Raw genomic sequence first — 56833 nt, 5'->3', positions numbered from 1 at the left:
CGATCTCAGTCCGTTCGGTCCAATGGAAGCTCGCGGGCCGGACCGCGCCCTGCCGACGTCATGCCGCTCCGTGTCCGAGCCGGGTACGGCTGTCCGGACGGGGTGAACGGGGGCCATCAGCCACCCGTTCGGGCACTGTCCCGATTCACCCAGCGCAACCACCACGGGCGGGGCGGGTGAACTTTCGTTCCGGCCATTCCGTCATCCGGCCACGGACGGTTACTTTTCACCATCCGCTCAACCGAGTGCGTAGGTCGTTCCCACATCAGTCCGAGGAGCCCGCACCATGCCCGTTCTCTCCAGAGTGTTCGCCGTCGGGGCCACCGCCGCCGTCGGAGTGTCGCTCACCCTCGCCGTCACCCCCGCGGCGTCCGCAGCACCGGCAACCACCCTTGCCCCGCTCACCGTGCACGCCGCGGCCGAGGCTGTTCCGGGTCACTACATCGTCATGCTCAAGCAGGGACTGGCCGCTCGCACGTTCGGCGTCGCGTCGACCGCGCGATCGCTCGGCATCCGGATCGAGCGCCAGTACCTGAAGGTGGGTGGCTACAGCGCCGCCATGAACGAGGCGCAGCTGGCGAAGGTCCGCCAGGATCCTTCCGTCGCCTACGTCGAGCAGGACTCGGTGTTCCGGGCCGACACCACCCAGACCGGGGCGACCTGGGGACTGGATCGGATCGACCAGCGGGCGTTGCCGCTCAACTCGACCTACATCTACACACCGACGGGCGCGGGTGTGAAGGCGTACATCATCGACACCGGCATCCGCACCAGCCATTCCCAGTTCACCGGCCGCACCGCTGCCGGCTACACCGCGGTGAGCGACGGCAACGGCACCAACGACTGCAACGGTCACGGCACCCATGTGTCCGGCACCGTCGGCGGCACCACCTACGGCGTCGCGAAGGCTGTCACGCTGGTTCCGGTCCGGGTGCTCGGCTGCGACGGCTCCGGCTCCAATTCCGGCGTCATCGCCGGCATCGACTGGGTGGCGCAGAACCACTCGGGGGCCTCGGTCGCGAACATGTCACTCGGCGGCGGCGCCTCCACGGCCACCGACGACGCGATCACCCGACTCACGTCCTCCGGAGTGACGGTCGCGGTTGCCGCCGGCAACGACAACACCGACGCCTGCAACAGCTCTCCCGCTCGAGCGGCCTCGGCCATCACCGTCGGTTCGACCACCAACACCGACGCCCGCTCGTCGTTCTCCAACTACGGCAGCTGCCTCGACCTGTTCGCGCCGGGTTCCAACATCACCTCGTCCTGGAACACCTCGGACTCCGCCACGAACACCATCTCCGGTACCTCGATGGCCACGCCACACGTCGCGGGCGTCGCGGCGCTGTACCTGCAGGGCAACCCGTCCGCCTCTCCGTCCGCGGTGACCAGCGCCATCCTGGGGAGCAGCACCGCAGGCGTGATCACCAACCCGGGCTCGGGCTCGCCGAACAAGTTCCTGTACTCGCCACTCACCAGCGGTGGCGGCACCGACCCGACGCCGACCACCTGCGCCACCACGGTGACGGGCTCGGTCTCGTCCCGCACCTACGCGGTCGCCACCAGCTTCACCACGACGAATTCGGGAACGATCACCGGATGTCTGACCGGGCCGTCCTCGACCGACTTCGACCTCTACCTGCAGAAGCTCAACGGCAGTACCTGGAGCACCGTGGCCTCGAGTGAGGGCAACACCGCGACCGAGAACATCACCTACACCGCAGCGACCGGTTCGTACCGGTTCCGGGTCTACGCCTACAGCGGCTCGGGCAGCTACACCCTGAAGTACTCCAAGCCGTGATCGATCGCACCACGTCCATCGGCTGACGACGCCCGGACGAGGCCCCCTCCGCACACTCCTGCGGAGGGGGCCCAGTCGTTGTCCGGGTCGAATCAGCCCAGACCGGGCAACGACCTCAGCGGACGTTCCAGGAAATCCGGCAGCCAGGTCGGCACCCCCGAGATCCAGAACAGCAGGTAGAAGGCGAGCAGCACGACGAGCAGCGTTCCCAGGCCCACCAGGCCCTTGACCCACCAGGACTGCTTGCCCACCCACGAGGTCCAGCGGCGGACGTGGCCCTTGGCGAACTCCAGAACCCGCTGCGCCCACTCGAACTCCGAGGCCAGCACACCGAGGCCCGCGAAGATGATCAACCAGCCGGGACCGGGCGCCGGGAGCAGCACGATGCCGAGCGCCACGACGCCGACTCCGACTACCCCCACCACGATGCGATAGATCAGCTTGGTGGTCGGGTTGCTCTTGATCTTGGCGCGCCAGGCCCAGTCGTCCTCGTCGGTGTCGAGGGTGATGTTGCGATCCCCGTAACGCTTGTCCAGAACGACGCGGTCGTCCGCTGCCTCGTCGGTGACGTCCTCTGCGGGCATCGCTGGGTGCTCCTGTTCGGTCCGGTCGCGGGGGAGAGTCCCTGGGGCGAACAACCCGATCATGCCTGGTGTTCCCCGACTGCCACCACGGGTGACGTCGATCAGGTCGATCACAGAGGCCGAGATGGTCGCACAGGATTCGGACGCCGATCAGGATGAGGATGACGCCACCGGCAATCTCCGCAGGCTTGCGGAGCGACCCACGGGCGACCGCCACGGCTCCGACGGTCACGCTGCACCCAGTGATCGAACTCAGCGCACGGCGCGGGACCAGTTGATCAGGGTGCCGTCTTCTTCCGACCAGCCGGAGCCGACCCGCTGGAAGTGGTTCTTGCTCAGCACTCGGCCGCTGGCTGCGTTGTCGACACCGGTGGAGGCAATGACGGTCTCGACGTCGGGGCGGGCGGACAACATCTCCACCGTCTGCCGCACCGCCTCGGTCGCGAACCCACACCCCCACGCCGACGGGTTGATGCCGTAGCCGATCTCCACGGCGCCGGCGTCGAGGTCCACGTCCACCACCCCGATCATGCCGACCGCTTCGGCGCTGTCGACGTGCACCACGAGGTGGGTGTCCAGGTCTTCGCCGGCCTGCAGCATCGTCAGGAATCGGGGGAAGAGCTCGACGGCCACTCCCGGCCATTCGGCGCCGAAGTGGACGAGAATCGACTGGCCGGCGACCGGGATTGCCTGCTGGAAGGAATCGTCCTGGGAGAGCCGTTCCTGGACCATCCACTCGGTCATCGGGACGAGGTGGACGGATTGCGGCATCGGTCCAGACTAGAGCCCGCGCTCGGTCTCGGCAGGGAAGATCGGCGGGGTCGGCAGGTCCCGGATGCGACGGTCGATCTGGGTGGCCACCGTGCCCGCGCGCTCAGCTGCCTCACGGGCGATCTCGGCCGACCGGCCGATGTGCCCCAACGGATCGAGCAGGGCGTCCAGTTCGTCGTCCGTCAGGTGGTCGGTCACCCGGCGGTCCCGGCGGAGGGTGTCGGCGAAGCTCAGACCGGGATGCACCTGGCGGGCAGCCTGCCGCACCACCTCGTGTGCCTGTTGTCGACCGATCACCGCACCCAGGGCCAGCATCACGGCCTCCGAGGAGATCAGACCGTTGGTCAGCTCCAGGTTGTGGCGCATCCGTCGGCGATCCAGTTCCAGCCCGGCCAGGATCATCCGCATCCTGGTGAGCAGGTCGCCCGAGAGCACACAGCCGCGTTCGAGCGCGTCGTCCATCATCTCCGTGTACGCGCCGGACACTTCATGGTCCTGCAGCATCGCCTCGAGGGCCAACGGCACGAGAGCGCGCACCTGCGCTGAGATGGCGATGCAGTCGTCGGTCAGCTGCGGGTTCTTCTTGTGCGGCATCGTGGACGAGCCGACCGTCGCCGTCGGGGTCGGCTCCGCAGCCTCGGCCAGTTCGGTCGACATCATCGCGAACACGTCCCGCGCGATGCGCCCGATGGTGCCCGCCAACACCCCGAGCACGCAGACGTACTCGGCAAACGCATCCGCGGTGGCCCGCATCGGCACCGTCATCGGCAGCAGATCCAGGCGGGCGGCGAGCTGCGCCTGGACGGCCGGGCCCACGTCGCCCAGGGACGCGAAGTTGCCGACCGCACCACCGAGCATCGCGGTGAACAGGCGGGGTTCGGTCTGGCGGAGCCGGTCGGCGCTGCGGCAGAGTTCGTCGATCCACGCCGCGACCTTGAAGCCGAAGGTGATCGGCACCGCGTGCTGACCATGAGTGCGCCCGGCGGCCACCATCTCGGCGCCGCGTTCGGCGAGCTCGCCGGCCGCGCGCAGGACATCGCTGAGCACCCCGAGCAGCAGTACGTGGGCGTCCCTGATCACCAGCACGTCGCCGGTCTGGGTGATGTTCTGGCTGGTGGCACCCCAATGCACCCAGCCGCCGTACTCGCGGCCGGCCTCCTGGCTGAGCTCCCGGACGAGAGCCATCACCGGATGCGAGGTGGCCAGGATGCCGCGCGCAACCTTGTCCAGGTCGATGCGGTCGAAGGTCGCGGCCTCGGCGATCACCGCACCGGCCCCCGGGGGGATGACGCCCAGGTCCGACTCGCTCAGGGCGAGCGCGGCTTCGACGTCGAGCCACCGCTGCCAGCGATTGGCCGGGGCGAACAACCGTCGGATGCCGGGGTCGGGTACCCGCCCGTCGGTGAAGCGCGTCATCATCGGATCACTGAACCACGCGTGTGTGACCGTCGTGTGGCGCACGAGTCCTGGGGTGGCGTGCCGGTCAGGCGACGTCCTCGTCCGCAGTCGCGATCCGTCGCGCCAGTCGGTCGAACACCTGGGCCCGATCGAACTGCAACGCGTACTCACGGGCCCGAGTCCGCCAGGCCGCGTCCATCTCCGGAGACATGGTGGCAACCATGTCGATGGCGTCCCGCAGCGACTCCGGTGCGAACGGCGGTACCAGCACCGCGGTGTCGCCGACCGCCTCGGTGATCCCGCCTGTCGGACAGGTGATCACCGGGCCGCCACCGGACAGCATCGCCTCCACGAGGGCGATCCCGAAGGTCTCCACGAACTCCGGCTGCGGACGGCTGGGCAGCACGAACGCTGCGCTGCCCGCCATCAGCGCCGGCTTCTCGTCGTCATCGACGTCGGTGAGGATCTCGATCCGGTCCGCCACTCCGGAAGCAGCTGCCCAGGAACGGATCTCGGCCTCACGTGGACCGCGACCCACCAGCACCAGCTTCAACTCGCGCCGCGCGGTGCTGCCGCGGTAGGCCTCGATCAGATCGTCGACACCCTTCGCCGCGGCCAACCTCGACAGGAACAGCAGGTACTTGCCGGGTTCCAGGCCACGGCGCTGCAGCACCCGCGCGACCTGATCCCGATCCTGCTCCAGGTACGGGGCGGTATGGACCGCGGGGAAGCTGATCCCGATGCGCTGCCGACATTCCTGCGCGAAGTGCGTTCCCAGCCGCTCGTCGAGCAGCAGCGCCGACTCCTCGATGAGGTCCTTGGTGAACTGGGACACCGCGACGCAGTGGTCGGCCTCCAGGTAGGTGGTCATGATGTGCACTGCAGCACCGAACCGGTTGTCGTCCAAGCAGTTCCGGACGACGTTGGTGATGTCCGAGCCGACCGCCTCGGCTACGGTCACCAGATCGCGCGCCCCCATCGACCTGGCGATCCGAGCGGCGTCCTGGACCGCAGTGGTGTGCGGGCTGAGGTACAGCGACATGGCCACCGTCGGTACGCCGTCGGTGAACAGTTCGATGAGGCGTCCGGTCAGACCGGCGAGGTACCGCCCGTCGATGACCCGGTAGTCGCCGACCGGATCCGGGCGCTCCACGGTGATGCCGGGGGAGTACGGCTGCACGGTGGCCAACGGCTTCAGGGGCAATCCGCTCTCCTGCAGACGGTCGATCGGCCAACTGACGATCCGCACGTCGTCATACCCCCGGGTGAGCGCCACCTCAGCCAGGCATCGGGCCTCTCCGGAATGACCACAGATGACGGGATCGGCGCGGACGACGATGACCAGCCGGCGGCGTGCTCTGCCCGTACGTTCCGCGAGCCCGGGGAAGGCAACGGTGGGCGGGAGCAGGGTTTCGATGGGCGGGAACAGGGTTTCGGTGGGCGGGGTGCTGTCCATCGGACACCTCCTGGGCGATCATCGGTCGGGGGGCGCCGGTCACCGGGGAGAGTGGATCGCCCCGGACAACCTTCCACTGGTGCCACTGTGCAACATGCGCGCCGCACCTGCGCCCTCTCACATGAGGAGTTCACACACTGGAAACCTGACGCTGCAGCAGTTACCGACGGGACCTGTCTGATCAGACCCGGTCCAGCAGGACCGCGACCTCGACATGGGTGGTCTGCGGGAACATGTCGAACAACCGCGCCTGCCTGGGTCGCAGGGACGGCATCCGGGCCAGATCCTGCGCGAGGGTCACAGGATTGCAGCTGGAATACAGCACGTGCTCCGACGGCGAGGTCTCCAATCGGTGTGCCAGACCTACCCCGATCCCTCGCCGCGGTGGATTCACGATCACCAGGTCGGCCTCCGGGGCCAGATCCGTTGCGGCGTCGCCTGCTTCGAAGGTGAATCGCTCAGGGGCGGCTGCCTGCAGTGCGCTGGCGCGGGCGGCGACCACGGCGTCCTCGGACAGTTCGACGCCGCGGATCGAGCGCGCGGAAGCAGGGGCGGCGAACAGGGCGAAACCACCGACGCCGCAGTACATGTCGAGCACAGAGCTGGGCCTCACAGCGGCCGCCCAGTCGGCGGCCTGCCGGTACAGAGCGGTGGCGACCGTGGAGTTCGTCTGGAAGAAGCCCTGCGGGCCGAGGTGCAGCGTCACGTCGTCGAGGCGCATCGGGAGCGTTCGACGATCGGTGAGCACCACTTCCTCCTCACCCTCGAGCACCGCCTTGTGTTCCGGGTGGAGGTTGACCGACACCACCGCCGCTCGGGGCAGCACGGCCAGCAGTTCGGGCAGTGCGCGCCTGATGACCGGCAGCTGGTGGCGCGAGCGGAGTACGAAGCGGACCATCAGCTCGCCGTCGGGGGAGGCGGTGACGATCAGGTACTTGAGCTCACCGGTCCGTCTGCGCACGTCGTACGGGACGAGGCCACACGAGGAGATGAACGCGGCCAGTACCGGGAATGCGGCGACGAGCGAGGGCTCGCAGATCCCGCACTCTCTCAGATCGATCCCTTCGCGGAACTCGTCGAGGATGCCAATGGTCGGGGAGTCGGAGCTGCCGCCGACGACCCACTTCGCCTTGTTCCGATAGCCGGATTCGGGCCCCGCGAAGGGCGCCAACCACTGCACCCCTGGCGTGACCTCGTGCAACGTCTGCTCGGCAGCGGCCTGCTTGTCGGCGACCTGCCGGCGATACGGGACCCCCATCAGCCGACACGAGCGGCACGCGCCGGAGTCGAAGTAGTGGCACTGCACACCACTCAGACTAGGCGGGCGACGGCGCTCAGGCCGCAGTACCGGCCCGAGCCCTGCTGAGGCCGCCGCCCGCCGTGCCGCACGGCGGCCCGCACTCGACCCACATGCGGGGTCCGATTTCCGCCGGTGCTCGCCGCGAGCCGCGGGCAGGCTGGGGACATGACAACCCCACATCCGTCGACACTGCGATCCACCTACCTGGTTCACGGGACCGATCCCGATCAGCTGGAGACGTTGCGGCGCAGCAGGATCGATCATCACGGCTTGCCGGTGCAGCCGTTCAAGGACGCTGCGGGAGATTGGCCGCTCCGGTGTTGTCTGGCCGACTCCCGGCCCGGCGAGATGCTGGCGATCATCGGCTGGTCGCCCTTCCCGTGGAACGGCGCATACCGGATGTCCGGACCTGTCGTGATCCACGCGGACGGGTGTCCGACCGCACCGAACGGCGCTCTCCCGCCGGCCTTCCAGGAACGTCGCCAGATCCTGCGCTGCTACGACGGCAGCCACCTGCAGATCTACGACCTCGCCGTACTGGTCGAGCCCGGTGACGGACTCGGCGCGGCATTGGACGCGATCTTCGCCGATCCCCGGGTCGAGCTCGTGCAGTCGTTCAACGTGCTGGCCGGCTGCTGGTCGTTCACCGCCGCGCGCCACTGAGTGCTCGTCCGGTTCGCTGTCACGGCTGGGCATTCAGCCGCGCCGCCTGGCGGACGAGATGGTCCCGCTCCAGGGCGCTCGACGCCCGTCGTGCGGCCTCGGCGTACAACTCGGCGGCCTTGGCTCGCGCTCCGTCACGCTCGTGCAGGTACGCCGACACCGCCGTCCAGCGGGGCAGCGCCGGATCGAGCTGCGCCAGCGCGGCGAGGCCCGCGCGTGCTCCGTCCGCTTCACCGACGGCAACGGCACGGTTCAGGCGGGCGATGGGGCTGTCGACGATGCGGATCAGTTCGTCGTACCACCCGACGATCTGCACCCAATCGGTCTCCCGGACGTCGGCGGCGTCCGCATGGAGCGCCGCGATTGCTGCCTGGGCCTGGAACTCTCCCAACCGATCACGGGCCAGGGCTCCCTGCAGTATCTGCACCCCTTCGGCGATCAGTGCAGTGTCCCAACGGGAACGGTCCTGATCGGCCAAGGTCACCAGCCTGCCGTCGGCGGCGATCCTGGCCGGACGCCGCGCGTGGTGCAGCAGCATCAATGCCAGCAGTCCGGCCACCTCGGGATGGTCGACGGCGGCAGCCAACTGCCGGGTCAACCGGATGGCCTCGGCCGCCAGATCCAGCTCTCCGGAGTAACCCTCGTTGAACACCAGGTACAGCACCCGGACGACGGTGGCGATCTCACCGACGGTGTCGAGCGGGACGTCGCTGATGGTCTTCTTCGCGCGGCTGATCCGTTGCGCCATCGTCGATTCCGGGACCAGGTACGCCTCGGCGATCTGCCGGGTGGTCAGGCCGCCGACAGCGCGGAGAGTGAGAGCGATCGACGATGCGGCCGAGAGCGCCGGATTTGTGCAGAGGAAGTACAGCTGCAGCGTGTCGTCGGTGCTCGCCACCGGACCCGGCGCCGGTTCGGTGTCGACGGTGTCCTCCCGCCGCCGCCGAGCCGCGGCGGCGCGCACGGCATCGAGGTACTTGCGCCAGGCCGCAGTGATCAGCCAGGCCTGGGGATCCCGGGGTGGTTCGGCCGGCCAGCTGCGTACGGCCTCGACGAGAGCGTCCTGGACGGCATCCTCGGCCGACGCGAAATCCGCGCCACGGCGGACGAGGACACCGATCACCCTGGGCACGAGGGTCCTGAGCAGGAGCTCATCCACCGCCGCTACTCCGTGACGGTCGGAGGAGCGGTCAGGAACGGGCGCACCCCGAGCCATTCGTGGATCGGCTTCCCGCCTGCACCGGGGGCGGCGGACAGTTCCCCGGCGAGTTCGACTGCCCGATCCCAACTGTCGACGTCGATCGCCATCCAGCCGGCGATCAGGTCCTTGGTCTCGGCGAAGGGTCCGTCGGTGATCGGCGGCCGGCCCTCGCCGTCGTAACGCACGAACGCACCCTCCGGCGAGAGCGCCTGCCCGTCGACGAACTCGCCGGTGGCCCTGAGCCGGTCGGCGAAATCGTCCATGTACTGCAGGTGGGCCGAGATCTCGTCCTGGGTCCACTGGTCCATCGGGACGTCGTTGACCCCCGCCGGAGCTCCGCGGTAGTGCTTGAGGAACAGGTACTTCGCCATGATGTTCTCCTTCTCTCGTCGCCGCCGTCGTCGGCCGCGTTCACTACCAGGACGACGCCGTCCGCCCGTTCTCGACATGGTTCCCGATGTGATCGACCGAACCGTGCGGGGTGATGCCCGGTCATCGGACGATGCCGTAGACGGCGACCTGGCCGCCACGCAGTTCGACGAGGTTGCTGCCGATGACTCGCAGGTCCACCCGCGTCGGCTCGTTCGGTCGGGACACTGTCAGGTTGCGCACGGTGGTTCCTTCGATGCGGTTGGCGACGTCGATGCCGGTCGCGGTGGGGATCAGCACGTTCCCGCTGACCGTGCCGGGCAGGCCGATGACGCCGTTGCGTTGCCAGGCCAGCGCGGGGGTGTCGCGTTCTTCGTCGGTGACGGTGGGTGCGGCGCTGCTGGAGCCGGTGGGCAGCAGCTCGGCGGTGGTCGTTGTGGTTGGGGTGGTGGTCACCTTGACGGTGCGGTTTGCGGTGGTGAGGGCCATCAGGGTGGTGCCGAGCAGGGCGTACTGGACGTCGTCGAGGGTGGTGCGGGGGGTGGGTCCGGTGGTGTCGAAGGCGCCTGCGGGGGCGGCCGTGGGGGTGCGGGAGACGACGGTTCCGTCGGCGTCGTAGACGACCAGTGCGGTGACGGGGGCGTTGACCAGCACGGCGACCCTGTCCGGGGTGATCCCGAGGATCCTGGCAGCGGTGGCACCGGTGTCGATGTCAGTGCGAGGTTTGCTGGTGTAGACCGTGCCACCGTTGTCTTTGTCCTGCGAGGGGTCACCTGGATCGGGCCAATTCAGCACCAGCCGCAACGTGAAGCTGAGCTGCGGGCAGTTCTCGACGGTGGCGAACTGTCTGTCGGTGATCGCCGCATCCAGGAAGGTGCAACCGGTCCGCGCGGAGTTGGGCTCGTTGGACGCCGGCTGGTTGCCGTACTGCCGGGTGCGGATCAGTGGGTTGCGCCAGACATCGAACAGGTCGTGGCCGAGCCAACCGGCGTAGGGGCCGCCGCTGATGAGAGTCCCGTCAAGTTGGCCGGAAAAGGTGCGCTGGTAGAGGCGGGCACCGGTGCGGGGGTCGAGGGTGACCATTTCCTGGCACAGGTTGCCGTGCCGGTAGATCGCGATGATCCCGCGCACGCCCGGACCGGCCGAACTCTGGGTCCCGGCGGTGACGTCGCTGGAGTACACCGCGCACAGGTCGCGGTTCGAGCGGGAGTAGACCCAGCGCTGGACACCGGTGGCCGGATCCCGGCCGATCAGACCGTGCTCGTCCGTCGTCACCACCACACCCCGGGCGGAGGCCACGGCGCCGAGCGTGCCGTCGGTGGGCTGCGTCCAGAGCGGCTTCAGGGAAGTCGGTGCGCTCGCAGCGTTCTTCGGCAGCGCGGTCTTGGGAGCTTCGGTCGAGGTGACCGCGCGGATGTCACTCGTCAGATAGATCGTGCCGGCGACCACACCGGCCACCAGTGCGATCGCCGCCGCGATCACGATGTCCCGGCGGCGGCGCCGCGCGAACTCGGTCGAGCCGGTCTTGGTGGACACGGCGCGAGCGTAACCGCGATTCTGGTCCGGTGACGTCCAGTGGAGCGGCCCGGCAATCGGGTCGGGACATCCTGGACCGCAGATGTTCGGGCTCCATCCACTGCGGTGGGTCGCTGGGAGGTCGTCCGCCGAACGCGGGAGCCCTCTGGCACCGGTGGACAGACAGCGGGCACAGGCTGATGTGCACACGGGCCCGGGGTCGAGCCCGGTCGACCCAGCCGAGCCGACAGGGTGCCAGCCCGCTGACCTGACTACCTGGGCTCATCTCGACCCTCGACGCGGGCATCCCCGAGCTGCGTACGGAAGAACCCAGCCACCGCCAGTTGCAGTGTGCGCGCCTCGTCGAGCACTGCGTCCATCCACCAGAAGCCGTGGATCATGCCTGGGAACCGTTGTGCCGTCACCGGAACCGCTGCTGCGCGCAGTCGGTCGGCGTAGGCCTCACCCTCGTCACGCAGCACGTCGTGGCCGGCGGTGGCGACGTAGGTCGGCGGCAGAGCGGCGAGCGACGGCGCTCGCAGCGGCGAGACCCGTGGGTCGCGCCGGAGTTCGTCGTCAGCGCCCGGACCCAGGTAGTGCCCCCAGAACCAGGCCATGTCGGCGGCGTCCAACCCGTGGCCCTCGGCGAATTCGCGGTAGGACCCGCTGTCGGCCACCGCATCCAAGGCCGGGTAGAGGAGCGCCAGAGCAGCGACGGGTCGCTCGGCGACGGACCCCGTCCCACCTGGTGCGGACCAACGGTCGGTCAGCACCGCGGTGGCCGCCGCTGCCAGATTGCCGCCGGCGCTGTCGCCGACGACTCCGATCCGGTCTGCTTCCACTCCGAGCTCCGCAGCGTGCTCACGGACCCACTCGATGGTGGCGATGCAGTCGTCGAGCGGAACCGGGAAGGGATGTTCCGGCGCCTTCTGGTAATTGACGGTGATCACGGTGAATCCGGTGTCGGCTGCCAATCGACGAGCCGGCTCATCGACGACGTCCAGGTTGCACGCCACCCAGCCGCTGCCGTGCAGTACGACGATCGCCGGGTGCGGCCCTGGCTCGCCATCAGGTCTGATGATCCTGATCGGCAGATCAGCAGTCGGCCCGGGGATGAAGCGGTGCTGCACCGGCAGATCGACGCTTTCCCGTTGCAGTGCCAGGTATCCGAGCGTCGCGAGGCGCGCTTCGGGGACGGTCGATCCGGCGATCGTCTGAGCTCCGGCCGAAGCTCGCAGATGTGTGGCCGCCTGCGGATGGAGGGTCATCGTCCGTCACCGTTCGCCATGCTGCCGACCGCATCTGCAGCGTCGTTGCCCGGGGCAGCACCGGCGTTCTCGTGTCGGTTGGCCAGTGCCAGGCAGGTGCCGATCATCGCCATCCCGACGCCGACCCAGATGGGGGAACGCCAACCCCAGCCCAGCGAGATCGCCAGACCGCCCAGCGCCGACCCGATCGCATTGCCGACGTTGAACGCCGCGATGTTGGCGGCAGACGCCATGGTCGGCGCGTCACCCGCGAAGCGCATCACCCGCAGTTGCAGGGGAGGCGTCGCCGCGAAGCCGACGAATCCGATGACGAACAAAGAGATGATCACCGGGATCCTCCACTGGGCTGTCGCCCCGTAGACCAGCAGTACCAACGGCAGCAGGACGGCCAGCACCCGCAACGTACGGGTGAGGTTCCGGTCGGCGGCGCGCCCGCCCACGATGTTCCCGAAGAACAGGCCGAGGCCGAAGACGACGAGCAGCCACGGCACTGCGCCGGCGCCGAAGCCGGTGACCCGGGTGACCAGCGGCTCAACATAGATGAACGCTCCGAACAGTCCGCCGAAGAGCGTCAGCGTCAGCAACACCGACACCCGCACCTGCGGTCGGCGGAGCACTGCGTACTGCGAACCTGCGGGCAGTGGGGGAGCGGGACGTCGCGGCACCGCCGCTGCGATGCCCAGCGCTGCAACGATTCCGATCCCGCTGATGATCCAGAACGCTGCCCGCCAGCCCAGGTGCTGACCGACGAACGTGCCGAACGGGACGCCGAGAACGTTCGACAGGGTCAGCCCGCCGAACATCACGGCGATCGCGCCCGCTCTGCGGTCGGCCGGGACCAGGTCGGCGGCCAGCACGGCGCCGATTCCGAAGAAGCCGCCGTGACACAGGGCCGTCACCGCTCGCCCGAGGACGGCGAGCGCGAACGTCGGCGACAGCGCGGTGAGGACGTTGCCGAGCACGAACAGGGCCACCAGGACCAGCAGCGCACCCTTGGGTGGGCGGCGGCTGAGTGCGGCAGTGACGGTGAAGGCGCCGACGGCCACCGCCAGGGCATAGCCCCAGATCAGGGCTCCGGCCGTCGGCACGGTGACCCCGAGGTCGGTGGCGACGTCAGTGAGCAGGCCGGCGATGACGAACTCGGTCAGGCCGATCCCGAAGCCGCCGAGGGCCAGTGCGATGAGTCCGGGGTGGGGGAGTCCCCGGCGCCCGGCAGCCGGGGCGTCGGGAGCGGATGAGGGCATGGCAAAGCTGTCCAAGGGAGGTCTCCTGGAGGATGTGGGGTGGGTGGGGTTGACTGGTCGGTCAGGAAGTGAGGGTGGAACTGGCGAGCAGTTTCAGCGCCGCGTCATCGGTGGAGCCGGGCTCCGCGTAGTGGACGAGCAGCCGATGTCCGTCGTTCTCGGGGGCGTGGAACACCTCGAAGGTCAGGTCGAGCCGGCCGACGACGGGATGGTGGAATCGTTTGACCCCTCGCGTGCAGAGCTGAACTGGCTGATCAGCCCAGATCCGCGCGAAGTCGTTGCTGCACAACGACAACCCGCCGACCAGGTCGGTGAGTGCTGGGTCCTCGGCTCGCCGCCCGTTCACATATCGCAGCGACGCGACGGCCAGAGTTGCCTCGTACTCCCATTCGCGGTGCAGCGAACGAGAATGCGCGTCGGTGAAGATCATCTCGACCTTGTTGGGTCGGGGTGTCCTGGAGGGTGCCGAGAAGTCCAGGTGGCCGGCGAGCAGTGCGTGCCCCAACCGGTTCCAGCCGATGATGTCCTGGACCGGCGAGAGCATCACCGCGGGAACATCGGGCATCCGGTCCAGCAGCGCGGTGAGCGATGCCGCCGGTGGCTCCGGCGAGCGGCGGACATCTGGTTCGGCCCCGGCGAGCCGGTGGAGGTGTGAGCGCTCATCCTGGTCGAGGCGCAGGGCGCGGGCGATCGCATCCAGCACCTGCGAGGAGGGATTGGTCGCGAGGCCCTGCTCGAGTCGGGTGTAGTACGTCAGGGAGACGCCGGCCAGCTCGGCCAGCTCTTCGCGCCGCAATCCCGGTACCCGTCGCGCGCCGTAGCTGGGCAGTTCCAGGTCGTCGGCGCTGACCGCTGCCCTGCGGGATCGCAGGAAACCGCTCAGTCCGAGTTCGGTGAGCAGCTGCTGGGTTCGTGCGGTGTGGGGCGCCATGTGGTTCATCGTGCTCCAGCACAGCGCGACCTGCCTGTCCCTGTCAGGAGTAGGGGGCGAGGGCGGCCCGTGCTTCCGGGACCGTGCAACGATCGGTCGATGGAAACCGACTGCACTCGCTGCGAGCTACCCCTGTCGATGTGCGAGCACGGTCTCCGGGACAGGACCGCGAAGACCGCCGGCGCGGGTGCCGAGAAGCTGCTCATCTCACCGACCGGACTGGCGCACTTCGGGGGTTGCCCACACAAGGGCGATGACCCTGACCTGAGCAGGTGGGCAGAGATCAGGGATGAGAACGCCTGGCTGAAGCTGGCGAACGGTGAGAGCCTGCCGGCGACCGATGGTGCGGATCTCGCCCTCGTCGCACGGGCCCGTTGTCTGGACTGTGTGAACCACGGCCCCTGGCGATGAGTCGAGGGGTTCCGGAGGAGTTCCGTCCGCATTGCCGCCTACTTTTCCGGGACAACCTCCGAGAGAACGGGCCGGCCATGAACCACAGCACTTCCACGGTGGCGGACGAAGCGATCCGCGGCTTCGACTTCGATGCCTTCTTCGCCGCACTCGACCAGCAGCGCCGGCACCACGATCTGAACTGGTACGAGCTGGCCGACCAACTGTGGGACCAGTCGTCGGACCTCAACGCCGTGCGCGAAGACCACCCGCTCTGCGGTGGAGCAGTATCCAGACTGGGCCGGCGGGGGAAGACCTCCTGCCAGTACGCGATGTTCATGCTGCGCTGGCTGGACCGCGCTCCCGAGGAGTTCCTCGAGGGCGGGGGGACTGATGCGGCCGCGGCACTGCCGCCGGCGGATCCTGCGCACCGACTCCGCTGGGATCTGGCTGAGCTGCACGGCGCCGTGGACACCCGACGCTGCGCACAGGGGTTGACCTGGACCGAGTTGGGACGGATTCTCGGGTGTACTCCGAACCGTTTGACGAACCTGCGGTCTGCTCGGGAATGTGACCTCGACCTTGCGATGCGCGCTGCCCAGTGGACGGGGCACACCCCGTCGGCCTACATCCACCCCGCGTCCTGGTGAGCCGGAAGAGGCGCACCATGGACAGATGAGCTCAGCAACGCGACCGCAGCCGGATCCACTCCGGCCAGGGCAGGAGTCGGTGTGGGACTATCCACGGCCACCGGCTCTCGACGCCTCGGGGGAACACGTCGAGGTGTTCCTCGGGGGGCGGATCATCGCTGCGACCGATGATCCGATCCGGGTCCTGGAGACCAGCCACCCGCCCACCTACTACCTGCCGCGAGCGGCCTTCCTCGACGGCAGCCTGCGGCCGGCCACCGGGAGCTCGTTCTGCGAGTTCAAAGGCGACGCGTCGTACCTGGATGTGCTCGCCGGCGACACGGTGGCGCCCCGGATCGCGTGGTTCTATCCGCAGCCGTCCCCTGGTTACGAGAGCCTGGCCGACCACATCGCGCTCTATCCGGGACGGGTCGACCGCTGCACGGTGGATGGTGAGCTGGTCCGTCCGCAGCCGGGGGAGTTCTACGGCGGCTGGATCACCGATCGCATCGCCGGGCCCTTCAAGGGGAGTACCGGGACCCGTTTCTGGTGAACCGGCCCCTCGCGGGTGCAGGATGGGCTTTCCCCCGCTGGTTGAGGAGAACTCGGATGACGGCGACCGGCAACGGAACCCCGGACGAACCGTGGCAGCTCACGACACCACCCGGCACGGCCGGCTACACGATGTACCGGGACGAGAGCACCGACCCACCGCGGCTCGTCTGCACGGTCGGCTCCACGACCCTGCACTACGACCTGCGTGCCATCGAGGACCTGCACGCCATGCTGGTCCAGTCCGGCGACTGGGTCCCGTTGGGCAGCGCCGATGAGAACAAGCCGGCGAAGGACGGCACCGTCGAAGCCTTCGGGCGATCCGGGTCGAACCCCATCGGCGGCTGGTACGGACTGCGGAAGGGCTACCGCGGCCGATTCGGCATGTACCTGCCGCCACTCCTCGAGGCACTCGGACTGGCCGAGTTGGAGCACCTCCCGCGCAACAACCGCATGCGGGCACGCTGAGCGCACGGCGCTCACCTCCCGTCACTGCCGCAATCCGAGTCAGGACGCGGCCTTCTTGACGAGTTCGATGACCCTCTTCTGCACCGCCGGGCTCCACTTCAGGAGGGCGAACGAGCACGGCCAGATGTCGCCTTCGTCGAGGTTCGCCGCATCCTGGAACCCGAGGGTCGAATATCGGTAGCTGAACTTGCCCGAGTCCTGGAAGAACAGCACGACCTTGCCGTCCTCGTTCGCGTAGGCGGGCATGCCGTACCAGGTTCTCGGCTGCAGCTCGGGTGCGTGCGCGGTGACCGTCGCGTGTATGCGTTCGGCGAGCGCCCGGTCGCCCGGAGCCATCTTCTGGATCTGATCGAGCACCGCCTGGAGACCGTCAGCACGTTTCGCGCCCTTCTTCCCTTCGGCACGGAGCTCGGCGGCGCGCTCCTTCATCGCGGCTCGCTCTGCGGCGCTGAATCCGTCGGACACCGTCTCGGTCTTGTTCGTGGGCATCTGCGTGCTCCTCCCGATCATGGTCGGCATGGGGTGCCTTCCCGCCCAGAACGGTATGGCTGCCGCTGCTGGGGAGCTTCTCGAATCCTGATCGATGGCGCGACAGCAGCAATCGCGTCCCAGCCCTCATTGCGTCAGAGCCTCGACAGCAGATCCCACCGGTTGCCCGCGATGTCGACGAACACCGCCACCCGGCCGTACGGCTCGGTCCGGGGTTCCCCGACGAAGTGCACGCCGGCATCCTGCATCCGCCGGAGCTGCGCATCGAAGTCGTCGACGCGGAGGAACAGCCCGACCCGGCCGGCGAACTGGCTGCCCACCACCGCTTCCTGGGTCGGGCCGTCCGCCCGTGCGAGCAGCAGGCCGGTACCGCCGCCCGGTGGGCGCAGCACCACCCAGCGCTTCGGTCTGCCGTCGTTGGTCAACGACGCTGCATCCTCGGTCAGTTCAAATCCGAGGACCTCCGTGTAGAAGGCGATCGCCTCGTCGTACTCCGACACCACCACGCTGATCAGATCGAGCTGCATCGACCCAGCGTAGGTGGATCCCATCTGTCGTTCTCTTGCACGAATGCCTCAGAGCTCGAACTCGGTCGGGTCGATGCCGAGTGCGAAGCAAGCCTCCTTGACGACCTTCTTCTCGTCGGCGTCGAAGTTGCCGTCGGCGCCACCGATGATGATGCCGATCTGGATGACGGCGCGGGCTTCGGTCGGCTTCTTCTTCGTCTTGGAGATCTCCTGGATCAAGGAGACCTTGCCGAAGTCGAAGTCGGCCGTCAGCTTGTTGCAGTAGTCGTCGAACTTCGCCCGCAGATCATCGGCGGCGAAATTGGACAGGACTTCGTTCGTGGTGACCAGGCCGGCGACCTTGCGACGTTCGTCGACGTCGATGGAGCCATCGGCGGCGGCGACCAGGGCGCACATCGCCATGCTGGCGTCACGGAAGGCGCCGCTCTTGAGGTCGTTCTTCTTGGCGACGAGTTGCGTCTGCATACCCTGTGCGGCCTGACGGAGCTGGTTCCAGATCGGCATGATGTCCTCTTTCGTGTGCGGTGCTGGTGCGGTGACTGCGGGTCCGAGATCCGGACACGTGCCTCAGCAGAACGAACGAGCGGCCGGAGACGTTCCCCTCCGGCCATGAGACCGATCATCGGCGATGGTGATGTCCTGACCAGCGGAGTCGGCCTACCGAGCTGTTCCGCGGTCCCGCGACCCAGATCCCGCGGTTTCACCCCGGCGTCGAGTTGACGCTGCTGCTCGGCGGAGGCGAACGCGACCTCTTCCGCGGCCAGGACGGAGGAGGCGGTCGCGATCAGTCGCTGCAGGGAGGCGATCCGGTCGATGCTCTCGGCCTGGGTGGACGCCGGCCCCAGGTCGAGAAGTTGGCCTTGCAGGTCGTCGGTGACGAGGCGGATCCACCGGTCCTCCAGGAACTCATCGACCTGCTGCAGCTCGTCCATGTCTGCGGCGTCGACGAGGTTCTCCTCAAGCCACGGAGGCGGAATCGTTGCTGACATGGATCCATCATCGAACGTATGTGCGTCCGTTTGCACCGCCGGATGAGTGAAGAACAAACCACCCTGAACCGCCGATCGAGCGAGCTCAGTGCAGAGCCCAGCAGTGCCTGCATCCGACCGCCGAACTCTGGCCGTCAAGCTGGGCCTTCCAGCACGAACTCGCCGGCCGCAATCCGGCGACGCAGACCAGCGGCGGTGCCGACCGGATCAGTACCCGTCGAGTCGACGATGTGTCGAGAGAGCAGCGCCCGGTGGGACTCGAAAGCGCGGTGCAGCTCGGAGACGGGTCCGGAGTCGCGCAGTTGGTCCTCGCCACGGCCGCGGGCCCTGGCCACCGTCGTCGACAGATCAGGAAGCAGCACCACATAGACCACCCGCAGCCCGGCACGGTGGATCGGTGTGCGGTAGGAGGGAAGGAACCAAGGCCCGACGACACCGTCCACCACCACGTCGTACCCGCCACGGGCGTAGCCGATCGCGGCCTCCGCGCACACCCCGGTGACCACGACGTTCTGCGATGCCGATTCCGGCAGATACGGCGCGACATACCCGGTGCGGATCGCTCGGTAGAACTCATCGGTGTCCAGCAGGATCGTCGGCCGCGCCCCATCGGTGGCCAGAAGTGTTGCCACTGTGGACTTTCCGGCACCCGGCGGGCCTGACACGATCACGATCGTGCCCGGTTCGTCGGCCACCTTCGGCCGCGCTGTGGTCGGATCGGTGACCGCACCATCGGACGCCGGCAACGCAGGCTCCGCCGGCGCGGATTCCGTTGCGCGAGAATGACTGTCGACGCTGGCGTCGTAGTAGGCGATCTTGTCCCCCAGCACCGTCAGCGCACGAAGCGTTGCCTCCTGGCGCTCGAGCAGCGCTGCCCGGTGCCGCCGCAGGAATTCGACGGGGTCGGTGGGCTCCGACCCACTCGTCCGCAACAGCTGCGTGAAGCCGCGCAGGTCGGCGATCCCCAGGCCGGCGTCCCGCAAGCACGTGAGCAGCCCGATCCACGACAGGTCACCCTCGGTGTACCGGCGGCGGCCGTTGACGGTGCGGTCGACCGGGCCGATGAGGCCCTCCCGCTCGTAGTACCGCAAAGTGTCGAGACTCAACCCGGTGCGCTCGGCGGCCTCGTGCGGCTCGAACACGTTCTCGTGGTGTGGATCGGATGGGTTCATACGTCGATCGTGGCACGACCGAGCACCCGATCGACATCGTCGAGTTCACCCGGCGTCAGCGGCGCGGCGGTGAGCGTTCCCACCGTGTCGATGACCTGACCGACCGTGCGGAAGCCCGGAACGACGACGGCATCCGGATCCGTCGCGAGCACCCAGGCGATCGCACCCTGCGCCAGCGATCGGCCGCTGCCCATGAGGATGTCGCGGACCTCGGACAGCCGGCGCCACGCCGCGGGCGCCGGAACACCGTCGACGAACCAGGTCAGCCACTCCGGTTGGGTTCGGCGGACGTCACCTGTCGGCAGCTGGGTGTTCGGGGTGTGCCGGCCGCCCAGCAGGCCCATGGCCAGCGGCGACCTGCACAAGACGCCGAGGTCGCGCTCGTGCGCCAGCGCAACGGAAGCAGAAGGCCCGTCCAGCACGTTGCACTGTGCTTGCAGGATCGCGCAGTGCGGACCGTCGAGGAAGGGCTCGAGCTGCACGGGCGAGTCCGTGCTGACGCCGTACCAGCGCACCGTTCCCTGTGCCACCAGGTCTTCGAGCACCGCAACGAGCTCCGCGGCCTACACCGCTGGGATGTCCGGGGCGTGCAGTTGGTAGAGGTCGACATGATCGCGATCGAGCCGGCGCAACGACGCGTGCACGGCCGCTCTGACGTACTCGGGGGAGGTGTCGGACCCGAGCAGCCGCCGGGTGGATTCGTCGAAGGTGTTGCCGAACTTTGTGGCCACCAGCACCTCGGGGTGGCATGCGAGCGCCTGTCCCAACAAGCGTTCGCTGTGTCCGGCGCCGTACACGTCAGCCGTGTCGAACAGCGTGACCCCGAGCTCGACTGCGGTGGCGATCGCGCGCAATGACTCCTCGTCATCGACGCCGGTGTACCCCAGGGCCTGCCCATCGAGGCCCATGGCGCCGGCGATCGGCCAGGTACCCAACCCGATGGCCGACGAGGAGAGCTCGGACCGGCCCAGCCGGCGGATGGTGGTGGACGTGGGATCGGTGGGCGAAGTCATCATGTGACCACCCTGCGACCTGGAGCGCGCACCAGGTCAAGCCCCAGATGGTTCGCTCAGGAAATCTGTGCGTCGATGGGTGTTCCTGTTGCCAGCTGTGCGACCCGGTGCCAGGCGTCGACGACCAGACCGGCGGAGCAGGGACGGTGACGTTCAGCGTGGTGGCGGACGGTCGGGTGCTCACCACCACTCCGGTGGTCAAGGGGCGCCAGGCAGCGACCGCGCTGGACTTCGATGTCACTGGCGCACAGGTGATCAGCCTGGTGGTCGGCGACGGCGGCGACGGCAACGGTCAGGACCATGCGGACTGGGCCATGCCGACGCTGAGCTGCACCTGAGGCCCGTGCCCGCCAGCGCGACTCAAGGCCCACCCCGGCGGCCGTGCGTCCGGGGTGGGTCGTAACCGCCGGGTGGTGGCACCATCTCCGCCCGCACCCCGAGCAGCCGGATCGGTCGGTCGTCGGCCAGTTCCCGCAACAGTTCGAGCGCCGTCGCGGCCAACACCGATGCGTCGAAGGTGGGCTCGGCGAGCTTGCGCACCCTGGTGACGGTGAAGAACGGCGCGAACCGCACCTTGAGGTGCACCCTCCTACCGGCTCGACCCTCGGCACCGATGTCGCCGGCGACCTGGTCGGCGAGAGTCCTGATGGCCACTGCGATCTGGTCGGGGGACCGGAGGTTCTGCTGGTAGGTCGTCTCTCGACCGTGGGCCCTCGCGATCCACGGGGTGTCGTCGACGACGGCGCTGCCCTCGCCGCGGCCGAGACGGCCGAGGTGCGGCCCGGTGTTGGGTCCGAACTCGGCGGCCAGCGGAAGGTCCGGCGACCCGGCGAGCTGGCGCACGGTGGTCAGCCCCAGACCGGCCATTCGCTGGGCGATCCGGTTGCCGACGCCCCACAGTGCGGAGGTCGGCCGGTCGCCCATCACCTCCATCCAGTTGTCGCGGGTGAGTCGGTACATCCCGCGCGGTTTGCCGAACTCGGTCGCGATCTTCGCCCGCACCTTGGTGTCGCCGATTCCGATCGAGCAGTGCAGCCCGCTCGCCTCGAACACCGCTGCCTGCAGGCCGCGGGCCGTCGCCTCCGGATGGTCGGAATCGATACCGACGAACGCCTCGTCCCAGCCCAGCAGTTCGACGACGGCGCCGGGAAAGGCTTTCAGGGTGCTCATCACGACGGCGGATGCAGCCTCGTAGACGGGGAAGTCCACCGGTAGGAACACCGCGTCCGGACACTTCCGGACGGCGAGTTTGAGCGGCATCCCGGAATGCACCCCGAATGCCCGTGCCTCGTACGACGCGGTCGACACCACCGCTCGCTCGGTCGGATCACCCCGCCCACCGACCACCACCGGCAGACCGGCCAGCTCGGGGTGGCGCAGAATCTCCACCGCCGCCAGGAACTGGTCCATGTCGACGTGCAACACCCAGGGCGTCATCGCATCATTCTGACGGCAGGTCCCCAGGAACACGCACAGTCGGCGAGGAGGTGGGGGAGAGCCGGGGCTCGTCCCCGATCAGGCAGGACGTTGGACGCGAAGCTGCCGGCGACGGCCAGCACCACGATCAGCACGACATCCAGCATTCCCACCCCTCGGGTACCCGGTGCATCGTGGTGCTCCGACGACCGGTTGCGGACCGGCACGTTGCTGCCCAGCGCCGGCTCCCGTTCTGCAGTCAGTTACGAACCCAGAACTCGATGGAGTCAGCCGGCACCGTGATGTTGAGTACCGGGCCCGGCTTGCTGCCCAGTGGCTGCGTGTTGGTGGTCGGGCCGTAGCGGAATCCAGAGAATCCGCTCGAGGTGGACGTGTCGACGGTGTAGCTGAAGGACTGCGTGGTGCTGCGATTCGTCACGGCGAACACAGGTTTGCCCTGCGGGGTGGTCCAGGCCATGATCCGCTGGTCCTTGAGGACGGCCGGTTCGTCGACCTGGATGCGCCGTGAGTCCCAGGGCATGAAGCGCACGAAGCCTGCGACGGCGTTCCAGTTGGCATCGTTGAAGACCCAATGACCGGGAGCAATGTCGGGGAAACGGCTGAAGTCGGTGTCCGAAGGTGGACGCCAGTAACCGAGTCCGTAGCCGGGTGACTCGCTGTTGGTCGTGGGTTTGAGGGCGTGCAACCAGAACCAGGTCGGTGCGCTCTGGAAGGTCATCCAGTTCATGATCGACTGGGCCGTATTGACGCAGCGAAGGTTGTTGTCCAAGTACTCGAACTCGTTGTTGAACACCGTCTTACCGCGGGCAGGGCCGACGAAGTCGTGGTCGATCTGGTAGTTGCTGTCATAGCCGATGCGGTGATAGGTCCAAGCGTCGACCTGCGCGAGCGTGGTCGGGTCGGCGAGGATCTGGGCGGATCCTTTCCCGGACCACCCGTTCGAGCTGTCGGCCGTGACGATGATGCTCGGGTCGATCGCGTGAATCTTCGGGGCCGCCCGGCGGAACGTCTGATGATAGAGCTCGTCGGTGTAGGTGCAGCTGCTGTAGGACGTGGAGTACTCCGGTTCGTTCTGCAGGCCCCACATGCGAACGGGAATGCCGTGGTCGCGGAGGTAGCGGACGTCAGTGGCCAGCGCGGAGGTGAACTGATCCAGGAACGTGCCGTCGGTAGCTCGCAGGGTTCCGCCGATGAATGAGTTGTTGCTCTTCCAGGCGGGGGCGGGAGACCAGTACTCGGCCGAGACCCCTTCGATGTTCGCATCGGCGATCAACGAGGCAAGTCCTGCTGCCTGACCGGAGAACCGCTCGGTCATCTGGGTGCCGGCGGCGTTGGTGCCCCGCAAGTACAGGCCCAGGGCCAGGCGGCAATAGCGAAATCCCCGGTCGGGGCGCACCTTGAGCATCTGCTCGACCAGACGGTCCCGCTCGGCCGCCGTCAGGTCGAAAGGAACCGAGCTGGTCGAAGCGGGCAGACCACTGCTACCGGACCCGATGGAGTCGGACTGGATCTCGAATCCCAAGCCCCACAGAGTTTGTCGCGGCTGGTCGAGTCGTATCCGGTACATGTCGGCCGCGGCAGCCACGCCGACGCCGCCGAGGGAGGTCGCGGTAGCGAGCCCACCTACGGCCGCACCTCGCAGGACGGAACGACGGGACAATCCACGCTGGTCATCGGTCATCGATTCATAGTATCCGATATCTGACTGACCGGCTATCGCTCGAGGGGCCGGACGGCTGCGTAGAGCCGCCGGATCCCATCGTGACGACCACCGTCGAGGGTCCCATGGCCTCGAGAGCCTGCAGCAGGGTGATGGTCATCGTCGGTACACCGTGTATCGGTCGACGACGTTCTCGTCGAGTTCGATGCCCAGGCCAGGACCGGTCGGGACGTGCAGCTGACCGTCGGCGAAGGTCGGCGGGTTCACCAGCAGGGCCTCGCGCAGCGCGTTGGGCAGCCGGTTGTACTCGTAGGTCCGCAGGTTCGGGGTGGCCGCGCACAGTTGTAATGCCGCGGCCAGACTGACGCCCGAACCCACACCGTGGGGTGCGATGTCGACGTGATGCGCCGAGGCGAGCGCAACAATGCGCTGGGCCTCGGTGAACCCTCCGCAGCGTGCGATGTTGGGCATGTACACGTCGATGGCATTGTGCGCCAAACACTCTCGGAGATCGAACCGGGTAAAATTGGTCTCGCCGTTCACCATTGACAGGCCCGTCCGGCGTCTGAGTTCGGCCAGCCCTGCCAGGTCGTCGACCGGAAGCGGTTCCTCGAACCAGCTGATCCCGTTCTCCCGCAGCACTCGGCCGACAGCGGTGGCCGCATCCAAGGTGTAGGCGCAGTTCGCATCGACCAGAATCTCGATGTCCTCGCCGACAGCGGCGCGGACAGCGCGCAGATGACGGCCGTCCTCGCGGGCACCCCGACCGATCTTGACCTTGATCGCCCGGAACCCGTCGCTCACGTATCCGCGAGCCTGTTCAGCCGTGACGTCGGGATCCTCGTGCAGTGCAACGGGACTGGCGTAGCACGGGATCCGTTCCCGCACCGGGCCTCCCAGCAACCGGTGGACGGGCTCGCCGAGCAGTTTGCCCTTGAGGTCCCACAGGGCGATGTCGACCCCGGCCATCGCCTCGAGGTAGAAGCCGCGGGTGTGACCACCGGCCGCCTGCCCCTGGTACATCCGCTCCCAGACAGCGGTGGTCGCGAGCACATCCTGATCGAGCAGCAACGGGGTGAGCACCTCCGCGACGATCGTCGCGGTGACCTGTGGTGAGGGCAGGCCGTAGCACTCGCCAATTCCGACGGTGCCGTCGTCGGCGTGCACCTTGACCAGGGTGGCGAACTGACCGCGGCGCGGCAATACCTTGTGGCTCGCCGCCGGATACCTCAGCCAGGACGGAACCTCACCGCCGCCGGAGTACATGTCGTCGAAGGTGGCCGTGAGTGCGATCGCCTCGATCTTGGCGATGCGCACCGGGTCGATGGTCATGGTGTCCTCTCGTCCGGGTGGCGTGCCCGGTCAGTCGAAATAGAGCCCGCCGTTGACGTTGACGATCTCGCCGGTGATGGATGCTGCCCCGTCGGACACCAGGAACGCTGCGGTCGCGGCGATCTCGGCGGGGGTGGTGAATCGGCCGACCGGCAGCCGGCGGACCAGTTCGGCCCGTCGCTCAGGGGTGTGGGCCTGTCGGAGCAATGCGGTGTCGACGATTCCGGGGGCGATGCCGTTCACCGTGATGCCGGAGGGTCCGAACTCGACCGCGAGATTGTGGATCAGTCCGGTCAGCCCTGCTTTGGAAGCGGCGTAGGAGGCGTTGTCACCGTTGACCGGTGCGGACTTGGCGTTGAAGGAGGAGATCATCACCACCCTGCCCCAGCCCGCGTCCTGCATGGCCGGCAGGCACGCTCGCGAGCACAGGAACGGTCCGGTGAGGTTCACTGCCAGCACCTGGTTCCAGTCATCGAGGCCGGTGTCCAGAGTGGCTGCCGGCCGACTGATACCCGCGTTGTTCACCAGCACGGCGGGTGCTGCCCATCGTCGGGTGACGGTGGCGACCGCGTGGGCAACGGATGGTTCGTCAGTGACGTCCATGGTCACAGACATGACCTCGAACCCGCTGTGCTGCAGCGCCTGTGCCGCTTCCGCCGCGGAGTCGCCGAGATCAGCCAGCGCAACCAGCATTCCGGAACGGGCCAGTTCGGCTGCGATCTCCAGCCCGATGCCGCGGGCCGCTCCTGTCACCAGTGCCACCCGCTGGTGCGGTCGGTTCATGATGTGTCCTCCCGGAACGCGGTCGTCGTTCTTCAGCGGGCAGTGTCGAGAGCCTCACGGGCTGCGCCACGCAGGGACCCCCGCGACGTCTCCCTACCCAGGAGCACGGCCACCAGGGTCACCACGCAGGCCGCCATGATGTAGAAAGCGATGGAGTCGGTGCTGCCGGTGGCGGCGACCAGGGCGGTGGCGATGAAAGGTGCCGTGCCGCCGAAGATCGCGCCTCCGACCTCGCGGCCGGCGCTGACTCCACTGAAGCGCACCTGGGAATCGAACTGCTCCGCCACCAGGGCTGCTTGCGGTCCGAAGACCATGTCCTTGGCTATGGGCAGGGCGATGATCAGCGCGAGGATGATCAGGCCCGGTTTGCCAGTTTCGAGCAGGGCGAAGAACGGCAAGATGTAGGCAACGGTGAACACCAGGCCGATCGAGACCATCACCTTGCGGCCGATCTTGTCCGAGAGCCAGCCCCAGAACGGGATGGCGATGATCTCCAGCGCGGAGGCCAGCGCGATACCCCACAGCATCAGGCTGCGACTGACGCCGACGGTCTTCACCGCGTAGTTGACCGCAAAGGCCTGCACGCTGTAGCCGAACACGAACCCGGACACTGTGATACCCATCGTGCGGAGTACGGCTGAAGGCTGGGTGCGGATGATGGTGAGCAGTGGGAAACGCTCGCGGGTGTCCGTCTCCCGTACCTCCGAGAAGGCTGCGGTCTCCTCGATGCCGCGCCGCAACCACAGACCGAACACGACCAATCCGATGCTGACGAAGAACGGAATCCGCCAGCCCCAGGTCAGGAACACATCATCGGGCAGGAGCGACACCAGTCCGAACACCGCGCTCGCCAGTACGAAACCGGCTCCGGTGCCCATGGCGGGGATCGATCCGAACAGACCACGGCGTCCGGGAGGCGCGTTCTCGATCGTCAGCAGGGTGGCGCCGGCGAACTCGCCGCCGACTGCGATGCCCTGCCCGATCCGCAGCACCACCAACAGGATCGGAGCGAGCACTCCGACCTGGGCATGTGTGGGCAGCAGTCCCAGAAGTGCGGTGCTGATGCCCATGCCATACATCGTGAGGATGAGGACGCGTTTGCGTCCGACGCGATCGCCCAGGTGGCCGAGGATGACGCCGCCGATGGGCCGAGCAGCGAAGCCAACGGCGTAGGTGGCGAAGGAGGCCAGAGTGCCTCCGACCGAGGACGTGCCGAAGATCAGCGGCCCGAAGATGAGCGCAGAGGCCAGACCATAAAGGTTGAAGTCGTACCACTCCATGACAGTGCCGATCGTGCTGGCGACCATGGTTCGTCGGTCCGGGCGCGGGGGAGTGGTCCCCTTTCCTGCCGAGCGCTGCGCTGCTGCCGTCATACCGTCTACCTCCTTGCAGACTGACGTGAGCCCTCACGTCTCGGACGATAGTATCCGATATACGTCTCGGGTCAAGCCGCAGCGCATCGTATATTGATCGCATGGCGTCATCTTCAGCACTACCGGTGCTTCCGAGCAAGACCGATCAGGTCTTCGACCTGATCCGCGCCAGGATCCTGGACGGGCGCCTGCAGCCGGATCAGCGCATCAGCATGGACGAACTGTCCCGCGAGCTCGGAGTCAGCAAGATTCCGGTCCGCGAAGCAATCGGTCGACTGGAAGCGCTCGGCTTCGTCACCAACAAACAGCACGCCGGCCCCGCCGTGGCGGCGGTGGACATCCGTCAGCTCAACGGTGCCTACCTCGCCCGCGCCGAGCTGGAGCCGCTCATCGCCAGACTTGCCGCTCAGAACGCGTCGGTCGCGAGCGTCCGGAGCCTTGCGGTCGTACACAAACACATGAGTGCGGCGCTCGCCAACGGCCGACACCAACTTCTGGCAGATCTCAACTCCGAGTTCCACGCCGGGCTCGCGGCCATGACCGGATACGCGATCCTCGGCGAGATCGATGAAGCGCTGTTGCTGGCAGTGCGTCGCTACCGGGTCATTGATCCGCTCACCACGGACAACTGGGCCCGCGTGGTGCGAGAGCACGAGATCATCCTGGACGCGGTCAGAGCCGGGGACGGCACTGCAGCCGCCGCAGCCGCTCGCCATCACGCTGAATCGCAAGCGGGCCTCGAGTTCGACCCTCAGCCATAGGTGCACACGCCCGCAGCAGGGCGGATGCGTCTGTGGCGGGCTCGGTAGGAGATGAGGAGGGGAGTGGGCGTGACGGTGAGAGAACAGGGCTTCGATCGTCTGGCCGAACCGTTCCGCCGGGAGCTGCTGGCGTACTGCTATCGAATGCTCGGCTCATGACGCCGAGGACCTGGTCCAGGAGACCTACCTGCGGGCATGGCGGGCGCGTGAGCAGTACGACGACACCCGCAGCTCACTGCGCACCTGGCTCTACCGGATCGCGACGAACGCCTGCCTGACCGCCCTGGAGGCCCGCGGCCGCCGGCCCCTGCCTTCGGGGCTGGTGGCGGCGTCGGACCCGCTCGGTCCGCTCGTCCCTGGAGAGAACGCCGCGTGGCTTCAGCCCTTACCTGACGCGATGCTGGAAGCGGGCGATCCGGCCGGGGTGGTGATCGACCGCAGCGGCCTGCGCCTGGCATTCGCCGCCGCCTTGCAGCACCTGTCGGCGCGGCAGCGCGGGGCGCTGATCCTGCGTGACGTGCTCAGCTTCTCCGCCTCCGAGACAGCGGAGATCCTCGGCACGACGGCCGTGTCGGTGAACAGCTCCCTGCAACGGGCGCGCACCCGGCTCCGGGGGCTCGAGGTTCGGCAGCAATCTCTCAGCGAACCTTCCGCGGCCGAGCAGCGCGCCTGGGTCGATCGCTACATGAAAGCGTTCGAGCACGCCGATATCGAGGGTCTCAAGCGGCTGCTCACCGAGGACGTTCTCATGGAGATGCCGCCGGTGCTCAACTGGTTCGTCGGCCGCAGCAACTACGGACTGTTCATGGAGTGGGTCTTCGAGAAGGCCGGGACGGACTGGCACCTGGAGGCCGTCGCGGCCAATGGCCAACCCGGATTCGCCGCCTACCGACGCGTCGGGGCCGGGTACGAGCTGCACACGCTCCAGATCTTCACCGTCACCACCCAGGGCATCAGCCGGAACTCGGTGTTCCAGGAGCCCGAGGTCTTCGCATCGTTCGGTCTGGCGCCCCGACTCGACGCCCCAGGCGACGTCCACCTCGGGGACGGCAGGTAGTCCACGCTCAACATCTCTTTCCGCCGACGCGATGAATTCCGACTGCACGGCCGGTACGTATTGGTGAGTTCGCCGGACACCTCGGGCGAGCCGCTCACCAGGGAGAATTCGATGTCAGACAGTCGTGCAGAAGACCGGGCCGCGATCAAGGCCGTGATGGTCGACTCCTACAAGGCATGGGAGGCCGGGGACGCCGACGGGATGGTCGCCAGGTACACCGCCGATGCGACCGCCATCGTGACCGGATCGCTTCGCAACAGCCGTGACTCCATCCGCGAGAACATGGCCCTCGGCTTCGCAGGGCCCCTGAAAGGCAGCTCGATCTCCAACGATCTGCTCAGCATCCGATTCGTCGGCCGCGACGGCGCGATTGTGGTCAGCGAGTCCGGCATCCTGTTCGCGGGCCAAACCGAGGTCCCGGACGCGGGCAAGGTGAACTGCACCTGGGTTCTCGAGAAGCGGGATCGCCGGTGGATGATTGCCGCCTATCACAACAGCCCGGTGCTGTCGCCTGGCCAGGTCGGGTCCGCGCTGGTCGGGAGCTTGTGAGTGCTGACGATCTCGGCGGCGACGGCGCTGAGTTTGGTGTTCGACTGTTGAGACAGGCGGCGGAGCACGTCGAAAGACGTGCTGGAATCGACACCGTGGGCTCTCATGATGATGCCCTGGGCCTGGCCGATGAGGTGCCGTGCGTCCACGGCTTTCCACACGTGCGCGTCGTGCTCGACTCGTTCGGTGACATCCACCTGGTAGCCGATGAGATGGCTGATGCGGCCATCGGCGTCCTGCACCGGAGTCACAGTCACCTCGTTCCAGAACGGCGTGCCGTCGCGTCTGTAGTTGAGCAGGACAGTGCACACCTCCCGCCCGGCGTGCACCGCCTCGGAAAGCTCGGCCACCGCGGCTGGGTCGGTGTCCGGACCCTGCAGGAACCGGCAATTGCGCCCGAGTACCGCGGAGGAGTCGTATCCCGTCAGCTCCAAGAACGCCTTGTTGGTGTACACCAGCGGGGCGTCCGGTGAGCCGGCGTCGGCAATGGTGATGCTCTGAGCCGCGGCGACCGCGCGCATCAGCACCAACGGCAAGGCGTCGGGCGGGATGGTCGACCATCCTGCAAGTTCGGTCACGAGGCACAGTGTGCATCCGCAGCGGCGGCTCGCCAACCCCAGGACCTGTCGCTCCGGCAGAATCCGAGGCGTCAGTGGTACCGCTCCGCGCTGAAGGGCGTGCCACCCAGGCAGATTTCAGGCGCCACCCGACACAATCGGTGATGCCTCAACTGTGACGCTTCCGCCTGCAGCGCCATCGTCCACGCCCTCGTGACCGGGATCGGACTGCTGGGGCTCGCCTGACAGTCCGACCAGAGCTTTCGGATGCCTTCCATGAGTCCCTGAACTGGCCTCGAGCGACAGTGCGACCTCGAACATTGCCGGTTGCCAGCAGGGATTCGTCGACTCGACCACGGAACGGCTGCGGGTCGGGTCGATCTGATTCGGCTTGCGGGCTGCGGAAAGCGGGGCCTTGTCCGGTGGCGACGAGCGCGTTGGCGATCGCGAGCGCAACCCAGAGCCCCGCTCCGGCGCCGAGCACGATCCGAATCCTGGATTCACGCTGACCATCGGCGCCGCAGCTGGGCGGACGTGCAGAAAGGCTCCCAGCGCCCCTGCGTCTCACCGGTGATACACTCGGGCAGATGGAGTCAGTGAGTGTCCGAGACCTGCGCAATCACGGGGGAGAGGTCCTCGACCGCGTCGTCCGCGGCGAGGCCATGGTGGTGACGCGCGATGGCGCCGAGGTTGCTGAGTTGCGGCCACGTACCCGCCGCAGCCCATCGCCGGCAGACCTCATCGCTCGGCGACGTCACCTGCCGGTCGTGGATCCCGACGCCCTGCGGGCCGATCTCGACGAAGTGCTGGACGCGACGCTGTGACCGGCCGAGGCATGTTGGACACGTCGACGGTGATTCTCCTCGGACGGCTCACCGATGCGTCCGCCCTGCCGGACGACTCGGTCATCAGCGCGATCACCTTGGCAGAACTGTCAGTCGGCCCTCACGTCGCCCGTACGTCCAGCGAACGCGCTGCCCGTCAAGCACATCTCCAGCAGGCCGAATCCGACTTCGACACCGTGCCTTTCGGACCCGAGGCGGCGCGTGCATTCGGCCGGGTGGCAGCGTCATTGCGCTCCGCAGGTCGGAAGCCCGCAGCGCGTGCGTATGACGCATTGATTGCGGCCTCGGCTCTGGCGGAGAACCTTCCGATCCACACCTGCAACCCGAACGACTTCTCGGGGATCGAGGGCCTCGAGGTCCGGGTGGTGCCTCATCCGGACCGTTGACACTCCGCCGTCACTGTCAGACCATGTCGAATCTCCAGGTGCTGGAATTGATCGGGGAGACGGCAGGCGCCTCACCCTGCTACTTGACAGCAGGCCACCCCATATCAGTTGTCCGTCAGGTTGCTGGAGACAGTGGTGGGCCAGTGTTCATACGCGGATATGCGTTCGGAACTCACGTCGCCAGGAATCATGGAGACGATTGCTATACAACAACGAGGTATGCGGCGTATCAAGTGGCGTGGGACGAGCTGAACGAACTCAATGTTCACTTAGCCGGCTGATCGGACAGGATTGTTCCGATTCCGCCCACGTATGAGACATCGTAAAGAGATCGCCTCGTCGGTCAGGGCCACGAGGACAACGTCGAGCAGCTGGACCGTGACGCGGGGAGAGGCGCAGCAGAGTCCATCAAGTTGCATCAGATGCAATACGCAGAGCTTTGGTTGACATAATGTACATTATCGGCGATGGGCTCAGGTGTGGTGACGCACGATGTTGACCACACATCCGTCCGGCGACCTCACGAGGAACCGCCGCACACCCCATGCCTCGTCGGTCAACGGATGCACGATGTCGTAGCCGCGGGTCTGCGCCTCCGCGTAGGCTGCGTCGACGTCGTCGGTCATCACCGAGATCACCGAGTCCTCGGGTGACGTGAGATCGCGCGTCACCAGTTGGACCTCGGAGTCGGAATCCGGCGATGTCAGCCGGGTCACCCAACCCAGGTCAAACTCGACGTTGCTCAGACCCAGGAACTCCCCGAAGAACTCCTGGGCCTGCGCCGCGTCATGGACCGGAATGTTGGGGATGACTCGGAGTGCTTTCATCGGTACCTCTCGGTTCGACGGCTCTTGACCCAGGATCCTGCACCCGCGGTGAATCTGTGTCGACCCGAAGCGTGCCACTACTGGAACAGCCGATCCCCGTCATCCTCCTACATTACGTCACAGTGACGGAACTAGGGTGGGTAGCGGCGCCATCGTCCGGACGGTACCGACGTGACTCTTGTTGCCCTGCAGCAGATCTCAGCGGTTATCGTCCGTTCACCACTGCAGACCTGTCATCGCCCGAGTTCGGTCCGCGCGGCGAACAGCTCCGGGAAGAAGGTGAGCTCCAATGCCTTGTTGAGGTATCCGACGCCACTGGACCCACCGGTACCGCGCTTGCCGCCGATGATGCGGGTGACGGTCCGCACGTGACGGAACCGCCAGAGCTGGAAGTTCTCCTCGAGATCGACCAGCTCCTCGAACGCCTCATAGGTCTCCCAATGATCACCGGGTCGTTCGTAGACATCGATGACGAGCGGGAGCAGTTCGGGCCGGAGCGTCCAGGGCTCACGGACATCGCGTCCGAGCACGGACGCCGGAACAGCCAGTCCGGCCCTGGCCAGGTGACGCCAGAACGCGTCGTACAAGGTCGGCGCCCCGATGAGGTGCGTCAGGTGCGCGTGCGCCGTCGGATCGTCCTCGAACACGGTCATCGCCCGCGGGTCCTTGTTGCCGAGGATGAACTCCACCGCCCGGTACTGCGCGGACTGGAACCCCGATGACGCGCCGAGCGAGTCGCGGAACTCGAGATATTCGCTCGGGGTCAGCGTGGCGAGCACGGTCCAGGCCTCGGCCAGCGTGCGTTGGATGTGCTTGACCCGTGCCACGCCCTTGAGCGCGCGCCCCAGGTCGTCGGCGTCGAGCGCCTCGACGGCGGCGCGCAACTCGTGCAGCACCAGCTTGAACCACAGCTCGGTGGTCTGGTGCTGGACGATGAACAGCATCTCGTCGTGGTGCTCGGGGTGGCTCACCGGACGCTGCGCGCTCAGCAGCGTGGGCAGTGCCAGGTACTCCGCGTAGCTCATCGAGCCGGACAGGTCGGTGACGACGCCGTCCTCCATCGGACGGGTGCCGGCGCCGGAATCCATGGACCGCACCATGTCACGGAGGGACGTCGAGGACAAACTCCCTCACCGGTTGCGACGGAGCTTCATCCTGCGGCGATACATGTCGGCGTCGGCCGCTTTCAGGACGGTCTCCCATGCCGACAGCAGCCCGGTTGCACATCCCACCGACATGCTCGCAGACCCCGGACGCTCGGGCTCGACGCCATCGATCAAGCGCTCCAGGAGTCCCTCCTCTGCCTGCGCGTCAGCGGTGTCGGGTACCACCACCACGAACTCGTCTCCGCCCCAGCGCACGATGACCGCTTCGGGGCCGCACTGCTGCTGGAGGTGGTCGGCGATGGTGGTGATCGCCCGATCGCCGGCCGCGTGGCCGTGGGTGTCGTTGATGAGCTTCAGACCGTCGACATCGGCTACCAGGATCAGTGCGGTACGTGGTCCAGCCGGATCGGACGACCAGGCCGAGATGTGTTGCTCGAGCGCGCGTCTGTTGCCCAATCCCGTCAGTGGATCGGATCTGGACAGCTGGTCGGAGATGTGCACCTGCATGGCCACCCGCTCGTAGTCCATCGAGGCCCGCGCCGCACTGACCAGCTGTTGGCGGTCCCGCCAGCGGTGGCGAGCGATCGCGAAGGCGTAGCTGAGCAGATCAGCGGACCTCTGCGACGGCGGGACTGCTGAGGCAAGGGCCTCATAGGCCTGGATGGACGCCGGTCCGCCGACCTTGTCGCCGGTGAGGGCCACAGCCTCGCGGGCCCACCGCAGCGCGGCCTCGTGATCGCCGCGCCGAAGATGCGCATGGGACATCGCTACCTGCAGAACGGCCAGGTGCGCCGTCGGCACCCATTCGTGACGCGCGAGGTCGGTGAGCTCTTCCAGGATGCTGCTCGTCGGGGCGTACCGGACAGCTGCAGCCGCCTCGAACAGTCGGCCCCGGCGCTGCATCTGGTGCAGCCCGTGCTCCTGTGCGATCACGTGGCTGCGGCGCGCCAGCCCGGCGGCGACCTCGTACCGTGGCAGGGCCGCTGCCTCGTCGTTCATCTGCTTGTGTTCGTTGGCCCATTCCAACTGCATCATCGAATGGTTCAGCAGCGCCTTCACCGACAAGTTCGGTTGGTGCTGCTGTCCTGCGACGGCGGCTGCGTCCGCGAAGTGCGGTTCGGCGAACTCGAACAATCGGAGCAACCAGAACCCGTTGCCCAGAGCGTTGTGTGCGGACGCCACCACCCGAGCGTCCGTTGCACCGGACGACGCGAGCATGAGTTGCGTGGCCCTGGCAAGGTCGTCCAGGGCCGAGTCCGCTCGCCCCGAGGTGGCGATCTCCACCTGCCCGAGCGAAGCGAAATGGTTCACGAGAGCTCGCCAGGACAGACCAAGGGCCCGCCAGTGCGGTGATGTCGCTGCTGTGATCATCCGTTCGACCTCGGCAGTCGCCTCACCATGGCGCTGCAACAGGTGCAGGCTCGAGATGCGTACGAGCATCCACCCCAGGTCCGCCGCGGGATCACCGCCCGGACGGGACGCCGCCAGTGAGCGATCAGCTCTCAGCAGGGCTGCCTCGTAGGACCCAGTGGTGTCTGCTGCGAGCAGCACGTCCCAGGCATCGTTTCCGTCCACTGCCCCTCTCGTTCCGTCATTGGAGCGCGATGCACGGACGAGTGAGATCCTGCGCCTCTCCGGACAGACACGGTACCGCCGCCGCTGCGGGCGCGTGCCCAGTCACGAAGACTCGTTGCAGTCTGGGTCATGAGTTGCGCGGGCCGCGGGGTTCGTCTGCGCGGCAGCTCGAGGCGTGCGGGGCACCGATCAGCTGACGGTGTCCTCGGACCCGGCCTCGATGGTCTCGCCCCCGCGCGGTGTCGGTGCGGACTTGAGGAACACCACGATCACCGCGGCGACCACCATGCTGATCCCGATCGCGATCAGCCCCCACTTCGGATCGCCGGTGGCCTGCTTCACCTTGCCCACCAACGTCGGTGCCGCCCAGCCCGACAGGTTGCCCAGCGAGTTGATCATCGCCAGCCCCGCCGCCGCCGCGGCCCCGGTGAGGAATGCCGACGGCAGCCGCCAGAAGCCGGGGAACGTCATCACCACGGCGATCGCGCAGATGCACATGCCGACGTACCCGACCCAGGGGTTCGAGGACAACAGTGCAGTCAGCATGAGCGCCAGACCCCCGACGCCGCACGGGATTGCGGTGCGCCAGACGTACTCATTGCTGCGGTCGACCACCTTCCCCCACCAGATGATGGCGGCGGTGCCGATGACGTACGGGATGGCGGTGTACAGCGAGATGACGAAGTTGTCGTTCGACAGGTGCCCCTTGATGATCGTCGGCAACCAGAACCCGATCCCGTAGAGACCGGTCACCAGCCCGAAGTAGACCAGCGACAGGAGCAGGATGCGCGGCTGCACCAAGGCCTGCCGCACAGTGTATTTGAAGGTGCTCTCCGTGCGCCGGTTCTGCTCGTCGAGAGTTGTTGTGAGCCAACGCTTCTCCTCCGGCTCGAGCCAGTCGGCCTGCTCCGGTCTGTCGGTGAGCAGCTTCCACAGCATCGCGCCCAGGATGATTGTCGGGATCCCCTCGATCAGGAACAGCCAGCGCCAGCCGTCCAACCCGAGGAAGTCGTGCATCTTCAACAGCAGTCCGCCGATCGGTGCACCCAGCGCCGTCGACAGCGGCACCATGGCCATGAACAACCCGACGATCTTCGCCCGCTGCTGCTGGGTGAACCAGTACGTCATGTACAGCAACATGCCCGGGAAGAATCCTGCTTCGGCGACGCCGAGCAGGATGCGAATGACGTAGAAGCTGGTGGCGCCGGAGATGAACGCCTGACAGCAGGCGACGATTCCCCAGGTGACCATGATCCGCGTCATCCAGATCCGCGCACCGAAGCGGTGCATCGCCATGTTCGACGGGACCTCGAAGACCAGATAGCCGATGAAGAACAGCCCTGATCCCAGCCCGAACACCGCGTCGGTGATCTCGGGCGGAAACCCTTCGCCGATCTTGGCGATCGCCACATTCGTCCTGTCCAGGTAGGACAGGAAGTAGCAGAGCCCCATCACCGGCAGCAAACGACGGGTCACCTTGCGGTAGACGCGGTCGCCGATCTGTGGATCAGCGCTGATTCTCTGTTCGCTCACGTCCGGGTGCTCCTTCGAGTCGATCGATCGCCGGTGATCGCCCGCACCGTCGAGGGACAGAACTGGGGTTCCGACAACGTGGGCCGGTTGGGAAGATACCCCTGTGCGGTCGGTCTTCCCACCCGCAGCGGTCTCCCGGTGAGCTCCTGCCGGCGATGCGCTAGCGTTCACCCCATGCGCGACATCGCCGTGTTCTCCGGCAGCGCCCACCGTGAACTCGCCGCCGAGATCTGCGCCGAACTCGGCATCCCGCTCCAGCCGTCCACCCTGACCCGGTTCGCGAACGACTGCCTCGAAGTGCAGCTGAACGCCAACTGCCGGGAACGGGACGTGTTCCTGATCCAGCCGCTGGTCGCTCCGGTCCAGGAGCACCTGGTCGAGCTGCTGCTGATGATCGACGCCGCCCGCGGAGCTTCCGCGGCCAGGGTCACCGTCGTCATGCCGCACTACGCCTACGCGCGATCGGACAAGAAGGATGCGCCGCGCATCTCGATCGGCGGCCGGCTGATGGCCGACCTGATGACCACCGCAGGTGCGGACCGGGTGCTGACCATGACGCTGCACTCCCCCCAGGTGCACGGATTCTTCTCCATCCCGGTGGATCACCTGCATGCGCTGCGCGAGTTGGCCGCGCACTTCGTCCAGTACGACCTCCGCAACACCATCGTGGTGTCCCCGGATCTGGGAAATGCCAAGGAGGCGGCCAGCTTTGCCCGCATGCTGGGGTGCCCGGTGGCTGCCGGCGCCAAACAGCGCTTCGCCGACGACAAGGTGGCGATCACCTCCGTCATCGGCGACATCGACGGTCGGGACGTCATCGTGCTGGACGACGAGATCGCCAAGGGCAGCACGGTGATCGAGCTGCTGCGGGTGCTCAAGGCACAGGGCGCGGGTGCCATCCGGATCGCCTGCACCCACGGACTGTTCGCCGCCGGAGCACTCGGCAGGATCGCCCAGCATCCCGAGGTCGCAGAGGTCGTCTGCACTAACACCGTGCCGCTGGCGGCGACCGAGGTGGCCGCAGGGAACGGGCTGCTCACCATCCTGTCCATCGCACCGGCGGTCGCCGAGGCGATGCGCCGCATCCACGACGGCGAGTCGGTCAGCGCGTTGTTCAACCAGCAAGGACCGATCAGCGGGCAGTCGCTGTTCTGACACCGATCGAGATCGGATGGGATCTCGTCGCGCTCCTTCGTCGCTTGCTCATTGATCCACCATGGTGGGTGTCGATACCCGGATGGTGTCGATAGCTCCTGGTACCACCGGATCATCGCCGTTGCTTGCAAGACCCGTTGTTCGAGGTCCCGATCGAGTGTTGCGAGGTCCGGTGGCCCAGGACGCCCAGACCGGCTACAGGGCTATGCGCCGCGAGCGCCAACCAATGAGCCACCGGCTATGGCGTCCCGGGACCACCGGGTGTTGCTCACTGCTACGAACAGCGAGGAACCACACATGACTACCACTTCGCATCCCTCGACCGAAGGGGTCCAGGACCGCCGATGGGCCGGGATCGACTGGTCCAGCACCGACCACGCGGTGTGCATCATCGATGAGGCCGGCACCGCGATCGACCAGGTGGTGATCACCCACGATGCCCCCGGCCTGCGGAAGCTGATCAAAGTCCTGCTCGCCGCCGGCGTGGAAGAGGTCGGTATCGAACGAGGTGACGGACCAGTGGTCGAAGCGCTGCTGCAAGCTGAACTGACGGTGCTGGTGATCCCGCCGTCGCAGGTGAAGAACCTGCGTTCCCGCTACCGCTCCGCCGGGAACAAGGACGACCGGTACGACGCGTTCGTGTTGGCCGACACGATCCGCACCGACCGGGCCAGGCTCACACCCCTGCAGCGGGACAGCGCAGCGACCGGCGCGATGCGCACCACGACCCGTGCCCGCCGCAACCTCGTCGCGCACCGCATCGCGGTGTGCAACCAACTCGCCGCGCACCTGCACCTCGTGTTTCCCGGCGCCGCAGGTCTTTTCAGCAAGCTGGACTCACCGATCAGCCTGCAGTTCCTCACCAAGTTCACGACCCAAACCGACGCGGACAAGCTCACCGAACGACGCCTCGCGAGCTGGCTGAAACACATGTCCTACAGCGGCGGCACCGATGTCGCAGTACTGCACGAGCGCCTCACCACCGCGGCCCGCGGTGTCACCGGACCGCAAGCCGCCACCCATGCCGCCACGACCCGCGCCTACGTCGCGATCCTGCAAGCGCTGATCACCCAGATCGCCGCCCTCGAAACCGACCTCGCCCAACAGCTCACCCTGCACCCCGACACCGCGGTCTTCGCGTCCCTCCCACGAGTGAAGACACTGCGCATCGCCCGCCTGATCGGCGAGATCGGCGACGCCCGCGGCCGCTTCCCCACCCCCGACGCATTGGCCGCCCTCGCCGGCGTCGTCCCATCGACCCGCCAATCCGGGAAAGTCACCACCATCAGCTTCCGATTCGCCTGCAACCGCGAACTACGCGACGCACTGTGCGACTTCGCCGACGGATCCCGCCACGCCAATCCCTGGGCCGAAGACACCTACCGCCGGGCCATCGCCCGCGGCCACGACCACCCACACGCCATCCGCGTCCTCGCCCGAGCCTGGACCAAAGTGATCTGGCGATGCTGGCAAAACCACGAGGCCTACAACCCCACAAAGCACGGCGCGCTACAGAAACTCACCCAACAACAAGCCGCCTGACAACCAGAGGTAGACACAGGGCACTCGATCACCGGAGTTCTCGCTCATCGAGCGACGCAGGAGTCGAGATCCCGTCCTGTGTCGAACGGCCCGCTCAGTCTGTCGGCGCCCGCAGCAGGGCCGGGAGCAGGATCGCGCCGTTAGCTCCCGGGGTCCGTGCCAGCGCGTCGTCGGGGTTGGACAGCACACACGCCTTGAGCGACAGGCAGCCGCAACCGATGCACGAGGTGAGCCGTTCCCGCAGCGATTGCAGCGCGACGATCTGCTCGTCGATCCTGGCGGACCAACTCCGCGAGATCTGCGCCCAGTCCTGCGCGCTCGGCGGACGTCCGCCGGGTAGGCGCCCCAACTCGACCCCGATCTCCCCGAGCGTCAGACCCACATGACGGGCAGCACGGATGAACGCCAAGCGGCGCAGCACATCCCGGCGGTAACGCCGTTGACCTCCGGAGGTCCGATCGGCCTCGATCAACCCCCGGCTCTCGTAGAACCGGAGCGCAGAAGGTGCGTGCCCGCTGCGGCTCGACACCTCGCCCATCGTCAAGGACGATTCCATCGCAGCAGCATAGTTCAAGTCGACTTGAACGACGCGGGTGGGCGGCTCGCTAGGATCTGTCCATGGATCCGATCGAAGCGCTCCGCCGGGTGTCGTACCTGATGGACCGGGGGCGACTCGACTCCCGACGCTCCGAGGCGTTTCTCAAGGCGGCCACGGCGCTGGAGGCGTTGGATCCGCAGGAACTGCGGACCAGGATCGACAACCGGACCATCACCTACGTCCCCGGGATCGGGCCCAGCACGGCCAGCGTCATCGAGCAGGCCGCCGCCGGCCGGGTGCCGGACCGGATCGTCGAACTCGAGGAGCAGACCCGGGTGCCGCTCGGCGATGGCGCCGAGCTCAGGCAGCAGCTGCGCGGCGACTGCCACAGCCACACCGTCGCCAGTGACGGCGGCGCCGACATCGCCACCATGGCCTCGTCGGCGCGGGCCCTCGGGCACGAGTTCCTGGTGATCACCGACCACTCCCCCAGGCTCACCGTCGCCCACGGGCTCACCCGCGACCGCCTGGAAGCGCAGCTCGACGAGATCGCAGCGCTGAACGAACACTTCGCCCCGTTCCGGATCCTGACCGGGATCGAGGTCGACATCAACATCGACGGCACCGTCGACCAGGACGACGATCTGCTGGCCCGCCTCGATGTCGTTGTCGCATCGGTGCACAGCAAGCTGCGGATGGAGTCCCGGGCCATGACGCGACGGATGATCGCTGCCGTCAGCAACCCGCTGGTGGATGTCCTCGGCCACTGCACCGGGCGCCGGGTCGAGCCGATGGCGCTCGGTCCCCGGGTGATCCGACCGCAGTCGGAGTTCGATGCGGACGCGGTGTTCACCGCCTGCACGGAGTCCGGTACGGCCGTGGAGATCAATTGCCGTCCGGAGCGCCAGGATCCGCCGGACGATCTGCTCACCCGCGCCGTCGAGCTGGGCTGCCTGTTCTCGATCGACACCGACTCGCACGCCCCCGGACAGCTGGAGTTCCTGAACTACGGCGCCGACCGCGCGGTCCAGCACGGCGTCACCCCGGAGCGCATCGTGACCACCTGGCCGATGGACTCCCTCCTCGAGTGGAGTCACTCGGAGTGACGGGCTTCCTCCGCGAAATCGGACGGTGCACCGTCCGGGTGGCGGGTGTCGGTGACTGAACGTACGGTCGGACCCACGGATGGGGGGCCGACGGGGCATACCTTTGGAGATCCGGGTGAACAGGCCGGTCGCCGCACGCCGAACGGGTCCGACGACCCTACGATGATCCCGGCGGGAGGGCGCGGCATGGACAGCATTACCAAGAATGTTTCCCGCACGGCTCTGCCGCTGGGGACCGCTGTGGCTGCCTCATTCGTGTCGGTCACGGGTACCGCGATGACGGCCATCGCCGTCCCGTTGCTCGTGCTGGGTGTGACCGGCAGCGGCCGGGACGCGGGTGTGGTCGCGTTCTTCGAGCTCGCGCCCTACCTGTTGGCGCAGTTCTTCGGCGGGCCCTGGGCCGATCGGCTCGGATTCCGCCGGGTCTCGACGGTCGGCAACGCGGTCGCCGGTGCGGTCGTGTGCCTGGTCCCCTGGCTGTTCCTCGGCGCCGTTCCCCAGCTCTGGGTGCTGTGCGTGCTGTTGGCGCTCGCCGGCCTCGCGCGGGGGCTCGCCGACCTCGGGAGCGGTGCCCTCGTCCCGGTGCTGGCTGCTGCCGGCGCGGTGACGATGTCCAGGGCGTCCGGTTGGAACAACACCGCCCAACGAGCTGCTCTGGTCGTGGGCGGCCTGCTCGGTGGACTGCTGCTGACGGTTGCCAGTCCGTCCGTGGTGATCCTCGGGGACGGCATCAGCTTCCTCGCGGCCGCCGCGATGTTCGCCTCGATCCGCTCGATCGGTGTCCGCGACTCTTCCGGCACCCGCGGCCGCGCCGACGACGGGGAGAACTATCGCACTCGACTGCGAGCCGGCTTCGCGTTCATCGGTGGGGACCGTCTCGTCCGAGCGTTGGTGCTCGTCAGCGCGAGCACCAATCTGTTCGCCGCGGCGTTGAGCGGCGTCCTGCTGCAGGCGTGGTCGCTGGACCGGGGGGTGGCTGCCGGCGCCCTCGGAGTCATCTTCGCCGCGCTCGGTCTGGGTCAGGTCGCCGGGAGCATCATCACCGCGACCTGGGGATCGCGGTTGCCGCGCTTCCGGATGTTCGTCATCGGGTTTCTCGTCGGGGGCCCGCCGATGTTCCTGGCTCCGGCGCTGTCCGGGATGCCGTTGGTGGTGGGAGCCATCGTTCTGCTCGGCGGCGTGGCGCTGGGAATGGTGAACCCGGTGCTGGGCGCGGTCTACTACGAACGCATCCCGGTCCCTCTGCTGGCTCGCGTACTGGGCACGATCCGCGCCACGGCATGGGTCGGGTCGCGGTCGGACCACTGCTCGGTGGGGTCCTGCTCAGTCTCATCGGCGTCACCGCGACGCTGCTGGTCTGCGCTGTCGGCTACACCGCACTCGCCCTGACGCCGGTGGTCGTTCCGGTGTTTCGCGGGTTGGCACAAGTCGGAGTTCGGGACACCGCTCCGACGGGCGATCGCGCCGCCGAGCCCGCCCGCGCGGCGGCCGCAGACCCTGTGCCCGCCGGTCCCACCACCGACGCACTCGCGACACCCCCCGATACCGACCGGGTGGCGCCGCCGCAGTGCGAGCAGGCGGGGCCGAGGTTCAGCGCAAGACCTCGGCTTCCCTGGCAGCGGTCAGCAGAACCTCGACCAGAGCCGACAGCTCATCCGGACCTGCCCGCTCGGCCAGCGCTGTAGCTACGTCCTCAGCGGCGCACCGCACCTGGAACAGCCTGTCGCTCAACGAGTCCCGCTCATCGGCGCTCAACATCACCGCATCCTCGGGGATGCCCGTGCGCTGCATTGCGGACCGGTTCTCGTAGGCGCGTTGCCGACAGGACTGCCCGCAGTAGCGCCGCCGCCTGCCGACGCTGCTGCCGGCGGCCACCTCGCGACCGCACCACAGGCACCGTTGCGGACCCTGGCGTCGGATCGTCGACACCGTAGAGGTCTGCTCGAGATCGGGCCCGGCAGGTCCGGTCCGGGAAGCGCTGCGCACCATGACAGCCACCGTAGGACCTCGCGGGGTCGGAGAAGTGAAAGACTCACCCGATGACCCGCTACCTCGACCCGGCGGCCCCCCGGGGGCTGGCGCACCGGGGGTGGCACCTCGGCGAGATGGCGGGTCTGGAGAACAGCATGGCCGCCTTCAGGCGCGCGGTCGACGAAGGATTCCACTACCTCGAGACCGATGTCCACGCCACCGCCGACGGTGTTGCGGTGGCGTTCCACGACGTGCGGCTCGACCGCGTCACCACCGGGCGTGGAGCGATTGCCGCTCACACCCTCGCCCAGCTGTCCGACATCCTGATCGGTGGCCGCGAACACATCCCGACACTCGTCGAGGTGCTCGAGGCATTCCCGGACACCTACCTCAATGTCGATCCCAAGTCCGATGCCGTGACCGGTCCGCTGCTGGATGCACTGCTGGCCACCGGCGCCCACGACCGGGTCTGCATCGGTTCGTTCTCCGGCAGACGACTCACCAGCCTGCGCAGCATCCTGGGACCCGCGGTCGCGACCTCGCTGGCCCCGTCCGAGGTGCTGCGGCTGCTGCGTGCGCCGCGACTGTTCGACCGTGCTCGGCTACCGGAGGCCGGCGTGGTGGCGGCTCAGGTGCCGGTCAGCGCCCGCGGAGTCCCGTTGGTCACCCGCCGCTTCATCGAGGCCGCTCACACCCGCTCCATCGAGGTGCACGTATGGACGGTCAACGAGGCCACCGAGATGCGGCGCCTGCTCGATCTGGGTGTGGACGGCATCATCACCGACCGACCTGACGTGCTCAGGTCGGTCTACCGGGAGCGAGGGCTCTGGCGGTGACGGACCTCCTCGGCGTCGACGCCGTTCCGGCCGCCGGCCACCGCCGCTCGCTGGGCGCATCAGCAGTCCTCAAGTTCTTCTACGGCCCGATGGACTGCGGTAAGTCCCTCCTTGCGCTGCAGCTGGATTACAGCCGCTCCGAGTGGGGTGCCAGCACGGTGACCTGCGCAAACGGCGTGAAATCCTTTTCACAGCGGTGGAGGCCCCAGGCCCTTGCTCAACCACAGCCCGGCCCGATCTCGCCAGTATCGCCACAGGTCTCACCCGGGCGCATCCCACCACCGGTCTGTTGCATGCCTGAGAATCTAGACCAGGAGATGCGATTTTCGCCTGGCACTCACTCCCGGGAAGCGGCCGAACGGTGACGCAGCCCCAAGCCGAGCACACCGAGCAGACGACCGGTCATCACCGCTTTCCCGGAGGGTCCGGGATGCTCAAGTTCTTCTACGGCCCGATGGACTGCGGCAAGTCACTTCTTGCGCTCCAACTGGACTACAACAGATCACGCCGAGGACAACACGGTCTACTGCTCACCAAGATGGACCGATCCCACGAGCCGCGCATCAGCTCCCGCATCGGGGTCACCAAAGCAGCAGTCGAGGTCGCGGAAGGCACCAACCTGGGAGACCTCGTCCGGCAGTCATGGGCCGACGGGACACGCGTGGACTACCTGATCGTCGACGAAGCCCAGTTCTTCACCGAGCAACAGATCGAACAGATGGCCCAACTCGTCGACGACACCCAGATCGACGTCTACGCCTTCGGCATCGCCACCGACTTCCTCGGCCGCATGTTCCCCGGATCCCGACGCCTGTTCGAACTCGCCGACGAAGCAACACCCCTGCAAGTCGAGGTGCTCTGCTGGTGCGGCCGCCCCGGCCGGTTCAACTCCCGCATCATCGACGGACAGGTCGCCAGGGCAGGTGAACAGGTCGTCGTGGCCGACACAGTCACAGCCGCCGGAACGACGCAGGTGCACTACCAGGTGCTGTGCCGACAGCACTACCGCACCGGCGACCTCGGACCATCCTCAGGAGACGCCACCATCCCCCTCATCGACACCTGACACCCACCTCTTCACCGTCAGAGAACCAACCCCGCGCACACGCAGATCCGCTCGACCCGCACTCCCCCGCTCATCACACGGGCTGCACCCGAGATGGCCACGCGACCGCCCGAGCACGCGGCACCACCGGCGGCCAGAAACCCAAGCTCGGCGCCCGGCAGACTCGAATGGCCAGACAATCTACGGCCAGATCGAGGAAGAGGCCGGCGCCACCATACCGTCACCCAGATCGCAGCCGACTTCTCCGTCACCCGACCCACCATCTATCGCCACCTCGACCAGCACTCCCCGCCCCTGACGACCCGTCTCAGATAGGCACCCCTCACTGAGACAAGCCCCGGACCACTCATCTGAGACTGCGCTGATCAGGGGCTCGCCAGCGTCGCTGTTGGCCCGGCGCGGTCTCGGCGAGGGAACGTCAGTTGAGACTGTCTCGATCCAGCTCAGGTCGACGTGTTCTGCGGAGCGGCACCGCCGGCCGCTGACCTTTCGCACAAAACGAATAACGACCTGCACACTATGAAGACGGGCGGAACCATGACCGTTATTTCATCTTCTTGCGCCATCGCAGGAGAACCAGAACCACAATAACGATGAAAACTGCGAGGAAGATCAGCCACACCGGAAAGCTGACCGCAGTCCGCGGTGCAGCTGCATAACTCAGAAGTTCGTTCATGCGAAACCTTCCGTTTGGAGTGTGTTGTTTGATGAGCTCTGCCAGTGAGTCAAACGACGACCACGGCCGAGATGCAACGACTGCGTGGGAACCAGTACACGTTGCGGGTCACCCTTGGGTCGCGGCGACGATGATCGCGATAGTGGCAACGATAACCATGCCTGCTCCCGATACCCTGGTCACAACAAGACCTTTGGCACTAGGTTCCATCGCTTTAGGGTTTTTATAGGCCCAGCGGTTCATCTTCCATTGGAGTTCTGGCTTGATCGCAAGTGCTATTCCCAGAATAATGAACAGCGGTGCGACGATGAAAACTAGCCACGGGGAGCCGTTTCCGTCACCTCCGCCACTCGAACGGACCGCCAACAGCTCGAGAATCATGCCGGGCCCTTCTCGGTGCAGCGGAGTAGCTCGCGGCTGCGGATTTGAATGCAGGACGTATCGCTAGCGGGTTGAGTCAGCCCTTCCGACGCTTCGCCCTTCTGCCAATAAACACGCCGATGCCGACGAAGATCGCGATGATGGCTAGAATGATCAAGATCGCGGGGAGGCCAGTGACCGAGAAGCCCTTAGTCTCCGCCATGAACACGACGGCAAGTGTGGATGACACGTTGGCATTCCTCCTGGTCGTAGGTGTTTCGAGGTCAAATTTGGGCCAACTGCGCCTCTGATGGACCCCAGTAGAACACACAGGTTGGCGCCGGTGGCGGGGGGCGAGCACGAGGTCTGCAGTGGTACACGATCGGGTGGCATTGCCACTCCGATTCCGGTAAAGATCGAGGTCGAGCGGCGGAAGGTCAACGCCGCCCGTCAGGGGTCATCACGTTGGTTCAGCGAGGCATCAAGGTGACCGAACGACACAGTCAGGATCTTCCAGCACTGGAACTAGCGCTCCCTCCGTGGACGGACCGTAACAAGGGCGATGCCTGCGGCCGAGGCAGAGCTACGACGGCATCGTCTCGGGTAGGGATCGTCTGCTGAGACGCTCCAACACGGGAAGATGACCGAAAGGCCACCGGCACCTCGATAACGGACCTGAAGGTCCCCATGGCACGTAGCAGTTCACGAGGTCACGCACGCAGTGCCAATCACCGGTCAGCACGTCACGAACGCGACCGCCGCCCGTCACCCGCGCACCACCGTCACCGAACGCGGTGGCAAAAACAGCACCGGGACGCTCCGCCATCAGCGGCAAATTCGTCACCAGAGCAACAGCAGCACGCCATCCCAACACCACCGTCACCGAGAACGGCTAGACCCGCTCGGGGAGTGGGCACGATCCGGTGCCCACTCCCTGGGCATGCCACCAATCCCCGGATTGCGATGAAAAGGCGTGGTAAATCGCGGTGTATAGACGGGCAAGCCGCCAACCGTCGTCGGAACCTATCGTTCATCAATTAAACAACCTAGAAAAGGCGGGCTCGAGTGGGAGGGTTCTTGAACATATCGCGTCCAAAATCGGCAAACAAGGGGGAATCCGCGGTTATCTGCTGCCCTTGTTCTACTTCGGCCCACACGGCGCTGTCTACTGCTACATAATGGCAAAACTCACCCTCGGCGACTACTAATACCCACCGCTCGAGAGTGCGGCCAGTGACAAACCCTTGCTGGACCCTGCCGACAACGACGTAACCAGCCGAATCCGACGGCTTAACGTGAACCTTGCGAACTACTTTCCCGGCGCCATTCCAAAATAGGCAAGGTAGTAATAGTCGACCAATTCGTTGGATGCCTACGCTCAACACGGAGGACATACGATTAGCTCACAATGGCAGTCGCACACGTTGGCTTCGAACGCTGTGCTTCGTTGATCCATCACCGCTGACTCATCCCGATCCATACCTTCGATAGTTCAGGGCTCCAAACACCGCACCCGATAGTCCCAATACAAGAGGGATCCATCCCACCCACACTAGCCGAGCGGAACCAAAGATTAAGAAGGCGGCTCCCAACACTGCAACGACGAGACCGATGATTACGCTCCGGCGCCCCGCGTTGCGGTGTAGTCGCTGCTCGCTTGCATCTGTCATCGCTTCAGTATCTCATCTCTAGGAGGGCGATCCGTCTCATGTGGACTAATCGAGCCTAAGTATGCCACCTTGATTCTGAATGGGCGGCCTCATCGATGGCCGCCAAGCACCGGTCGAGGCAGTGGCGGCCATCGAATCAGACGCGCTCCGTCAGCTGTAGTAGTCCGCGGCTGGCTGCTCCCAATCATCTTGACCGCCATCGATCACTGCGGCAGTAACTCCTCCCGCGCCAACGGCTGCGCCACCGCCGACCACAGCGGCAGCACCTACGTCCACGGCCGTGACGACTGCCGCCGCTCCCAGCGCGAGCCCACCGGTTGCAATGCCAACGAGTCCGGCCACGATACCGATGGCTGCTGCCTCGAACCAATCCAACCCATTGGGATCAGTGCGATTGATGGGATCGTTGTCGGTGTAGGTGTACGGGTTGTCTTCTTGCCCGGATGGGTCGGTTTGGGTGAATCGGCCAAGCGTGGGGTCGTAGTAGCGGTTCTGGAGGTGGACGAGTCCGGTGGTGGGGTTGGTGTAGGCGCCGGTGTAGCCGAAGGGCTGCAGGAACGTGGGCGCTTGGCTGGTGGTGGGCTGTCCCCAGGGCTGGTAGAGGCTGACGACTTGGGCGGTGGTGCGGTCGAAGCGGTAGACCCGCCAGATGGAGCCGAGGTTGTCGTACATGGGGTAGTAGTGCTCGCCGCTTTGGGTGGTGAAGCCCAGGATCATGCCCGACGGGTCCCGCTGGACGAACGTTTTCTGACCGGCTGAATTGCTGACTTCAGTGATCCCAAGCATCGACACCCGGAAGGATTGCGTGTCGGTGCTGCTGATGGTCTTGGAGCGGGGGCTGGCGTTGCCGGATCCGATGTAGGTGTTGAGCAGGGTGGTTCCGGTGCCGAGGGTGTTGCTGGTGTTCTGGCCGCGGTCTCCCCATCCGCTGGTGCGGGTGAGTGCGCCGGCGAGTGAGGTGCCGGATGCGGTTTCGTTGCCGTCGTCGTCGAAGGTGTAGTCGGCGGCGGTCCCGGTGGGTCCGGTGAGTTGCTGGTTGGCGCCGTCCCACGTGGAGTTGGTGCCGCAGGAGACGGTGGCGGCGGTGCTGGTGGAGAAGAAGGTGCGGTTGCCGTTGTTGTCGTAGCAGAAGGTGTTCTTGCCGGCGGTGGCTCCGGTGGACTGGACGGTGTTGAACACCGTCTTGAGCCAGCCTTCGCTGGTGTAGTCGTAGGTGGTGTTGCGGTTGTTGACGGTGTCGATGCGGCTTGTCATGCGGGAGGTATCGGCCTTGGTGGCGGTGTCGTACTTGTAGAGCTGGTCCATCACCACATCGGTGGTGGAGCTGCTGGGATCCTTGATGGTGCCGATCATGCGGGCGACGCGGGCGGACTTGTCCCGTTCGCGGCGCAGCTGGATGCCTCCGGGGTACATCTCGGTGAGGCGCTGTCCGGAGTAGTCCACCTGCAACAGGATGCAGTTGGAACCCTGGGTGGGCCGGTTGATGATGTTGAAGTTGATGCAGTTACCCCCGGGCTGGGTGATGCTCGTGAGCGCACCGTCCCACCGATACCCGTAGGTGGTGGTCCCCGAATCATCGGTGAACGTCGCCATCCGTGAGTTCGCATCCCAGGTGACGGTGTTGGTGTTCCCGTTGTCAGGCTTCTCGGAGGTCTGTCGGTTGAGAGCGTCGTAGCCGTTGGTCTGGCTCGCAGTGACGGTGCCGCTGCTGTTCTTGTCGGTACGGGAGAGCAGGTTGCCGTCGGGGTCGTAAGCAAACTCGGTGTAGCTGCCGCCGGCGTAGGTCTGCCGGGTCAGGCGATCCATCGCGTCGTAGTCGAAGCTGGTGGTCTGACCGCGCGAATTCGTGGACGTCTTCGTCCGGGAGAACCCGTCGTAGGTGAATGTGCGGTTCGCCTGGGTGGCGCGACCGTTCGCCGGGACCGGCGGAACCACCGTGACGAGCTCACCCAGGGAGTTGTAGCGATACAGGGTGCGGTGCTGGGTGCTCGCGGTGCTGCCGTATTCCCCGTCGCGTTCCTCGCAGAGCGCCTTCGGGTAGGCCGCGGTTCCGCTCGGGCCGCAGTTCGCGATGCCTGAGTCTCCCTGGTAGTAGGACCGCAGGGTGCGGCTGCCCTTGCTGGTGGAGCTGATCGTGCCGCCGTCGCCGTAGTCGATGGTGGTCTTGGCTTGCCCGGTGACGCCGCTGTCCCGGTCGTCGCTGATCGCAGAGGGCTGGTAGCCCTGCTGCGGATCGTTGTACTCCAACGCCACCGACGCACCGGTGGGTGTGGCTGACCCGGTGAGGTTGTTGCCGATCGGGTCGTAGGTGTTGGTGGTTGCGGAGCCGTCGCCGGTAGTGGCGGCGTTGACCGGGGAGGTGGAGGAGGTGACGTCACCGTTGGTGTTGAAGGCCGTCTTGGAGATGACTTCCAGGCCGTCACGGTTGAGGCGGGTCTGGATGACCCGGTCGCGGGCGTCATAGGTGTACTCGGTAGGGGTGCCGTACGGGTCGGTGAACGTGGTGATCGCCTTGTTGCCGTTCGGGGTGGTGTCCAGGGTGCTGGTCTGCGCGAACGCGACCGTGATCGCCGGGGAGGCCCCGTTGCGGTAGGTCACGGTGGTGACCTTGCCGCCGGTGTCGTAGGCGATGTCCGTGGTGTTGCTGGCACTGGACCCGGTGGTGGCACAGACGACGCCGGCATCAGACCCGCGGGGGGTGATGATGCGGGTGATCAGGTCACCGGTGTAGCAGAAGCGGGTGACCTTCCCCGCCGGGTCAGTGAACGTGGTGAGGTGCTTGTCGGTGTCGTAGGCGTAGCCGTAGGTACGGGCACCCGACGCGCCGTAAGCGAGGTTCTCGGCGATGGCGGTGACCCGGCCCTGCGTCGAATCGACGTTGGTGAAGGACACCGACCGCTGACCGGTGGTGTCCACGATCGAAGACGGCACCCGATCCGGAGCACCCCAGGTGGCGGTGTTGTTCTCGACGGCATTGCCGTTGGCCCGGTCGAACATCCGCGACAGGTATGCGGTACTCGGCTGCGCCGGGTCCACGGTGAACAGGTACACGACCTTGCTTTTGTGGAAAGTCATCTCGTACTGCGTCGGGGTCCCGGTCTTCTGCACCAGGTCCGCGTCCAAACCGTTCTCGGTCGCGACGTAGGCGCCGGCGGTGGTGGGAAGGGGATAGTCGGGGTTGCGGCGGAAGAAGACCCGCGCACCGCCGGGCTGCATGAACGTAGCGCCGGAACCGCTGAGGTCCAGTCGGACGTCGAAGCCGCCGTTCATCGACCAACCCAACCCGAACGCCCCGGCAACGCCGTTCTTCGCAAGGAGACTGTTGTAGGTGCGTCGCACCGACATCGCCATACCCGGCGACTTCCAGGACACGTCGGTGCCATTGATCACGAGGTTGCGGGTGCCGTAGGACACATGCATGTCCATCCGGTCCGACAACCGGTGGTCGTACATGCCAACGGCCTTCTGCTGCCCAACCCGGGGCAGCCACTCCACCGTCAACGTCGGCCGGTCCGGGCTGGCCAGACCGTAGAAGCTGATCGTGTTCGACGCGGGCGATTCGCTGGTCGCCGCGATGCGGATGCCGTTGTTCGCAACCGGGGTCGGGGCGTTCGAGGAGTTCAACTGGCCGGACGTCCACTTCTGCACCACCGGGACCAGCGAGAACGTCATCGTCCCGGATGGGGTTACCACCGGCCGGGTAATGGGGGTGGTGATCGCCGGCTGATTGGTCCAGCTGACCGTGCTCTGATCCCACGTCCCGGCGACCTGGTTCACATTCGTCGGGATCGGGGTGCTGTTCGTCGCGTTCCGCACCGTCATCGTCAGATCAGCCCGGGAGATCTGCGCATCGACCGGGATCGGCGAAGACGCCGAGCCCAGCTCGGGGAACTTCAGGAAGATCCGCCGCGCAGCGTCTGTGGAGCCGTACGTCAACGGCAGGTCCGAAGACGTGCTCGTCGAACACGTACGGGAACCGGTGGAAGCCGCGGACACATAGCAGCCCACCGCACCGGACAGGCCGACACTGACCGTCGGATCCACCAGCACCGGGAACACCCGCTTGGCATCCTGCAACCACGTCGGGTCGACGACGGTCGTCACGGTCCAGGTCGGTGCGGCACCGGTGATCTGCAGCTTGACGGCATCCGTGGAGAACGAGTTGATCGGGTCCTTGGAGCCGTCGAACACCGCCGGCGCCGGAATGATCGCGGCCACTGCACCGGCGGCGCCGCGGATCTCAGCGGAACCGCCTTCGACCGCGGCCAGGGTGTACCCGGCCGGCAGCGTCAGGGACTGGGTGAACGTCGAGCGAGCATCCTTGCCCGACAGGCGGAAGTACTGCTCCAGAGCGCCCGAGCGGGACACGTACACCTGATCCACACCGGGGAACACGCCCCGATACACAGCAGTGTCATCCTCGGCGGACACCGTGACCGGAACCGCACCCGCCAGCTGCGAGGTGACGGTCAAAGCGCCCTTGACCACGCTCACCGGCAGACCAGCGGTCGGCGGCAGCACCACATCATGCGCATCGGCGGCGTTCGTCAGGCTCGGGGTGACCCCGCGGCCCGCGACGCCACCGACCGGGACCAGTGCCTCATCGACGGGCTGCCATGCACCCCCGGCGTCCTTGAAGTTCACCGGTACCGGCGAGATCTCGGTGCGGAGCCGATCCCCCTCGGCATAGGTGTTCGACGTCGCAGTCCGCAGCGACACCACCTCATCACCATTACCCGCGGGGGCTTCCACCACAGCGGACCGCGCCGCAGGCGTCGACGGCGACTGATTCGACGTGCCCGTCGTCCACGGCGGCGCCGTCGGCTCCGACGGATCCCACACACCCTCATCCGACGGTGCTGCCTGCACCCCCACCGCGGGAGACGAAACGGTGAAAGGTGCTGCCGCAGCATCGATCTGGATCATGCTGACCCCGAGACTCGACACCGCCACAACACTGATCAGAAGGCGCGCGCGAACCCGGCGAAGCGACATCCAGAAACCCCCCAGTAGATGAGCTGAACCCGACGCCCCGCTCACCCACAGGAGACCATGATCACACCCAAACGCCTAGCAATCAGCTGAGAATTCTTCTCAACGACACGTTCGAGTGACTCAAACAATTACATAGGACCGCCACATGACGGAACTATTGTCCGCACTCAGGGATGGCCTGCAGCCGGTTTCGGCCAACCTTGTCACGACGCCGGTGGGCCCACCCAGGCAACGGTCACGGGGCGTGCCCGTTCAACCGACAGCCTCGGGTAGGGATCGTCTGATGAGACCACCTGGGGCCGGGTCGAACACTGAGGGGGCAGCTGGTGCGTTTGCCGTCTGACGCGTACCCGTCGTCCGAGGCGCAGTGAACCTGTACGGGTAGTCGCGACGTCAGCAGGCTCGGGGCGGTCATCAACGGAGGCCAGGCGGGTAGCTTCACTCGCCGGTTGTCTGTGGCTGGGCAAGAGGCCTTGCGCGAGTCGCATCGCCCGGTCGGCCGGAGGATGGTTACGGTTGGCGTCCCATCTGCAGACAGCGCGCTGCGAGCGAGCTGGCCATCCGCCGCAAGCTGTTCGGCCGAACCCGGCTGATGTCAACGTCGCCGGGTCCGGGGTCAATTTCGGACACGACAGGGGCCTTGATGAGCGCCTACGCCGATTGGGGAGCGCTGATCTGGCTAGCTTGCCTGACGTGTGCGGCGGGCTCGATTGCAGGGGTGGCCCGTGGTCTTCGACATGGTCGGCAGGTCGGAGTGCGGGTGGCAGCAGCAGTTTTCCTGATCGGTACCGTCGCGGCGATCGTCTGGATTTCACTGATGCGCGGGTCCGGGTACTCCACGACTCCCAATCTGATCCCGATGCGCGGGATCGTCGGCGAGCTCGAGAACGGGAACCGTGAACTGGGACTTCTGAATGTCATTGGGAACATTGTGATGTACCTGCCCCTGGGGTTGTTTGCTCCCGTGGCTGCGGGCGGAACCTGGTGGCGCGGCCTCTTGGCGGGAGTGCTTCTGTCTGCAGTGATGGAGACGCTGCAGCTCGCGCTGGGCGTGGGAGCACCGGACATCGACGATCTGATACTCAACAGCCTGGGATCGGCCGCGGGCGCCGCGCTTAGCATCGCCGTGAACCACGTAGCGAACCCGCGCAGGGAACTGAAGATGTCACCCCAGAGAACTCGCCATCCTTAACTTGAGCCTTGGGCCCGAGTATCGGAGAAGCGCGACGAGGATGGCGCACTGCCCGAACCGTCGAACGTCACCTGCTATAGCTGCAGTTTGGCATGAAGTCCTGAGTCGAGCTCCGCGGCATGTCTCCAGCTGCGCTGGTTCCAATCGCCCGTCTCGGGTAGGGATCCCTCGCTGAAACCATCAACCAGGGACAGGCGTCCACCGACGCTGGTGCGGCGCTCCAGCAGCTCGATCTCGCCGGGGTTGTCGCCAGCCGCGTCGCCCAGCGCTGGCCCGTCGTGGGCGTGCCAGGCGAGCAGGATCGCGCTTTCGACGGTGTCCGCCGCATGCGAGTCGCGGCCGTGGACCTGCGCCATCTCCAGGGTGATCGTGTGTGCCAGATCTTCCGGCGTGTGGTCCTTCAGCGGCACCCAGCCGTTCTCGAACCGTTCAGATCGGCCCCGGCCTCCGGATGGGCGATGGCCGCGAGGTCAAGCCCCTGGTGGTGGTGTAGCGGTGCGTGATTCTTCGTTGGTGTTCAGGCGGTGAGTGCGGGCAGGTCGGTCTCCTGGTGGTTGTCGGGTTCGGTGGCGGTGATGAGGTGGAGGCGGGACTTGGCGAGGATGTCGAGGCCGAGGTAGCGGCGTCCTTCGGCCCATTCGTCGGTCTGTTCGGCTAGGACGGCGCCGACGAGGCGAACGATGGCTTCGCGGTTGGGGAAGATCCCGACACTGTCGGTGCGGCGGCGGATCTCCCGGTTCAGTCGCTCGTTCGGGTTGTTCGACCAGATCTGCTGCCACAGCCCTTCGGGGAAGCCGGTGAAGGCCAGGATCTCGTGTTGCGCCGCGGTGAGGTGTTCACTCACTGCGGGCAGCCGGTCGGTGACGTAGTCGATGAGCCGGTCGAACTGCGCGGTGACAGCCTGTGCGTCGGGTTGGTCATAGACGCTGTGCAGCATCGCTTTCACGGCCGGCCACATGCTTTTCGGGGTCACGGACATCAGGTTCGCGGCGTAGTGGGTGCGGCAACGTTGCCACGCCGCGCCGGGCAGGTTCGCGGCGATCGCGTCCTTCAACCCCGAATGGGCGTCGGAGGTCACGAGTTTCACGCCGGTGAGTTTGCGGGCGACGAGGTCGGCGAAGAACGTGTTCCATGCCGGCCCTGTTTCGCTGGTCGCGACCCGCAGCCCCAACACTTCGCGGCGGCCGTCGTTGTTCACGCCGGTCGCGATCAGCACGACCGCGTTCACCACCCGGCCGCCCTCACGGACCTTCATCGTCAACGCATCGGCGGCGACGAACGTGAACGGACCGGAATCGGCCAACGAGCGGTGCCGGAACTGCTCCACGTGCTCATCGAGGTCGGCGGCCATCCTGGACACCTGCGACTTCGACAAGGAGTTGATGCCTAACGTCTTGACGAGTTTGTCCATCCGGCGGGTCGACACCCCGGCGAGGTAGCAGTCCGCGACGACCGTGATCAGCGCCGATTCGGCTCGTTTGCGGCGCTCCAGCAACCATTCCGGGAAGTACGTGCCGGTCCGCAGCTTCGGCACGGCGACATCGATCGTGCCGACCCGGGTGTCCAGCTCCCGGGTGCGGTAACCGTTGCGTTGCGCGGTCGGCCCCGGGGTGGGCCGGCCGTACTCGCCGCCCACGATCGCGTCGGCGTCCGCGGACAGCAACGCGTTGATCGTGGCCTGCAACAGGCTCCGCATCAGGTCCGGGCTCGCTTCCGCGAGGGCCTCGCCAAGCAGACCAGCAGGGTCGACAATGTGTGGTGCGGTCATCGTGATGCTCCATTCGAGAGTGCTGTGAGAGGTTCACTCGAAGGATCACGCGGTGACCGCACCCATGTCCAGACCCGGACCAGGGCCAGCCGCCGCGCTACACCACTATGCGGGACTCAACTGGCCGCGAACTGGCCGCCGGCAGGAACTCCCGCGCGCACACGATGGGTGGTCGTACCTCTGTCATGCGCGGGGCAGCTCAGGTCCAGCAGACCCCGACCCAGCCAACTAACAGCGTCATCGCGTCGCCGCCCAACCCTCACCGCGGGTGCAACGGAAACGGACAGAGCCTTAGCTAAGGGCGCAGATGACCTACCTGGAGGTGAAGATGCCTGCTGTCGCGACATCGACGCGACGGCGGGCGGCCGCCTTGTCGTCCCCGTACCGGTCAACGCCCCATGACAGTGCGGTGACCAGCTCGAACACTTCGTCCGCGGCGATCGTCTGGACAGCGACTCCCATGGACTGCGCCCTGTCGAGAAGCGCGCCCGTCCGATCGAGCAGAGGATTGCTGCAAACCGAATTCATGGACGATCCGGGATCGGCCCGGGCGGTGGCGATGCAGTACGGCAGGTCGTGCCAAATACGCAGCTGCCAGGTCAGCCGGAAGAGCCACTCAGCGAGTGCCTCTCGCGGTGGCAGTGAACTCGCGAGGCCGTCCGCCTCATTGAGCGCTAGCTCGACGCTGGTCTCTAGGACGGCGGCAAGAAGGTCATCGCGGGTCGGAAAATTGCGGTACAGGGTGGCGTTCCCGACACCCGCGCGTAGGGCGATTCCGTCGAGCGAGGCAAGCACGCCGTCGCTGTCGAAGGTCTCTCTCGCGGCGAGAAGGATCGCGTCACGGTTGCGCTGGGCGTCGGCCCGCATCGGTCGAGACGGTCTCACGGTGTGGGTCTTGGCAGGCATGATCGCAACCCTTCTTGCTTAAGTGGGGACTGTCCCTACATACTGTTTGTGGGGACAGTCCCCAATTTAGCAAGGGGTTGGAATGAACGCATCACTCGATGGTCGGACAGTTCTCGTCACGGGCGCCAACGGCGGCCTCGGAGCGGAGTTCGTGCACCAGGCGCTCGCCCGTGAAGCCGCGAAGGTCTACGCCGCAGCGCGCACGCCGCAACACTGGGACGATCCCCGGATCCAGCCCTTGTCCCTCGACATCACGGATGCCGACGACGTTGCTCGTGCCGCCGCGGCCGCACCGGACGTCGACCTGCTGGTCAACAACGCCGGCATCGCACCCGCCGGCGACTCCATCTCCGGCCCGGAGCAGGATCTTCGGCGCATCTTCGAGACGAATTTCTTCGGGACGCTCGGTGTCGCGAACGCGTTCAGCCCCGTACTGATGGCCAACGGCGGCGGCACGATCCTCAACGTCCTGTCCGCAGCGGCCTGGATCAATATTCCCACCGGGTACGCAGCGTCCAAGGCGGCCATGTGGTCGGCCACC

At 66.7% G+C, this 56833-nt stretch carries 51 protein-coding genes and 4 pseudogenes (1 of these 55 cut by a window edge); 20 read left to right on the top strand and 35 right to left on the bottom strand.

Going from position 1 to position 56833, the window contains the following annotated elements:
* Window positions 1–286: 286 nt before the first annotated feature.
* Window positions 287–1801, top strand: a complete 1515-nt coding sequence (locus tag ABLG96_RS10525; RefSeq protein WP_353651273.1) for a S8 family serine peptidase — start codon at window positions 287–289, stop codon at window positions 1799–1801.
* 92 nt (window positions 1802–1893) lie between these two features.
* Here ABLG96_RS10525 and ABLG96_RS10520 read toward each other — a convergent pair whose 3' ends face one another.
* The 5 genes from ABLG96_RS10520 to ABLG96_RS10500 all read right to left on the bottom strand — a co-directional run bounded on the left by ABLG96_RS10520 (window position 1894) and on the right by ABLG96_RS10500 (window position 7316).
* Window positions 1894–2385 (bottom strand): TIGR02611 family protein, encoded by a 492-nt coding sequence (locus tag ABLG96_RS10520; protein ID WP_353651272.1) that lies wholly within the window; start codon window positions 2383–2385, stop codon window positions 1894–1896.
* A gap of 252 nt (window positions 2386–2637) precedes the next feature.
* Window positions 2638–3156: a GNAT family N-acetyltransferase gene (locus tag ABLG96_RS10515; protein ID WP_353651271.1), complete on the bottom strand. Its 519-nt coding sequence runs from the start codon at window positions 3154–3156 to the stop codon at window positions 2638–2640.
* 9 nt (window positions 3157–3165) lie between these two features.
* A complete protein-coding gene (locus ABLG96_RS10510) occupies window positions 3166–4575 on the bottom strand; it encodes an adenylosuccinate lyase family protein (protein WP_353651270.1) in 1410 nt (469 codons plus the stop codon).
* Between the two features lie 64 nt (window positions 4576–4639).
* A complete protein-coding gene (locus ABLG96_RS10505) occupies window positions 4640–6010 on the bottom strand; it encodes a glycosyltransferase (RefSeq protein ID WP_353651269.1) in 1371 nt (456 codons plus the stop codon).
* Between the two features lie 181 nt (window positions 6011–6191).
* Window positions 6192–7316: a methyltransferase domain-containing protein gene (locus tag ABLG96_RS10500; protein WP_353651268.1), complete on the bottom strand. Its 1125-nt coding sequence runs from the start codon at window positions 7314–7316 to the stop codon at window positions 6192–6194.
* A 159-nt stretch (window positions 7317–7475) separates the two neighbouring features.
* Here ABLG96_RS10500 and ABLG96_RS10495 point away from each other — a divergent pair, with 159 nt between their 5' ends.
* Window positions 7476–7973, top strand: a complete 498-nt coding sequence (locus tag ABLG96_RS10495; RefSeq protein WP_353651267.1) for a DUF1203 domain-containing protein — start codon at window positions 7476–7478, stop codon at window positions 7971–7973.
* Window positions 7974–7992: 19 nt separating this feature from the next.
* Here the strand turns inward: ABLG96_RS10495 and ABLG96_RS10490 are convergent, their stop codons facing one another.
* The 6 genes from ABLG96_RS10490 to ABLG96_RS10465 form a co-directional block, all read right to left on the bottom strand.
* Window positions 7993–9132, bottom strand: a complete 1140-nt coding sequence (locus ABLG96_RS10490) for a DUF6596 domain-containing protein (protein WP_353651266.1) — start codon at window positions 9130–9132, stop codon at window positions 7993–7995.
* A gap of 5 nt (window positions 9133–9137) precedes the next feature.
* Window positions 9138–9545, bottom strand: coding sequence for a YciI family protein (locus tag ABLG96_RS10485; RefSeq protein WP_353651265.1), 408 nt, complete (start codon window positions 9543–9545; stop codon window positions 9138–9140).
* 121 nt (window positions 9546–9666) lie between these two features.
* A complete protein-coding gene (locus ABLG96_RS10480) occupies window positions 9667–11079 on the bottom strand; it encodes a hypothetical protein (protein WP_353651264.1) in 1413 nt (470 codons plus the stop codon).
* A gap of 251 nt (window positions 11080–11330) precedes the next feature.
* Window positions 11331–12326 (bottom strand): alpha/beta hydrolase, encoded by a 996-nt coding sequence (locus ABLG96_RS10475; protein ID WP_353651263.1) that lies wholly within the window; start codon window positions 12324–12326, stop codon window positions 11331–11333.
* Window positions 12323–13570: an MFS transporter gene (locus tag ABLG96_RS10470; RefSeq protein WP_353651262.1), complete on the bottom strand. Its 1248-nt coding sequence runs from the start codon at window positions 13568–13570 to the stop codon at window positions 12323–12325. Before ABLG96_RS10470 ends, ABLG96_RS10475 begins: the two co-directional genes overlap by 4 nt.
* A 61-nt stretch (window positions 13571–13631) precedes the next feature.
* Window positions 13632–14501: a helix-turn-helix transcriptional regulator gene (locus tag ABLG96_RS10465; protein WP_353651261.1), complete on the bottom strand. Its 870-nt coding sequence runs from the start codon at window positions 14499–14501 to the stop codon at window positions 13632–13634.
* 99 nt (window positions 14502–14600) lie between these two features.
* Here ABLG96_RS10465 and ABLG96_RS10460 point away from each other — a divergent pair, with 99 nt between their 5' ends.
* The 4 genes from ABLG96_RS10460 (at window position 14601) to ABLG96_RS10445 (ending at window position 16540) form a co-directional block, all read left to right on the top strand.
* On the top strand, window positions 14601–14912 hold the full coding sequence (locus ABLG96_RS10460) for a hypothetical protein (protein WP_353651260.1): 312 nt from the start codon (window positions 14601–14603) through the stop codon (window positions 14910–14912).
* Between the two features lie 77 nt (window positions 14913–14989).
* Window positions 14990–15541 carry a hypothetical protein gene (locus ABLG96_RS10455; protein WP_353651259.1) on the top strand — a complete coding sequence of 184 codons (552 nt, stop codon included), beginning with the start codon at window positions 14990–14992 and terminating at the stop codon, window positions 15539–15541.
* 25 nt (window positions 15542–15566) lie between these two features.
* The gene (locus tag ABLG96_RS10450) at window positions 15567–16073 is read left to right on the top strand and encodes a DUF427 domain-containing protein (RefSeq protein WP_353651258.1); all 507 of its coding nucleotides are present in this window, start codon (window positions 15567–15569) and stop codon (window positions 16071–16073) included.
* A 56-nt stretch (window positions 16074–16129) separates the two neighbouring features.
* Entirely contained in the window at window positions 16130–16540 is a 411-nt protein-coding gene (locus tag ABLG96_RS10445; RefSeq protein WP_353651257.1) for a DUF6855 family protein, read from the top strand.
* A gap of 39 nt (window positions 16541–16579) precedes the next feature.
* Here ABLG96_RS10445 and ABLG96_RS10440 read toward each other — a convergent pair whose 3' ends face one another.
* The 6 genes and pseudogenes from ABLG96_RS10440 to ABLG96_RS10415 form a co-directional block, all read right to left on the bottom strand.
* Window positions 16580–17029 carry a hypothetical protein gene (locus ABLG96_RS10440; RefSeq protein ID WP_353651256.1) on the bottom strand — a complete coding sequence of 150 codons (450 nt, stop codon included), beginning with the start codon at window positions 17027–17029 and terminating at the stop codon, window positions 16580–16582.
* A gap of 134 nt (window positions 17030–17163) precedes the next feature.
* Window positions 17164–17556, bottom strand: coding sequence for a VOC family protein (locus ABLG96_RS10435; RefSeq protein ID WP_353651255.1), 393 nt, complete (start codon window positions 17554–17556; stop codon window positions 17164–17166).
* A 48-nt stretch (window positions 17557–17604) separates the two neighbouring features.
* Window positions 17605–18060 (bottom strand): TerB family tellurite resistance protein, encoded by a 456-nt coding sequence (locus ABLG96_RS10430; RefSeq protein WP_353651254.1) that lies wholly within the window; start codon window positions 18058–18060, stop codon window positions 17605–17607.
* A 619-nt stretch (window positions 18061–18679) separates the two neighbouring features.
* Window positions 18680–19375, bottom strand: coding sequence for an AAA family ATPase (locus tag ABLG96_RS10425; RefSeq protein ID WP_353651463.1), 696 nt, complete (start codon window positions 19373–19375; stop codon window positions 18680–18682).
* A pseudogene (locus ABLG96_RS10420) lies at window positions 19349–19717 on the bottom strand (MerR family transcriptional regulator); the annotation flags it as partial. The pseudogene ABLG96_RS10420 and the gene ABLG96_RS10425, both read right to left, overlap by 27 nt.
* A pseudogene (locus ABLG96_RS10415) lies at window positions 19714–20730 on the bottom strand (aldo/keto reductase). The pseudogenes ABLG96_RS10415 and ABLG96_RS10420, both read right to left, overlap by 4 nt.
* Before the next feature lie 107 nt (window positions 20731–20837).
* Here ABLG96_RS10415 and ABLG96_RS10410 point away from each other — a divergent pair.
* Window positions 20838–21068 (top strand): annotated as a pseudogene (locus tag ABLG96_RS10410) (NPCBM/NEW2 domain-containing protein); the annotation flags it as partial.
* Window positions 21069–21090: 22 nt separating this feature from the next.
* Here ABLG96_RS10410 and ABLG96_RS10405 read toward each other — a convergent pair.
* The 5 genes from ABLG96_RS10405 to ABLG96_RS10385 all read right to left on the bottom strand — a co-directional run bounded on the left by ABLG96_RS10405 (window position 21091) and on the right by ABLG96_RS10385 (window position 27249).
* Window positions 21091–22167 (bottom strand): DNA polymerase IV, encoded by a 1077-nt coding sequence (locus ABLG96_RS10405; RefSeq protein WP_353651253.1) that lies wholly within the window; start codon window positions 22165–22167, stop codon window positions 21091–21093.
* 238 nt (window positions 22168–22405) lie between these two features.
* Window positions 22406–23848, bottom strand: a complete 1443-nt coding sequence (locus tag ABLG96_RS10400; RefSeq protein ID WP_353651252.1) for a hypothetical protein — start codon at window positions 23846–23848, stop codon at window positions 22406–22408.
* 135 nt (window positions 23849–23983) lie between these two features.
* Window positions 23984–25159, bottom strand: coding sequence for a mandelate racemase/muconate lactonizing enzyme family protein (locus tag ABLG96_RS10395; RefSeq protein ID WP_353651251.1), 1176 nt, complete (start codon window positions 25157–25159; stop codon window positions 23984–23986).
* Window positions 25160–25189: 30 nt separating this feature from the next.
* Window positions 25190–25942, bottom strand: a complete 753-nt coding sequence (locus tag ABLG96_RS10390) for an SDR family NAD(P)-dependent oxidoreductase (protein WP_353651250.1) — start codon at window positions 25940–25942, stop codon at window positions 25190–25192.
* 32 nt (window positions 25943–25974) lie between these two features.
* On the bottom strand, window positions 25975–27249 hold the full coding sequence (locus ABLG96_RS10385) for an MFS transporter (RefSeq protein WP_353651249.1): 1275 nt from the start codon (window positions 27247–27249) through the stop codon (window positions 25975–25977).
* Between the two features lie 167 nt (window positions 27250–27416).
* On the opposite strand from ABLG96_RS10385, the gene ABLG96_RS10380 reads away from it, so the two are divergent.
* The 3 genes and pseudogenes from ABLG96_RS10380 to ABLG96_RS10370 all read left to right on the top strand — a co-directional run bounded on the left by ABLG96_RS10380 (window position 27417) and on the right by ABLG96_RS10370 (window position 29682).
* On the top strand, window positions 27417–28076 hold the full coding sequence (locus ABLG96_RS10380) for a GntR family transcriptional regulator (RefSeq protein WP_353651248.1): 660 nt from the start codon (window positions 27417–27419) through the stop codon (window positions 28074–28076).
* Between the two features lie 51 nt (window positions 28077–28127).
* A pseudogene (locus ABLG96_RS10375) lies at window positions 28128–29133 on the top strand (sigma-70 family RNA polymerase sigma factor).
* 111 nt (window positions 29134–29244) lie between these two features.
* Window positions 29245–29682, top strand: coding sequence for an SgcJ/EcaC family oxidoreductase (locus tag ABLG96_RS10370; protein ID WP_353651247.1), 438 nt, complete (start codon window positions 29245–29247; stop codon window positions 29680–29682).
* On the opposite strand, the gene ABLG96_RS10365 is transcribed toward ABLG96_RS10370, so the two are convergent.
* Complete coding sequence (locus tag ABLG96_RS10365) at window positions 29622–30260, bottom strand: PAS domain-containing protein (protein WP_353651246.1); 639 nt, start codon at window positions 30258–30260, stop codon at window positions 29622–29624. The two genes, ABLG96_RS10370 and ABLG96_RS10365, sit on opposite strands and share 61 nt — an antisense overlap.
* A gap of 566 nt (window positions 30261–30826) precedes the next feature.
* Here ABLG96_RS10365 and ABLG96_RS10360 point away from each other — a divergent pair.
* Entirely contained in the window at window positions 30827–31063 is a 237-nt protein-coding gene (locus ABLG96_RS10360; RefSeq protein WP_353651245.1) for a type II toxin-antitoxin system prevent-host-death family antitoxin, read from the top strand.
* 11 nt (window positions 31064–31074) lie between these two features.
* Window positions 31075–31470: a type II toxin-antitoxin system VapC family toxin gene (locus ABLG96_RS10355; protein WP_353651244.1), complete on the top strand. Its 396-nt coding sequence runs from the start codon at window positions 31075–31077 to the stop codon at window positions 31468–31470.
* A 473-nt stretch (window positions 31471–31943) separates the two neighbouring features.
* Here ABLG96_RS10355 and ABLG96_RS10350 read toward each other — a convergent pair whose 3' ends face one another.
* From ABLG96_RS10350 to ABLG96_RS10335, 4 genes are all read right to left on the bottom strand, one after another.
* The gene (locus ABLG96_RS10350) at window positions 31944–32297 is read right to left on the bottom strand and encodes a VOC family protein (protein WP_353651243.1); all 354 of its coding nucleotides are present in this window, start codon (window positions 32295–32297) and stop codon (window positions 31944–31946) included.
* Window positions 32298–32530: 233 nt separating this feature from the next.
* Complete coding sequence (locus tag ABLG96_RS10345; protein ID WP_353651242.1) at window positions 32531–33385, bottom strand: tryptophan 2,3-dioxygenase family protein; 855 nt, start codon at window positions 33383–33385, stop codon at window positions 32531–32533.
* 42 nt (window positions 33386–33427) lie between these two features.
* Complete coding sequence (locus tag ABLG96_RS10340; RefSeq protein ID WP_353651241.1) at window positions 33428–34978, bottom strand: GGDEF domain-containing protein; 1551 nt, start codon at window positions 34976–34978, stop codon at window positions 33428–33430.
* Window positions 34979–35167: 189 nt separating this feature from the next.
* Entirely contained in the window at window positions 35168–36511 is a 1344-nt protein-coding gene (locus tag ABLG96_RS10335) for an MFS transporter (protein WP_353651240.1), read from the bottom strand.
* A gap of 174 nt (window positions 36512–36685) precedes the next feature.
* On the opposite strand from ABLG96_RS10335, the gene ABLG96_RS10330 reads away from it, so the two are divergent.
* Both ABLG96_RS10330 and ABLG96_RS10325 read left to right on the top strand, forming a co-directional pair.
* Entirely contained in the window at window positions 36686–37666 is a 981-nt protein-coding gene (locus tag ABLG96_RS10330; protein ID WP_353651239.1) for a ribose-phosphate diphosphokinase, read from the top strand.
* 297 nt (window positions 37667–37963) lie between these two features.
* Window positions 37964–39208 carry an IS110 family transposase gene (locus ABLG96_RS10325; RefSeq protein ID WP_353651238.1) on the top strand — a complete coding sequence of 415 codons (1245 nt, stop codon included), beginning with the start codon at window positions 37964–37966 and terminating at the stop codon, window positions 39206–39208.
* Between the two features lie 94 nt (window positions 39209–39302).
* Here ABLG96_RS10325 and soxR read toward each other — a convergent pair whose 3' ends face one another.
* Window positions 39303–39764: a redox-sensitive transcriptional activator SoxR gene (soxR, locus tag ABLG96_RS10320; RefSeq protein ID WP_353651237.1), complete on the bottom strand. Its 462-nt coding sequence runs from the start codon at window positions 39762–39764 to the stop codon at window positions 39303–39305.
* Between the two features lie 62 nt (window positions 39765–39826).
* On the opposite strand from soxR, the gene ABLG96_RS10315 reads away from it, so the two are divergent.
* Window positions 39827–40852, top strand: a complete 1026-nt coding sequence (locus ABLG96_RS10315) for a PHP domain-containing protein (protein ID WP_353651236.1) — start codon at window positions 39827–39829, stop codon at window positions 40850–40852.
* A gap of 186 nt (window positions 40853–41038) precedes the next feature.
* Entirely contained in the window at window positions 41039–42241 is a 1203-nt protein-coding gene (locus ABLG96_RS10310) for an MFS transporter (protein ID WP_353651235.1), read from the top strand.
* A gap of 201 nt (window positions 42242–42442) precedes the next feature.
* On the opposite strand, the gene ABLG96_RS10305 is transcribed toward ABLG96_RS10310, so the two are convergent.
* The gene (locus tag ABLG96_RS10305; protein WP_353651234.1) at window positions 42443–42841 is read right to left on the bottom strand and encodes a hypothetical protein; all 399 of its coding nucleotides are present in this window, start codon (window positions 42839–42841) and stop codon (window positions 42443–42445) included.
* Between the two features lie 50 nt (window positions 42842–42891).
* On the opposite strand from ABLG96_RS10305, the gene ABLG96_RS10300 reads away from it, so the two are divergent.
* Window positions 42892–43659 carry a glycerophosphodiester phosphodiesterase gene (locus ABLG96_RS10300; RefSeq protein WP_353651233.1) on the top strand — a complete coding sequence of 256 codons (768 nt, stop codon included), beginning with the start codon at window positions 42892–42894 and terminating at the stop codon, window positions 43657–43659.
* Window positions 43660–44089: 430 nt separating this feature from the next.
* Window positions 44090–44725, top strand: coding sequence for a thymidine kinase (locus ABLG96_RS10295; RefSeq protein ID WP_353651462.1), 636 nt, complete (start codon window positions 44090–44092; stop codon window positions 44723–44725).
* A gap of 784 nt (window positions 44726–45509) precedes the next feature.
* Here ABLG96_RS10295 and ABLG96_RS10290 read toward each other — a convergent pair.
* From ABLG96_RS10290 to ABLG96_RS10280, 3 genes are all read right to left on the bottom strand, one after another.
* Window positions 45510–45782, bottom strand: a complete 273-nt coding sequence (locus ABLG96_RS10290; RefSeq protein WP_353651232.1) for a DUF6199 family natural product biosynthesis protein — start codon at window positions 45780–45782, stop codon at window positions 45510–45512.
* A 76-nt stretch (window positions 45783–45858) separates the two neighbouring features.
* A complete protein-coding gene (locus tag ABLG96_RS10285; RefSeq protein WP_353651231.1) occupies window positions 45859–46011 on the bottom strand; it encodes a hypothetical protein in 153 nt (50 codons plus the stop codon).
* 1570 nt (window positions 46012–47581) lie between these two features.
* Window positions 47582–52378: an RHS repeat-associated core domain-containing protein gene (locus tag ABLG96_RS10280; RefSeq protein WP_353651230.1), complete on the bottom strand. Its 4797-nt coding sequence runs from the start codon at window positions 52376–52378 to the stop codon at window positions 47582–47584.
* Between the two features lie 691 nt (window positions 52379–53069).
* Here ABLG96_RS10280 and ABLG96_RS10275 point away from each other — a divergent pair.
* Window positions 53070–53618: a VanZ family protein gene (locus ABLG96_RS10275; RefSeq protein ID WP_353651229.1), complete on the top strand. Its 549-nt coding sequence runs from the start codon at window positions 53070–53072 to the stop codon at window positions 53616–53618.
* A 74-nt stretch (window positions 53619–53692) separates the two neighbouring features.
* Here ABLG96_RS10275 and ABLG96_RS10270 read toward each other — a convergent pair whose 3' ends face one another.
* The 3 genes from ABLG96_RS10270 to ABLG96_RS10260 all read right to left on the bottom strand — a co-directional run bounded on the left by ABLG96_RS10270 (window position 53693) and on the right by ABLG96_RS10260 (window position 56292).
* Window positions 53693–54028: a hypothetical protein gene (locus ABLG96_RS10270; protein ID WP_353651228.1), complete on the bottom strand. Its 336-nt coding sequence runs from the start codon at window positions 54026–54028 to the stop codon at window positions 53693–53695.
* Between the two features lie 107 nt (window positions 54029–54135).
* Window positions 54136–55386: an IS256 family transposase gene (locus ABLG96_RS10265; RefSeq protein ID WP_353651227.1), complete on the bottom strand. Its 1251-nt coding sequence runs from the start codon at window positions 55384–55386 to the stop codon at window positions 54136–54138.
* A gap of 312 nt (window positions 55387–55698) precedes the next feature.
* Window positions 55699–56292, bottom strand: coding sequence for a TetR/AcrR family transcriptional regulator (locus tag ABLG96_RS10260; protein WP_353651226.1), 594 nt, complete (start codon window positions 56290–56292; stop codon window positions 55699–55701).
* 82 nt (window positions 56293–56374) lie between these two features.
* On the opposite strand from ABLG96_RS10260, the gene ABLG96_RS10255 reads away from it, so the two are divergent.
* A protein-coding gene (locus ABLG96_RS10255) for an SDR family oxidoreductase (RefSeq protein ID WP_353651225.1) crosses the window boundary here: on the top strand, window positions 56375–56833 show its 5' portion. It continues 267 nt past the right edge of the window; only the first 459 of its 726 coding nucleotides appear in the window; its start codon is at window positions 56375–56377; its stop codon lies beyond the right edge, outside the window.

The organism is Nakamurella sp. A5-74 (genome assembly GCF_040438885.1).
Lineage (GTDB): Bacteria > Actinomycetota > Actinomycetes > Mycobacteriales > Nakamurellaceae > Nakamurella.
Note: the sequence above shows the minus strand (reverse complement) of the source record. Positions and strands in the feature narration are given on the sequence as shown.

Coding starts and splice junctions, on each gene's coding strand:
- ABLG96_RS10455 (WP_353651259.1), top strand. CDS start 14,990: ATGAACCACAGCACTTCCACGGTGGCGGACGAAGCGATCCGCGGCTTC.
- ABLG96_RS10450 (WP_353651258.1), top strand. CDS start 15,567: ATGAGCTCAGCAACGCGACCGCAGCCGGATCCACTCCGGCCAGGGCAG.
- ABLG96_RS10265 (WP_353651227.1), bottom strand. CDS start 55,386: ATGACCGCACCACACATTGTCGACCCTGCTGGTCTGCTTGGCGAGGCC.
- ABLG96_RS10275 (WP_353651229.1), top strand. CDS start 53,070: ATGAGCGCCTACGCCGATTGGGGAGCGCTGATCTGGCTAGCTTGCCTG.
- ABLG96_RS10360 (WP_353651245.1), top strand. CDS start 30,827: ATGGAGTCAGTGAGTGTCCGAGACCTGCGCAATCACGGGGGAGAGGTC.
- ABLG96_RS10260 (WP_353651226.1), bottom strand. CDS start 56,292: ATGCCTGCCAAGACCCACACCGTGAGACCGTCTCGACCGATGCGGGCC.
- ABLG96_RS10510 (WP_353651270.1), bottom strand. CDS start 4,575: ATGATGACGCGCTTCACCGACGGGCGGGTACCCGACCCCGGCATCCGA.
- ABLG96_RS10515 (WP_353651271.1), bottom strand. CDS start 3,156: ATGCCGCAATCCGTCCACCTCGTCCCGATGACCGAGTGGATGGTCCAG.
- ABLG96_RS10345 (WP_353651242.1), bottom strand. CDS start 33,385: ATGGATTCCGGCGCCGGCACCCGTCCGATGGAGGACGGCGTCGTCACC.
- ABLG96_RS10300 (WP_353651233.1), top strand. CDS start 42,892: ATGACCCGCTACCTCGACCCGGCGGCCCCCCGGGGGCTGGCGCACCGG.
- ABLG96_RS10430 (WP_353651254.1), bottom strand. CDS start 18,060: ATGCCGATCTGGAACCAGCTCCGTCAGGCCGCACAGGGTATGCAGACG.
- ABLG96_RS10405 (WP_353651253.1), bottom strand. CDS start 22,167: ATGACGCCCTGGGTGTTGCACGTCGACATGGACCAGTTCCTGGCGGCG.
- ABLG96_RS10330 (WP_353651239.1), top strand. CDS start 36,686: ATGCGCGACATCGCCGTGTTCTCCGGCAGCGCCCACCGTGAACTCGCC.
- ABLG96_RS10310 (WP_353651235.1), top strand. CDS start 41,039: ATGGACAGCATTACCAAGAATGTTTCCCGCACGGCTCTGCCGCTGGGG.
- ABLG96_RS10315 (WP_353651236.1), top strand. CDS start 39,827: ATGGATCCGATCGAAGCGCTCCGCCGGGTGTCGTACCTGATGGACCGG.
- ABLG96_RS10495 (WP_353651267.1), top strand. CDS start 7,476: ATGACAACCCCACATCCGTCGACACTGCGATCCACCTACCTGGTTCAC.
- ABLG96_RS10325 (WP_353651238.1), top strand. CDS start 37,964: ATGACTACCACTTCGCATCCCTCGACCGAAGGGGTCCAGGACCGCCGA.
- ABLG96_RS10305 (WP_353651234.1), bottom strand. CDS start 42,841: ATGGTGCGCAGCGCTTCCCGGACCGGACCTGCCGGGCCCGATCTCGAG.
- ABLG96_RS10380 (WP_353651248.1), top strand. CDS start 27,417: ATGGCGTCATCTTCAGCACTACCGGTGCTTCCGAGCAAGACCGATCAG.
- ABLG96_RS10370 (WP_353651247.1), top strand. CDS start 29,245: ATGTCAGACAGTCGTGCAGAAGACCGGGCCGCGATCAAGGCCGTGATG.
- ABLG96_RS10460 (WP_353651260.1), top strand. CDS start 14,601: ATGGAAACCGACTGCACTCGCTGCGAGCTACCCCTGTCGATGTGCGAG.
- ABLG96_RS10520 (WP_353651272.1), bottom strand. CDS start 2,385: ATGCCCGCAGAGGACGTCACCGACGAGGCAGCGGACGACCGCGTCGTT.
- ABLG96_RS10355 (WP_353651244.1), top strand. CDS start 31,075: ATGTTGGACACGTCGACGGTGATTCTCCTCGGACGGCTCACCGATGCG.
- soxR (WP_353651237.1), bottom strand. CDS start 39,764: ATGGAATCGTCCTTGACGATGGGCGAGGTGTCGAGCCGCAGCGGGCAC.
- ABLG96_RS10505 (WP_353651269.1), bottom strand. CDS start 6,010: ATGGACAGCACCCCGCCCACCGAAACCCTGTTCCCGCCCATCGAAACC.
- ABLG96_RS10390 (WP_353651250.1), bottom strand. CDS start 25,942: ATGAACCGACCGCACCAGCGGGTGGCACTGGTGACAGGAGCGGCCCGC.
- ABLG96_RS10445 (WP_353651257.1), top strand. CDS start 16,130: ATGACGGCGACCGGCAACGGAACCCCGGACGAACCGTGGCAGCTCACG.
- ABLG96_RS10440 (WP_353651256.1), bottom strand. CDS start 17,029: ATGCCCACGAACAAGACCGAGACGGTGTCCGACGGATTCAGCGCCGCA.
- ABLG96_RS10290 (WP_353651232.1), bottom strand. CDS start 45,782: ATGATTCTCGAGCTGTTGGCGGTCCGTTCGAGTGGCGGAGGTGACGGA.
- ABLG96_RS10485 (WP_353651265.1), bottom strand. CDS start 9,545: ATGGCGAAGTACCTGTTCCTCAAGCACTACCGCGGAGCTCCGGCGGGG.
- ABLG96_RS10475 (WP_353651263.1), bottom strand. CDS start 12,326: ATGACCCTCCATCCGCAGGCGGCCACACATCTGCGAGCTTCGGCCGGA.
- ABLG96_RS10435 (WP_353651255.1), bottom strand. CDS start 17,556: ATGCAGCTCGATCTGATCAGCGTGGTGGTGTCGGAGTACGACGAGGCG.
- ABLG96_RS10400 (WP_353651252.1), bottom strand. CDS start 23,848: ATGACCGATGACCAGCGTGGATTGTCCCGTCGTTCCGTCCTGCGAGGT.
- ABLG96_RS10395 (WP_353651251.1), bottom strand. CDS start 25,159: ATGACCATCGACCCGGTGCGCATCGCCAAGATCGAGGCGATCGCACTC.
- ABLG96_RS10525 (WP_353651273.1), top strand. CDS start 287: ATGCCCGTTCTCTCCAGAGTGTTCGCCGTCGGGGCCACCGCCGCCGTC.
- ABLG96_RS10350 (WP_353651243.1), bottom strand. CDS start 32,297: ATGAAAGCACTCCGAGTCATCCCCAACATTCCGGTCCATGACGCGGCG.
- ABLG96_RS10385 (WP_353651249.1), bottom strand. CDS start 27,249: ATGGTCGCCAGCACGATCGGCACTGTCATGGAGTGGTACGACTTCAAC.
- ABLG96_RS10295 (WP_353651462.1), top strand. CDS start 44,090: ATGCTCAAGTTCTTCTACGGCCCGATGGACTGCGGCAAGTCACTTCTT.
- ABLG96_RS10465 (WP_353651261.1), bottom strand. CDS start 14,501: ATGGCGCCCCACACCGCACGAACCCAGCAGCTGCTCACCGAACTCGGA.
- ABLG96_RS10470 (WP_353651262.1), bottom strand. CDS start 13,570: ATGCCCTCATCCGCTCCCGACGCCCCGGCTGCCGGGCGCCGGGGACTC.